This window comes from Lysobacter sp. 22409 (assembly GCF_052045105.1).
Lineage (GTDB): Bacteria > Pseudomonadota > Gammaproteobacteria > Xanthomonadales > Xanthomonadaceae > Lysobacter > Lysobacter antibioticus_B.
In genome coordinates, this window is record NZ_JBQEOE010000032.1 from 1 (window position 1) to 57,671 (window position 57,671).

Genomic DNA, 57,671 nt, shown 5'->3' on the forward strand with positions numbered 1-57,671 from the left:
TTTCATACAAGCAAGATCAAACGATAAAAGCTTCCGCCACTAAAGCGGCGGGTTACTTTCTTTTGTCTAAAGCAACAAAATAAAGGTAACCAAAGAAAAATGCTTTCCTTTGAATCACAGGCCCGCACGCTCGGTGCATACGCGGGGATTTTTCATACGGGACATCCCTGTCCCGATGAAAAACGGCGCGCATCCTTGCGCGCCGCCCTCCGGGTCTTCGATTGCCTCCGCGAGTGCGAGACGGCGCACAGCAACGGCAACGGCCGCCGCTGCTCTTGGGTAGGAGCGGCGCAAGCCGCGACCGCGCCACAGCAGACTCGCGACGAAATCAGATGGCACCGGTTTTCACCGGAACGACGGAATACACGGGCAAAAGATAAGATCCGACAATCCCAAGAGGCCGCGATAGCGCCCCCTTCGCTCCCCTCACCCACCCCGCTCCCACGGCGGCACCTCGCCGAACCACTCGGCGAGAAAATCCACGAACACGCGCACCCGCGTCGGTACGAAACGGCGTTGCGGCATCACCGCGCTGATCGCGGTGTCGGGCAAGGTGTAATCGGGCAACACCCGCACCAATCGCCCGCTGCGCAGATCCTCATGCACGTGCCAGACCGAGAAGTGGGCGATGCCGAGGCCGGCGATCGCGGCGTCGCGCAGGACTTCGCCGAAGTTGCTCTCGAGGTGGCCGTTGACGCGCATGCTGGAGGCATGGCCGTCGCGGTCGAGCAGGCTCCAGTACTCCATGCGCCCCTGCGCGCCGACCAAGAGCAGGCATTCGTGGTCGGCCAGGTCCTGCGGTATGCGCGGGGCGACGCGACGCCGCAGGTAGTCGGGCGAACAGGCCAACACGCGGCGATTGTCGGCGAGCTTGCGCGCGACCAGGCTGGAATCGTCGAGCGGGCCGATCCGGATGGCGAGGTCCATGCCGGAACCGATCAGGTCCAGGCGCTCGTCGTTGAGGTTGACGCTGAGCCGCACCGCCGGATAGCGGCGCTGGAACTCCGGCAGCAAGGGCGAGATGTACATGCGCCCGAACGAGGCCGAGGTGGTCACGCGCAGGATGCCGCTCGGCTCGCTGCCGGCCTGGCGCAGGTCGGCGGTCAGGGCTTCGAGCTCTTCAATCACCGCGCGGCCGCGTTCGGCCAGGGCCGTGCCTTCGGCGGTGGCATGCAGTTGCCGGGTGGTCCGGTGCAACAGGCGCACGCCCAGGTCGCGTTCGAGCCGCTTCAGGCGTTGGCTGGCGACCGCGACCGACAGGTCGAGGCTGCGGGCGGCGGCGCTGATCGAGCCGAGGTCGAGCACGCGCAGGAACAGGCTGAGGTCGGCGATGCGGTCCATGACATTCTCAACGAATCGTTGATAGTGATTCGTCATCTTGGGCGTTTTTCCACAAGATGCAACGGCCTAGGCTGCCGCATCGTTTCCGCGGACACGCCGTCATGCATGCCTCCTCCCCCGCTACGCCTGCCGCCCGCCGCGGCCTGCCGGTCGCGCTGTACGCGCTGACCGTCGGCGCCTTCGGTATCGGCACCACCGAGTTCGTGATCATGGGCCTGCTGCTGCAGGTCGCCGCCGACCTGCAGGTCGGCCTGGCCGCGGCCGGGCTGTTGATCTCGGGCTACGCCCTGGGCGTGTTCGTCGGCGCACCGGTGCTGACCATCGCCACCGGGCGCATGCCGCGCAAGGCGGTGCTGGTAGCGCTGATGGTGATCTTCACCATCGGCAACATCGTCTGTGCGATCGCGCCGAACTACACCGTGCTGATGATCGCGCGGGTGATCACCTCGCTCGCCCACGGCACTTTCTTCGGCGTCGGCGCGGTGGTCGCGACCGGCCTGGTGCCGGCCGACAAGAAGGCCTCGGCGATCTCGATCATGTTCACGGGCCTGACCGTCGCCACCCTGCTCGGCGTGCCGGCCGGCGCCTGGCTCGGCCTGCACCACGGTTGGCGTTCGACGTTCTGGGCCGTGGCCGTGATCGGCCTGATCGCCACCGTCGTCATCGCCACCCTGGTGCCGAAAGAAAAGAAGGCGCCCGAACCCGTCGTGCTGCGCAAGGAAGTGAAAGCGGTGGTGCATCCGCAGGTGCTGCTCGGCTTGGCGATGACGGTGCTCGGCTTCGCCGGCGTGTTCACGGTCTACACCTTCATCCAGCCGATCCTGACCCGCATCAGCGGGTTCGGCGAGGCGGCGGTGTCGCCGATCCTGTTGGTGTTCGGCGTCGGCATGATCCTCGGCAACATCCTCGGCGGGCGCCTGGCCGACAAACGCCTCGCCCCGGCCTTGATCTCGACCCTGATCGCGCTGGCCGTCGTACTCGGGCTGATGACCTTCGCCCTGCACAACCAGATCGCCGCGATCGCCTTCGTCGGCCTGCTCGGCGTCGCCGCGTTTGCGACGGTGTCGCCGCTGCAGCTGTGGGTGCTGCAGAAGACCGATCCGGCTGGGCAGAACCTGGCATCCAGCCTCAACATCGGCGCCTTCAACCTCGGCAACGCGCTCGGCGCCTGGCTCGGCGGCGCGGTGATCGAATACGGCCCCGGCCTCGGTGCGGTGACCTGGGTCGCGGCCTTGGTGACGCTGTCGGGCCTGGTGTTGGCGGTGTGGGCGGCGCGCTTGGATGTGCCCGGGCGGACGGCGATGGCCGTGGGCAAGGAAAGCGACGACGCGGTTGCCGCGTGCGCGGCGGGTTGAGTGTTGCCCGTCGTGCGCGTGCCGTTACACGTGCGTGCTTTCGCTGTTGCCCGTTATCCCCGCCTAGGCGGGGATGACGGGATGCGCTTGCGAGCCACTGGCTCGCGCATCAGTGAACGCCAGGGCGCTGTGCGCCCTGGCCGGGCCGCAGAGACTTCAGAGCCATGTCGCGGTAAAGCCCTGGATTCCCGCCTACGCGGGAATGACGGTAATCCCGACTCATCACTCCACCGCGAAAAACCCCGGCGACTGCGTCAGCCGCTCGCCGAGGAACTGCAGGAACACGCGGGTGCGCAGCGGCTGATAGCGGCGCGACGGATACAACAGGAAGGCCTCGTGCGGCGAGGCCTTCCATTGCGGCAACACCCAGGCCAACTCGCCGCTGTCGATCAGATCCTGCACCAGCCAGGCCGGCGCCAATCCCAGGCCGCTGCCGATCAGGAAACTTTCGCGAATGCCGAGCGAGTTGTTGATGCGGTAGCGGCCGTTGGCGCTGAGCTTGACCGTCTCGCCATCGGGGCCGTGCAGTTCGTAGTGCTCGCTGGCCCAGGCGAAGCGCAGGTAGTTGTGCGCGAGCACGTCCTGCGGCCGTTCGATCCTGGGATGGCTGCGCAGATAGCCGACCGACGCGACCAGGCCGCGCGGCGACACCGCGACGCGACGCGCGACCACATTCGGCGGCAAGGTCGCGCCGAGCCGCAAGGCGATGTCCATGCCCTCTTCGACCAGATCGACGAAACGGTCGTTGAGGATCAGCTCGATCTCGATCTGCGGGTACAGCGCGAGGAACTCCTGCACCAGGCGGTTCATGCGCAGCACGCCGACGCTGACCGGCGCGCTGACCCGCAACAGGCCGGCCGGGGTTTCGGTGGAGCCGCGCGCGTCGGCGACGGCCTCGCCGTATTCCTCCAACACCCGCCGCGCGCGTTCGTAGAACCGCCGGCCTTGTTCGGTCGGGGCGAGGTGGGTGGTGCTCCGTTGCAGCAGGCGCACGCCGAGGTCCTGTTCGAGTGCGGCGACGATCTTGCTGACCGTCGGCTGGGTCGTGTGCTGTTCGCGCGCGACCGCCGACAGGCTGCCGAGTTCGACCGCGCGCACGAAGGTCTGCATGGAGCGGAGGGTGTCCACGGGGACCTCGCTGTCGTTTCGGCAAGTCATTCCAATATGGAATGGGCTATATGCGATTTTGCCTTCTACCGGCCAGATTCGGAAGAACCTAACTTGAGCCCCGTCGAATCCGCGACGCCTGCCGAACCCAAGCCATGAAGACTTCCCTGCTCAAGCCCCTGACCGCCGCACTGCTGGCCGTCGCTTTCATCGCCCCCGCCCAGGCCGCCGACGCCGCCCACTGGGTCGGCACCTGGAGCGCCAGCCCGCAGCCGACCTTGGCCCCCGATTTCGTCCTGCCCAACGGCGCCCCCGCCGAGCTGCGCGACCAGACCCTGCGCCAGGTCGCGCGGGTCAGCGTCGGCGGCTCGCGGGTCCGCATCGAGCTGTCGAACGCCTACGGCGACCGCCCGGTGACCATCGGCGCGGCGCATATCGCCCGCAGCGCCGGCGCTGCCGGCATCGAGACCGGCAGCGACCGCGCCCTGAGCTTCGGCGGCCAGCCGTCGGTGACGATCCAGCCCGGCGCGCCGGTGCTCAGCGATCCGGTCGAACTGGAGGTCGCCGCGCTCGGCGAGGTCGCGGTGAGCCTGTACCTGCCGCAGGCCACGCCGCTCCAGAGCTTCCATTGGGAAGGCCGCCAGGACGCTTACCTCGTCGCCGGCAATCGCGTCGCCGACGCCGTCTTGGCGAAGGGACAGGTGCTGCAGACGCGTCCCTGGCTCAGCGGCGTGGTCGTCGACGCGCCACGCCCGACCCGCAGCGTGATCGCGCTCGGCGATTCGATCACCGACGGCGCCGGTTCCACGCCGAACCGCAACCAGCGTTGGCCCGACGCACTTGCTGCACGTTTGGCGCAACGCGACATCGCCGTGCTCAACGCCGGCATCTCCGGCGGCCAGGTGCTCAACGACGGCATGGGCGTCAGCGCCCTCGCCCGCTTCGAGCGCGACGTGCTCGGGCGCAAGGCCGATGCCGCGATCGTCTTGCTGGGCATCAACGACATCGCCTGGCCCGGCAGCAGCTTCGAACCCAAGCGCGAGGCCATGAGTGCCGAGCGCCTGATCGCCGGCTACCGGCAACTGATCGCCCGCGCCCGCACCCAGTCGGTGCGGATCGTCGGCGCGACGCTGACGCCATTCGAAGGCGCGCTCGAAGGTTCGCCGGTCCACGGCTATTACGACCTCGACAAAGACCGCGTGCGCCAGACGGTGAACGAATGGATCCGCAGCAGCGGCGAGTTCGATGCGGTGGTCGATTTCGATGCGGTCGTCCGCGACCCGCAGCACCCCGCGCGTTTCCTGCCGGCCTACGACTCCGGCGACCACCTGCACCCCGGCGACGCCGGCTACCGCGCGATGGCCGCAGCCATCGACGAAGCCCTGTTGTTCGGCCGCTGATTCCCCTTTCCCACGAGGACACCACCATGGATTACCGCACACTCGGCCGCTCCGGCTTCAAGGTTTCCGCACTCGGCTTCGGCGCCGGCACCTTCGGCGGCAAAGGCCCGCTGTTCAGCGCCTGGGGCAATACCGACACCGACCAGGCACGCCGCCTGGTCGACCTGAGCCTCGAGGCCGGGGTCAACTTTTTCGACACCGCCGACGTCTATTCTGACGGCGCCTCCGAATCGATTCTCGGCGCCGCGATCAAGGGCCGTCGCGACGAGGTCGTGTTGTCGACCAAGCTGACCCTGCGCGCCGGCGATGGCCCCAACGATGTCGGCGCCTCGCGTCACCATTTGCTGCGCGCCACCGACAAGGCGCTCAAGCGCCTCGATACCGACTACATCGACCTGCTGCAGCTTCATCACTTCGATGCGATGACGCCGGTCGAAGAGGTGATGTCGACGCTCGACGACCTGGTCCGCGCCGGCAAGGTGCGCTACATCGGCGCGTCGAACTTTTCCGGCTGGCAGCTGATGAAATCGCAGGCCGTCGCCGACCGTTACGGTTACTCGCGCTTCGTCGCCAACCAGACCTATTACTCGCTGATCGGCCGCGACTACGAATGGGAGCTGATGCCGCTCGGCCAGGACCAGGGCGTCGGCGCAGTGGTGTGGAGCCCGCTCGGCTGGGGCCGCCTGACCGGCAAGATCCGCCGTGGCCAGCCGCTGCCCGAAGGCAGCCGCCTGCACGATACCGAAGGCTTCGCCCCGCCGGTCGACCCGGAGCGTTTGTACCGCGTGGTCGATGCGCTCGACGAGATCGCCGCCGAGACCGGCAAGAGCGTGCCGCAGATCGCCTTGAACTGGCTGCTGCAACGGCCGACCGTGTCGACCGTGCTGATCGGCGCGCGCAACGAGGAGCAATTGCGGCAGAACCTCGGCGCGATCGGCTGGAACCTCGATGCGGCGCAGATCGCGAAACTCGACGCAGCCAGCGCCGTCACACCGCCCTACCCTTACTACCCGTACTGGAACGGACAATTCGCCGAACGCAATCCGGCACCGGTCTGATCCCCACTCGCCCTCACCCCCTCATCGCCACATCTCGTCCCGTCCCGGAGTCCTCATGAAAGCCGTCGCCCTGACCCGTTACCTGCCCATCGACGATCCGCAGTCGCTGCTCGACGTCGACCTGCCCGCGCCGAACGCGAGCGGCCACGACCTGCTGGTGCGGGTCGAGGCCATCTCGGTCAACCCGGTCGACACCAAGGTGCGCTCGCCCAAGCCGCAGGTCGAAGCGCAGCCGCGCGTGCTCGGCTACGACGCCGCCGGCGTGGTCGAAGCCGTCGGCGAAGCGGTCACCCGCTTCAAGGTCGGCGACCGCGTCTACTACGCCGGCGACATCACCCGTCCCGGCACGAACAGCGAGTTGCATCTGGTCGACGAACGCATCGTCGGCGCGGCGCCGAAGTCGCTGAGCGCAGCCGAAGCCGCGGCGCTGCCGCTGACCGCGATCACCGCCTGGGAACTGTTGTTCCAGCGCATGCCCTACGACAGCGAACACGGCGGCCGCGGCAAGACCTTACTGGTCATCGCCGGTGCCGGCGGAGTCGGCTCGATCGCTATCCAGATCGCCAAGCGCGCCGGCTTCCGCGTCGTCGCCACCGCCTCGCGTGCGGAAACGGTCGAATGGTGCCGGCGCATGGGCGCCGATGAAGTGGTCGATCATCGCCAGCCGCTGGCGCCGCAGTTGCAGGCGCTCGGCATCGAACAGGTCGATGCCGCGCTCAATCTGGCCGATACCGATCGTTACTGGGAGGTGCTCGGCGAACTGCTCGCGCCGCAAGGCCACGTGGGCCTGATCGTCGAACCGAGCGGCGCCTTGAAGATCGGCGACCCCTACAAGGCCAAGTGCATCGGCATCCACTGGGAAATGATGTTCGCGCGCCCGCGCTTCCGCACCGCCGACATGATCGAACAAGGCCGCTTGCTCGACCGCGTCGCCGAACTGATCGACGCCGGCGAACTCAAGGGCACGCACACGCAGACCCTCGGCAAGATCGATGCGCAGACTTTGCGAGAGGCGCATCGCCGCCTGGAGTCGGGGACTACGATCGGGAAGGTGGTGTTGGCGGGTTGGTGAGGGGTACGCCCCTTAGTCACCGAGGCAAAACGCTGAAGTCTCTTGGGGCCGGCATGCCGGCCCCTTCCCATTCCTCTTTATCGACTCGGCTTCATGCCGCTTTCGGCGCCGAGCGCGCTTCTTCGTAGCTGTCGAACACCATCGAGGCCGAGGCCCGGCCCTGCGTCAACGAACGAAGGGTGGTCGTATAGCCCGACAACTGCGCCAACGGCGCACGCGCGGTGACGTCGGTCCGGTTGCCCTTGTCCTCGATCGACAGCACGCGTCCGGAACGCCGCTGCAGGTCGCCGACCACATCGCCGACGTTGCCGGCAGGCGTGTCGACGACCAGCGCCATGACCGGTTCGAGCAAGGTCGTGCCGGCCAAGGCCAACGCCGCCTTCAGCGCGTCCGACGCGGCACGCTGGAACGCCAGTTCCGACGAATCCACCGCATGCGTCTCGCCGTCCACCAGGCTGACGCTGAGGCCGACCACCGGGTAGCCGCGCGGGCCTTCCGCCAGCGCCGCACGCAGGCCCTTCTCGGTCGCGGCGACGAAGTTTCTCGGCACCACGCCGCCGCTGGTGCGGTCGACGAACTCAAACTGACCGTCGCTGCGCGGCGTCACATCGATCACCACGCGCGCGAACTGGCCGGAACCACCGTTCTGCTTCGACAGCTTGCCTTCCACGCCCGACACCGGCTTGCTCGGTGTTTCCTGGTAAGCCACGCGCGGCGAACCGGTGCGCACCTCGACGTTCCACTCCTGGCGCAGGCGCTCGACCATGACGTCGAGATGCAGCTCGCCCATGCCCCACACCAGCGTTTCGCCAGTCTCGGCATCCGTGCCGACGCGGAACGACGGGTCCTCCTGGGCCAAGCTCGCCAGGCCCTGTCCGAGACGGATCAGGTCGCTGGCCTTGCCGGCCGTCAGACGCCACGACAACACCGCCGGCTGGGCCTGGATCGAGTCCAGCACCAGCTTGTGTCCGACGCCGCTGAGGCTTTCGCCGCTGACCGCGTCCTTCCATCCCGCCACCGCGACGATCTCGCCGGCATAGGCCACCTCGACGTCCTGGCCGCGGTTGGCCTGCACCACCTGCAAGCGACCGACGCGTTGCGCGCGCCCGCGTCCCGAAGCCCACACCGTGTCGCCGACCCGCAAGGTGCCGGAGTACAGCCGGATGAACGACAGCGCGCCGTGCTCCTGGTGCACGATCTTGAACAACAGACCGCTCAGCGGGCCGGTCGCGTCGGCCGCGAGGGACACCTCGCCGGCTTCGCTTTCGGCCTGCACCGCAGGACGGTCCAGAGGCGACGGCAGGTAATCGACGATCGCGTCCAACAGCGTTTCCACGCCCTTGTTCTTGAACGCCGAGCCGGCCAGCACCGGCGTGCCCGCGCCTTTCAAGGTGGCGCGTCGCAGCGCCGCCTTGAGCAGCGCGGCATCGATGGCGCGCGCGTCGAGGAAGGCCTCGGCGAGCTCGTCGTCGTGGTCGGCGACCTGTTCGATCAGGCGGTTACGCAGCGGCGCGTACTCGGCGGCCTCTGCGTCGCTCCAGGCGCGCCGCAGGCTCGCGCCGGCGTCGTCCCACAGCACCACGCTGCGATCGACCAGATCGACCCAACCGCGCAACTCGCTTTCCGCGCCGAGCGGCCGACCGATCGGCCACGGCGTCGCATCGAGCTTGTCGCGCATCTGCGCGAGCACGAGATCGAACGAGGCGCCGACGCGGTCCATCTTGTTGACGAACGCGATCGAGGGCACGCCGTGGCGACGCGCCTGGCGCCACACGGTTTCCGATTGCGGCTGCACGCCGTCGACCGCACTGAACACGGCGACGGCACCGTCGAGCACGCGCAGGGAACGTTCCACTTCGATCGCGAAATCGATATGTCCCGGGGTGTCGATGATCGTCAGCCGGTGTTCGGCCTGGTCCTGCGGCGTCCAGAAGGTCTGCACCGCGGCCGCGCCGATGGTGATGCCGCGACGCTGTTCGATCTCGGTGTAGTCGGTGGTCGCCGCGCCGTCGTGGACTTCGCCGACGCGATGGATGGCGCCGGTTTTCCACAACAAGCGTTCGGTCAGCGTGGTCTTGCCGGCGTCGACGTGCGCGATGATGCCGAGGTTGCGCCAGCGGGAGGGGGTGGAAACGTTACGAAGCGTGGTGTTCATGAGAATGCTTGCCTTGTTGCCAACATGGGAGGCCGCGCGTCCCTGTTGGCTACGGGGCGCGCGGCTAGGTTTGGGTTTCGGCCGTGGAATTCATGGCACGTTCTCCTTGGTTTTCCGGGCATTGCAGTGAAGGGAATCCGACGCGGGAACCTGTTCGGTCCGGGCCGGCGAAAAACAGCGGGCAATAAAAAAGCACCCTTGCGGGTGCTCTGTTCTGGTGTGGCTTCGATCGGTCGATTACATCGACCCGGAACCGAAGATCACAGGAGGCAGGCGCACCCGGCCCGCGCTCTCGCGCTGGGCTTGCAGCGATATCAGTAGCGGGAACGACTTCATGGATGCGGTGCGACTGCGGTTTTGGGTGTGCATAGAGTAAGGCCGGCGCGTCAGGAGTCAATCGGATTGGGGCCAGGACTGGTGGGATTTATCGTTCCACCCGATGCACAAAGCACGGGCCGCATCGTCTGCCTTCGAAGGTACGTAGCGGGCGCGGACCATTGCCCCCTTTGAGAAGGGGGCGAGCGCTCGACGCGGGCTTCGCTGCGGAGTGAGATTCGGAGCGCGGGGGATTTGCTTTGGCTTTGGCTGTAGGAAAAGCAAAAGCAAATCCCCCCTACCCCCCTTTTCCAAAGGGGGGAATAGCAGGAGCGGAGCCCGCGTTTACGCCAACCATTGCCCCCTTTGCAAAAGGGGGCGAGCGCCCGTCGTGGGCCTCGCTGCGGAGTGAGATTCGGGGCGCGGGGGATTTGCTTTGGCTTTGAGAGGGCCAAAGAAAATCCCCCCTTTTTCGAAAGGGGGGAACAGCAGAAGTTGAGGGGCGGGTAGCGAAACCGAGGCGGCACCGCCGCCTCGCGATTACGCCGCCTTGTCTTCGACCTTGCGCTTCAGCACGGCCACCGCTTCCGCCCAAGGGTTGCCGCCGCGACGCTTGCTGGTCGCCAAGACCAGGTCCGAGGGCTCGAACACGTTGAGGTTGTGGGTGATCGGCGTGGTCAGGATGTACTGCGCATCGGTGGCGCGCAGGAAGCGGCCGACCTTCTCGATGTTGAACACGTCCAGATGGGCGAAGGGTTCGTCGATGAAGACGAAGCCGCCCGGCTGGTCTTCGTCGCGCAACAAGGCCACCAGCAGCAACAGGGACTTCATGACCTGCTGTCCGCCCGAGGCTTCGCCGTCGTCGAGGCCGATCCAGCCCTTGCGATCGAAATCGAAGCGCACCGACAGGCCGGCCTGGGCCAGGGCGACATCGTCGTTGGCCAGTTCGGGCATGTCGGCGTCGACGCCGATGCCGGCGAGTTCGCCGAGCGCGGCAAGGTTCTTCTTGTAGCGGCGCACGGTGGCGCGCAACACGTTGATGTAGGCGCCACGCGCTTCCTGGGTGAGGCGCTTGGCGCGTTCCAGATGCGATTCGCGACGGCCGATGGAGTTCTCCAGTTCGCCATGATCGGCCGCGATCTTGTCGCGCAACGGGATGCAGGACTCGTCGTCGACGAAACCGCCGCGGGAAAGACGGTCGTCCATGCGCTCGATCTCGCGGCGCACCGCCGAGGCGCTTTCGTACTCTTCGCGTGCGGCGGCGAGCGCGACGGCGCTGCGCCAGGCCTCCGGCATCATCGCGCGCTTGCGGCGGTAGTCGAGGATGCGTTGGATCAGACTCTGGCGTTCGCCGTTGATCTGCTGTGCGCGTTCGCGCAGCTCGCGGGCGAGCGCGTCGATCTGACCCTGGCGCTTGGCCGCGGCGATGCCTTCGGCCTTGTCCTGCTCGGCGGCCTCGTCGATCTTGGCGCGTGCCTGGGCCAGCGCCGCGGCGGCTTCGGCGGCAGCCTCGGCGAGACCGGGCAGCCGCGCCTGGGCATCGGCGAATTCGGCCGCGCGGGTAACCAGTTCCTGCGCCGCATCGAGCCCCATCAGGCGCGATTGCTCGGCGTCGACGCGCTGGCTCAGTTCCTGCAGCTCGGCCTCGCGCGCCTGGCTGCGCTGGGCGATCGCGGCGAGTTCGGCGCGCAACTCGGCCAGGTGCGATTGACGCGCACCGGTGCCGAAGTGGTGCTGAGTGCCGCCGATATGGCGGCCGCCTCGGCTTTCGCGCAGATAGCCCTTCTGGGTGATCCAGTCCTGCCCGGCCGGCAAGCGCGAGCCGTGTTCGATGTCGGTGACGCGGCGAATGCGGTCGAGCTGGCGCGGCAACCACGCCGGCGGGTCGGCCGAGAAGCGCACGACTTCGAGCAAGGTGCCGGCGCCGGCCTTCGGCACCGGCGCGCGTTCGGCGACGATGAAGTGGCGATACTGCTGGCTTTCGCCGAACTTCCAGGCGACGCGCGCGTCCTTGGGGTTCTCCAGCACCAGCAGATGCCGGTACGGCGCCAGCACGGCCTCGATCGCGACCGACCATTGCGGATCGGTGATCTCGACCAGTTCGGTCAGCACATGGTGCTTGATGCCGGCCTGGTCGAGGCCGGCGCGGAAATCGCGCTCGAACGGCTCGATGATGCGGCCGCCGCCGCTGAGGGCGGCGATCTGCGCGGAAATCTCGCCGCTGCGCTTGCGGTCGCGCTCGGCTTCGAGCTTGAGCTCGGCCTGGCGGCGACGGCCGTTCTCGACGCTGGCGCTGAGCGCCTCGACGTCGATGGCGCCGCGCTGCGCCTGCAGCTTGGCCAGTTCGTCGCGGCGCTTGACCAGCATCTCGGCGTCGCGCGCGGCGTCGCGGGCCTGGGTGAAGGCCTGTTCGCTGGCCGTCACCTGGCGGCGCGCTTCGCGCATCGCTTCCTGCAGCACGTCGCGGCCGGTCGCGGCGATGGCGTCCTGCGCGCGCATCTCTTCCAGCACCCGCTCGCGTTCGCGCAAAGCGCGGCGCAAACCGGTCAAACGCGGCTTGGCGCCGTCGATCACCGCGCGCTGATCGGCCAGTTCGACCTTCGGCGCGATTTCGCTTTCCAGGCGCTGGCGCTGATTGCGCAAGGCATTGCCTTCCTCGAACGAACGCACGTCGGCCTTGGCCGATTCCAGGCGCAGATGCAGGCCGGCCAGGTCCTGGCCGAGCTGCTGCAGTTCCTTCTCGACGTCGAACTGCTCGGTGCGGGCGCGCTGGTAATCGTCGAGCACGGCCTTGTCTTCGAACACGTCGAAGATCAGCTGCAGCAATTCGCGCGGCGAGTACTGGCAGAGCTTGTCGGTCGCGCCCTGCTCCAGGGTCAACACGCGGCAGATCGCGCGGGTCAGGCCGGCACCGGCCAGGCGCACACGGTAGTCGCGCACCCCCAACCATTCGCCGCCCTGCTCCAGGGTTTCCACCGGCGTGTCGCCGGCGACGATCTGGTAGTCGCGGCTCCAGTCGCCGCCGCGCTTGCGGATGCGGCAGGCCAGGGTGACCACGTCGTCCTTGATCGGAAAGAACGGGCGGCCGCCGCGCCGGTCGGGGCGGTTGCTGACCACCGCGCGCAACCAGGCATACGGCTTGCCGTTATGGCGCAGATAAGTCTTGTAGTCGCGCGCGGTGTCGCGATCCTCGATCGCGAGCAGGGTGCGCAACGCATCGAGCAAGGTGGTCTTGCCCGAGCCGTTGGGCCCGACCACGGTGACGATGGACGCATCCAGCGGCAGTTGGAAGCGCTGCCAGTAGTCCCAGTGCACGACTTCGAGCGAGCGGAATTCAAACATCGGCCGCGGCCTCCTCGTCGTGTTTCAGTTCGGTGGACGCAATCGCTTCGTCGTCGCTGTCGGCGTCGGCCGCGTCGTCGCTTGCGACGGTCTGTGCGTCCGCATCGCCTTCCGCTTCGATATCGGCTTCGACACCGTCGCCATCGGCCGCATCGGCTTCATCCGTGGCGAGCTCCGGCAACGGCTCCGCCGCGTCGGCGTCGAGCGCCATCGCGGATTCGTATTCGGCGTTCGCCTCGGCATAGGTGTCGAGGTCGGAATAGATGCCGGCCTCGATGTCGGCCAGCAGCGCCGCGTCGGCTTCGGCTTCGGCCGCGCTCTCGCCTTCGGGTTCGGCGTTTTCGGCGCTGTAGTGGCGCGCTTCGGCGACGACGAAGGACAACGCGCCGTTCATGACCCGGCCGGCGATGCGTTCGTAATCCAGGGCCAGATCCAACAACGGCCCCTCATGGATGCGTTCCTTGCGGCGGACGATGAAGCCCTGCCGCGCCAGCGAACCCAGGTTGAACTGGATACGGGTCTTGCCGCCGAGCTTTTCGCCGAAGTCGGCGAGCAAGGTGCGCTCGTTGATCGGCTCCACCACTTCGGCGCCGACCGGAATCGGCTTGAGCTCGGCGAACATCTGCTCCTGGTCCTGATCGCGATCGGCCTGTTGGCGCGCGATCTGGCGCTGGCGCTTGGGCAGCACCAACAGCGCCCACAGCACCACCAACAGCGCGACGGCGTCGCGGTCGAGTTGCAGGTTGGTCGAGGACCAGGCCTTGGCGCTGCCGAACACCGCCGATTCCTGCGGGCGGGCGATGCCGACGGCGATGTTGGCGGCGTAAGGATGTTCGAGCAGGCGCATGCCGGCCGCGGCGAGGCGGCGGTCGAGGTCGTTGCGCTGTTCGGCGTCGGTCAGCAGTTCGCGGACCGCTGCGTCGTCGCGCGGCAGCCAACGCTCGGCGATGAGGCGCGCGATCAAAGAGGCGATGGGATCGTTCATCGGGTGTCTGCGGTGTCCTTGGTCGCTTTGGCGCGCTTGCCCGAAGGCGCGGCGCCGCGCCCGGAGGCGGTCTTCTTGGGTTTGGCCGCGGCCTTGCGTTCGTCGGTGGACGCGTCGCCGCCGTCGGGGGTTTCGTGCTTCGCCGCGCGTTTGCGCGGTGCGCGCGCGGCCAGTCGCATTTCCTCGCTGATCGCTTCGAGGCGGCCGCGGCTCATATAGGCCACGCCGGCGCGATCGACGATCTCGAATTCGGGCTCGACCCTCCACGACAACGGCAAGCGCGCCATCGAGGCGCTGACGCCGTTGCGGTTCTCGGCGCCGGGATCGCCGATCAGGCCGAGCAAAGACAAGCGATAGGCGCTGATCGAGAAACTGTCCTGCGGCACCACGTCGATCAATTCGGAAGCGTCGCCGGTCAGCGACATCAGCTCGTCCAGCCAACGCTCGGCGAACTGGAAGTCGGTAGCCGCGGCCGGCGAGGCGTCGGTATCCGGTGCGGCCTGCGCCGGCGGCAGCGACTGGTCTTCGCGCGCTTCGCGCTCGCGTTCGACCAGTTCGTACTCGGCCACGTCGAGCGCGATCGGCGCCAGCATGAAAGCCGGGATCGCCGAACGCGCGAGCACGTCGTCGGCATGCGCGGCGAGCGCCTCGATGTCGAGCCCGCGCAAATAGCGGTTGACGTCCGAGGACGACAGTCCGCTCGCGCCGAGGTGCACGCGATGACGGTCGAGCTGGCTCAGCGCGCGCTGGAACACCGAGGCCTGGCGCAGCATCGCGCTCTGGGCGCGGCCGATCTGCTGGGCGACGCGGTGGGTGTGGCTGTCGAGTTCGACGTCCGAGGAAATCTCTTCGACGATCTCGGTGCCCTTCTCGATCCAGCGCCAGGCCGACTGCAAGGTGCCGGCGGCGCGCTGGATGCGGTGTTCGGAACCGCTGAGCACCGCCTGGTCGAAGTCCTCGCGCAACTCGTTGAGGCGCGACAGCAGATGTTGCAGATCGTCCGAACGCACCCGGCCGACCGCCTGGCCGGCGGCGATCTGCGCGGTGACGTAGGCCAGTTCGTCGCCTTCGCGGTTGAACTGCAGCAGCAGGCCGATCGACGCCAGCGCCTGGCGCCCGACCGGGCTGATGCGGTAACGCTGGGTTTCGCCGTCCCACAGCAACAGGTCGTTCTCGCGCAGGCGGCCGATCACGGTGTCGAACTTGACCGGGTCGAGGTAGCCGAAGTGCTCGCGCAGTTCCTGCGGTGTCCAGTCCGGGGCCTGGCCGCGCTCGCCGATGGCGCGCAGCACCAGCAGCCGCACCATCACCGATTCTTCGCCGCCGTGGAACAGGGTCGAGAACGCGCGCAGCAGATCGCGCGCGCCCAGCAGCGGCTGCAGCTCGGGCAGGTCGGCGGCGACGATGTCGGCGCGCAGGTAATCCTGGAGGCTGTGGTCTGGGGCGGCGTCCATGAACTCGGGACTACGGAGGGTCGGGCATGTTCGGCGATGGGTCCGGTCCGTGACAACCGTTGCAATCCGCCGCGTTCGGTGCCTGTCCTCGCGCCGCTTTGACGGGGACCTTGAATTAGCACGGCTTTCCCGGCATCGTGCACAATCCATACGCCAGCGTATCCAGCCAGCATGTCCACGGCCGCCAGCAACTCCGCCCCGCATCCGCTCTATCCGCAGCTGTTCGCACCGCTGGACCTGGGCTTCTGCACCCTGCCCAACCGCGTGCTGATGGGCTCGATGCACACCGGTCTGGAAGACAAGGCCGCCGACTTCCCCAAGCTGGCGGCCTATTTCGGCGAGCGCGCGGCCGGCGGGGTCGGCCTGATTGTCACCGGCGGCTTCGCCCCGAACATCGTCGGCTGGCTCAAGCCCTTCGGCGGCAAGCTCAGCTGGCCTTGGGAAACCGCCAAGCACCGCCAGGTGACGAAGGCCGTGCACCAGCACGGCGGGCGCATCTGCATGCAGATCCTGCACGCCGGGCGCTACGGCTATCACCCGCTGCAGGTGGCGCCGAGCAAGCTCAAGGCGCCGATCAACCCGTTCACCCCGCGCGCGCTGTCGGCCGGCGGGGTCGAGCGCCAGATCAAGGCCTTCGTGCGCACCGCCCGGCTCGCCCGCGAAGCCGGCTACGACGGCGTCGAGGTGATGGGTTCGGAAGGCTATCTGCTCAACCAGTTCACCGTGCCGCGCACCAACAAGCGCAAGGACGCCTGGGGCGGCGACACCGCCCAGCGCATCCGCTTCTGCGTCGAGATCGTGCGCCGCATCCGCGAGGCCTGCGGGCCGGACTTCATCATCATCTACCGCCTGTCGATGATCGACCTGGTCGACGAAGGTTCGAGCTGGGCCGACGTGGTCGTGCAGGCCAAGGCCATCGAAGCCGCCGGCGCGACCCTGATCAACACCGGCATCGGCTGGCACGAAGCGCGGGTGCCGACCATCGCCACCTCGGTGCCGCGCGGCGCCTTCACCGGCATCACCGCGCGCCTCAAGCCCGAGGTCGGCGTGCCGCTGATCACCACCAACCGCATCAACATGCCCGACGTGGCCGAGCGCATCCTCGCCGCGGGCGAGGCCGACATGGTGTCGATGGCGCGGCCGCTGCTGGCCGATTCGCACTGGGTGGCGAAGGCGCGCGCGCAACGCAGCGCCGACATCAACACCTGCATCGGCTGCAACCAGGCCTGCCTGGACCACGTGTTCCAGAACAAGCACGCGAGCTGCCTGGTCAACCCGCGCGCCTGCGCCGAAACCGAGCTGAACTACCTGCCGACCCGCGCGCCCAAGCGCATCGCCGTGGTCGGCGCCGGCCCGGCCGGGCTGGCCTGCGCCACGGTCGCGGCCGAACGCGGCCATCGCGTGACCTTGTTCGATGCCGCAGACGAGATCGGCGGCCAGTTCAACCTGGCCAAGAAGATCCCCGGCAAGGAAGAGTTCCACGAAACCCTGCGTTACTTCGGCGGCAAGATCGAGCAGACCGGGGTCGAGCTGCGCCTGGGCACGCGCGCCGACGCGGCCGCGCTGGCCGGTTTCGACGAGGTCGTGCTGGCGACCGGCATCGCCCCGCGCCAGGTGAATTTCCCCGGCGCCGACCACGCCAAGGTCTGTTCCTATCTCGACGTGCTCAAGGGGCACGTGGTGCCGGGCAAGCGCGTGGCGATCATCGGCGCCGGCGGCATCGGCTTCGACGTCGCCGAGTACCTGGTCCACGAAGGTCATTCGGTCAGCCTGGACCCGGCGCGCTGGCGCGCCGAATGGGGCGTCGACCTGGGCTACGGCGACAACCGCGGCGGCCTGGTCGAAGCGCGGCCGGAACCGCCGGCGCGCGAGGTCTGGCTGCTGCAGCGCAGCCCGGGCAAACCCGGCGCGAAGCTCGGCAAGACCACCGGCTGGATCCACCGCGCCACGCTCAAGGCCAAGCAGGTGCGCATGATCGGCGGGGTCGAATACGTCGGCGTCGACGACGATGGCTTCCGCATTCGCGTCGACGGCAGCGAGCAGTTGCTGCCGGTCGACCAGGTCGTGATCTGCGCCGGCCAGGAACCGTTCAAGCCGCTCGCCGCGGCGCTCGCCGACAGCGGCAAGCCGGTGCACGTGATCGGCGGCGCCGACGTCGCCGCCGAACTCGACGCCAAGCGCGCAATCGACCAAGGCAGCCGCCTCGCAGCTGCCTTGTAGTGATACGCAGCAGCCGCCTCGCAGCTGCCTTGTAGTGATACGCAGCAGCCGCCTCGCAGCTGCCTTGTAGTGATCTGCAGCAGGCGGCTTGCGGCTGCGTCACAGCCAGACATCGAAGCGCCGTCGCCTCTCCCCTGCGGCGATACATATATATGTCTGCGGCGTCGCGATCAGCGGCCGCAGCCGGCCCCATACAGACCAGGAACGCTCGCCTGGATCGCAGTGCCGGCACCCCACGGGTCGTGGTCGGGGCTTGCGCCGCTCCTACCCCTGGGGTTCGAAGCGACCGGACAGGGCCGAATCCAGCCGATTGCCGAGTCCACCCAGGCCCGGAGACGCCAAATCGACGCTGCGGATCGCCTCCACCAGCCCGGCTCATGAATGACTGAGACGACCCGGGCACGGTTCGTGCCGGGCTGAAGCCCAATGAAACCAAGGGTCTAGGCCCTATTCAGAATAAAAACTCCAACTAATTTAGAAACTTAGAAATTGTCATTCAGGGTTTGTTTGGCAAGCCGTCGCTACCTTGCGCCAACTTTTCCGCCACCCCTGCAGAGGTGGCATCCCACACCGCCCGCGTCGGACAAGACACGGTTCCCGGTGACGGGGCAAAGCGCGCCGTAGAGCCGCCGCCCTCCCCAGTACGCCATGCGGCCTCACCGCTGTCGCCATCTCCCGATTTATGGAGATGGAAGACGGAGTGCGGCCAGCGCAACGGAGCAAGGAGTCAACGATGAAACTGGCCTGGATCCTGTGGTTGGCCTCGGTATTGCCGCCACAAACCGCCGATTCGCTGTGTTTGAGCACCACCGTGTACCTGGAAGCCCGCGATCAGTCCCTGCGCGGCCAGCAAGCCGTCGCCGAGGTCGCCCTGCGCCGTCGCGACAGCGGCCTGTGGGGCACGACGGTCTGCCAGGTGGTCACGGCCAACAAGCAGTTCGCCCCGAGCCTGGTCTCGCCGGGCACCCGTCTGAACAACAGCGAGGCCTGGACCGAGTCGGTCAACGTCGCCTTGGCCGCCGAACGCAACTGGGCCCTGCCGGCCGGTCAGCGCAAGGAAATCGTGCCGGGCGCGAGCCACTTCGCCGCCCTCGCGATCGCCAGCCCGTCCTGGCGCAACGCCTACCAGGTCGCGACCATCGGCGATCACACCTTTTACAAGGTGCAGAAGCTCAAGCCGCGCCGCGTCGTCGCCGAGGCCGAGTTGCCGAAAGGCGTCAGCAAAGGCTGATGCCTACATAAAGGCTGAAGCATCAGCAAAAGCTGATGCCTTCATAAAGGCTGAAGCGTCAGCAAAGGCTGATGCCGCGTTCATGGCATCCGCATAGCGCCGGTGCCGTAACGCTCCGTTGCAGTCTCCTCCTTGAGGATACGAAGCAGGTCGGTGATAGTCGCCGACCTGTTTTTTTTCTTTCCATGGAGGCGTTAAGCATGAAGCTCTACAGCAAGCCCGGTGCGTGTTCGACGGCCGACCATATCGCCCTGCAATGGACCGGCGGTGCGTTCGAAGTCGAAGTGATGGACAAGGACTCGATCAAGGCGCCCGCCTTCCTCGCCATCAATCCGGCCGGTGCCGTGCCCGCGGTGGTCGACGGCGATTTCGTGTTGACCCAGAACGCTGCGATCATGGGCTACATCGCCGACACCTTTCCGCAGGCGCAGTTGACCGGCGACGGCAGCGCGCAGCAGCACGCCGAAGCCGCGCGTTGGCTGGCCTTCGTCAACTCCGACGTGCACCCGGCGTTCCTGCCGATCTTCGCGCCGGGCAAGTTCCATCCCGATCCGGCCCAGGCCGATACGATGCGCCAGCACGCACGCGAGCGTCTGCGCGGCCTGTATGCGAGCGCCGACCAGCGCCTGGCCGATCGCGAATGGATCGCCGGCTTCCGCAGCTACGCCGATCCCTATCTCTACATCACCCTGCGCTGGGCCGACTCGGTCAAGGTCGACCTGTCCGGCTACGAGCACTTGGCCGCGTTCAAGCGCCGCATGGAAGCCGACGCCGGCGTGCAGGCCGCCTTGAAGGCCGAAGGACTGCTCTAAGGGCTCGATGCATGCATTGCAGAGCGGCGCATCGATGGATGCGTCGCTCTCGTGCGAACGCAACGGCAGCGGCCGTAGCGACTTTTGTAGGAGCGGCGCAAGCCGCGACGAACGAAGCGGTGCCGACGCACGCCGATGGGTATTGCGAGATCCCAGTCGCGGCTTACACCGCTCCTACAAAAGCCGCATCGCCGCTGGGGCGGGAGCGGCGTCCTGCTGGATTTCCTTCGGTCACGAGCCGCGATCGGCGAAGCGGCGGCATGCACGCGCCTGCGCAGCCGCATGATCTACCTCAGCGCACAGGCGGGTTGTCGGCAAAGTAAGCTGCGACGTCGGTGACGGATCACGGTCGCGACTCGCGTCGCTCCTACCCTTTGCATCCGACCCAGGCTGGTCAAGCCCCGGCCGCGAAGCGGTCTTCGATCTCGGCGGCGATGTTGTCCTTGCGCACCTTGGCCAAGGCGGCGCTGAGGTCGGGCAGCAATTCGGCGAGCTCTTCGCTGTTGCCGCAGCGCTCGATCTTGAGCTGCAGGAAATAACCGCGCAGCCCCAGGTGCTCGCGTACGGTCTCGGTCATCAGGTTGTACAAGGTCTGGTAACGCTGCGCGGCATCGGCGGCCGACACCGGCGGCGGCACGACGGCGGCGAAGGCGATGCCGGGCGTCGGCGCATGCGCGGTCATCGTCGCGGCCACGGCCGCCGACGAAGCGATCAAGCCCATCGTTTCCAATTGCTCCAACGCATCGGTCGGGCCGTGCAGGCTGCCGATCAGATCGCGCAGGTGGCGCACGCTGCGATCGCCGTCGACGATCAGCAGGATCGAACGCAAGACCGGCGGCAATTTGCGCGAGCGGTTCTGGATTTCGTCTCGACCGTCGTTGGTCTTAACCGGCATATCGCTGTCGCGCATGGTGTTCCCCGTGTTGAATCCCGTCGCACGACGGATGTCCGAGGCCGGAGGCGCGGCGTCTGCTCCCCAAGCCGTGCGCTTGGGCGCGCGGCCGCGCCGTTGTCCTCCCGGCTGGTCCGGGACTATGCCATGTCGCACCATGACGTTTCTGTGTCGTATTCGACGTTAGTCGTATGCGGCAATCGCTACGCTGGGCGCCGCGAGCGCAAACGCAAAAGGCCAGGCACGAAGCCTGGCCTTTTGCGTGGCCGTCCTGCGTTTATGCCGCCGGCGCGAAGCCGGCGGCGCGCGCTCAGCGCTGCTCGATCGGCACGTAGGCGCGGTCTTCCGGGCCGGTGTAGTTCGCGCTGGGACGGATGATCTTGCCGTCCTCGCGCTGCTCGATCACATGCGCGCTCCAACCGGTGGTGCGCGCGATCACGAACAACGGGGTGAACATCGGCGTCGGGATGCCCATCATGTGATAGGCCGAGGCCGAGTACCAATCCAGGTTCGGGAACATCTTCTTCAGGTCCCACATCAGGTTCTCGATGCGCTCGCTGACGTCGAACAGGGTCTGGTTGCCGCCGTCCTTGCACAGGCTGCGCGAGAGCTCCTTGATGATCGGATTGCGCGGATCGCCGACCGTATAGACCGGATGGCCGAAGCCGATCACGATTTCCTTGCGCTCGACGCGGGCGCGGATGTCGGCCTCGGCCGCATCGGCGTCGCCGTAGCGCGAGATGATGTCCATCGCGACTTCGTTGGCGCCGCCATGCTTCGGCCCGCGCAGCGCGCCGATCGCACCGGTGATGCACGAATGCAGGTCCGAACCGGTGCCGGCGATGACGCGCGCGGTGAAGGTCGAGGCGTTGAACTCGTGCTCGGCGTACAGGATCAGCGACTTGTCCAGCGCATCGGCATGCAGCGCGCTCGGCGGCTCGCCGTGCAGCAGGTGCAGGAAGTGCGCGGCGACGCTGTCGTCGTCGGTCTCGCAGTCGATGCGGCGGCCGTTGCGGGTGAAGTGCCACCAGTACAGCAGCATCGAGCCGAAGCTGGCGATCAGGCGGTCGGCGATATCGCGCGCCTCGGAGGCGACGTGGCCTTCGCGCTCGGGCAGTACGGTGCCGAGCACCGAACAACCGGTGCGCAGCACGTCCATCGGGTGCGCATTGGCCGGCACCAGTTCCAGCGCGTCGGTGACGATCGCCGGCAGCCCGCGCAGGCGCTTGAGCTTGAGCTTGTAGGCCTTGAGCTGCGAGGCCGTCGGCAGCGCGCCGTGCACCAGCAGGTGCGAGACTTCCTCGAAGGTCGACTTGGTCGCCAGGTCGTGGATGTCGTAGCCGCGATAGTGCAGGTCGTTGCCGCTGCGGCCGACGGTGCACAGCTCGGTATTGCCCGCGGCGGTGCCGCTGAGGGCGACGGATTTCTTGGGCTTGGGCAGGGTCTGTTGCGTATCGCTCATGGTCCTTCCTCTAGATAGATTGTCTACTCGTCCCTATCCCCTCTCCCGTTTACCGGAGAGGGCAAGGGTGAGGGCGCGCGACGTCCGGCTACATCGTGGCTGGAAGTTTCGCTGGCCCTCATCCGGCCTGTCGGCCCCCCTTCTCCCGCTTGCGGGAGAAGGAAAATCAAGCACTCCTCCCGCTTGCGGGAGAAGGAAAATCAAGTACTCCCCCCGCTTACGGGAGAAGGAAAATCAGGCACTCCTCCCGCTTACGGGAGAAGGAAAATCAGGCACTCCCCCCGCTTGCGGGAGAAGGAAAATCAGGCGCTTGTTCTCTGTGGAAAGCCTCAACCGTTCTTCTTTGCGAACAGCGCGTCGAGCTTGCCTTCGAAGGCGTGGTAGCCGATGCGGTCGTACAGCTCTTCGCGGGTCTGCATCGTGTCGACCACGTTCTTCTGGTGGCCGTCGCGGCGGATCGCCTGGTAGACATTCTCGGCGGCCTTGTTCATGGCCCGGAACGCCGACAGCGGATACAGCTGGATGGCGACGCCGGCCGAGGCCAGTTCGTCGCGGGTGAACAGCGGCGTCTGGCCGAACTCGGTGATGTTGGCCAGCACCGGCACCTTCACCGCATCGACGAAGCGGCGGTAAGTCGGCAGATCGTAGGCGGCCTCGGCGAAGATGCCGTCGGCGCCGGCCTCGACGCAGGCGATCGCGCGTTCGATCGCGGCATCGACGCCGTCGACCGCGATCGCGTCGGTGCGCGCGATCAGGAAGAACTCGGGATCGGTCTTGGCGTCGGCCGCGGCCTTGACCCGGTCGACCATTTCGTCGGCCGACACGATTTCCTTGCCCGGGCGATGGCCGCAGCGCTTGGCGCCGACCTGGTCCTCGATATGGCAGCCGGCCGCGCCGGCCTTGATCAGCGACTTGACCGTGCGCTCGATGTTGAACGCGCTCGGGCCGAAGCCGGTGTCGATGTCGACCAGCAAGGGCAAGTCACAGACATCGGTGATGCGGCGCACGTCGATCAGCACGTCTTCGAGCGTGTTGATGCCCAAGTCCGGCAGGCCCAGCGAACCCGCGGCGACGCCGCCGCCGGACAGGTAGATCGCGCGATAACCGGCGCGCTTGGCCAGCAGCGCATGATTGGCGTTGATCGCACCGATGACCTGCAACGGCGATTCTTCGGCGAGCGCGGCGCGGAACTTCGCGCCAGCGGACAGTAGCGTCATCTTGGAACTCCGGATGGCCCGGGCGGGGCGATCCGGCATTTTAACCCGCCTCGCCGACCCGCCGATGACGGCCCCGTACAGTCGCCCGGGCCGCGGCCCGCGACAGCGGTCCCAGACCGGCGCTCAGGGGCTTCAGCCGAGCTTCGGCTCCGGCCGGTCGTGGTGGCCGTGGCCTTCGCTCTTGCGCACCACCACTTCGACCGAGTCGAGCCCTTCGACCTGGTAGCGCCCTTCCTGAGTGCGCAGGCAGGCCACCAGATTGCGCAAAGTCGCCTCGTTCAGGCGCAGATGCAGGGCCTCGTCGGCGACTTGCGCGCTGTTGCGCGGCGCCGGTTCGAACACGATCCGCGCGGTGGGACCGATCAGGCTGAAGGGCTTTCCGAACGGCAGGCGCAGCGGCAACAAGGCGAGCAACTCGCCGACCTGGCGCGAGTCCAGGGAGATTTCGGTGATCGGCCGGCGCAGCAGGCGCTTTTGCTGGCGCCACTCCAGTTGCTCGGTATAGACCATCGCCGAACTGGAGCCTTCGTGGAGGGAGCCTTCATGCAGGCGCTCGGCGATCTGCACGTCGTCGAGCAGGGATTCGCGATCGAGCTCGGTCACCCACAGCGGCAGGTAATCGAGAAAGACCTCCAGCACCCGCAGGGTCGACCAACGCTTGAGCGCGAACTCTTCTTCGTTGGTGATGCCGACGGCCTGCAGGAACTCGACCCGGCCGTTCTCCGTCTCGATCGCCGGCAACTCGGGATCGGGCGCGAACGCCACCGCCTGGATGCGGGTGGTGGTGTCGGCGGCGATCGGGCCGTTGGCGTTGAGGTAGTGCCCGGCGTGGAACGCGTTGCCGCTCTCGAAGACGTAGCGGGCGAGGTTCTGCAGGAAATCCGGCACCCAGGCCGGCGGGGTTTCGGCGTCGCCCGGGTTGGCCAGGCGGAAGGTCAGCTCGAAACCGAAACCGCTGACCTGCGGATCGTCGGAGGCCTTGCGATACAGCTCGCTGAAACCGTAGGTGATGAAGTGCCAGTGCGGCACCGGGGTGATGCGTTTGTAGGCGCGGATGCCCGCCAAGGGTTCGCTGCCGTCGTCGACCGAGGGACCGTAGTGCTTGGGCTCCTGACGCAGATACAACCGGGTCAAGGCCCGGTCGATCGCATCCCAACCTGGCGCGCTGTCCTGTAGTGCATCCATTACGCGTTCTGCCTCGCTTTTGGCGATGAGAGCGGACGTACCCGCACACTGGGGCCGATGCTAACGCGACTGCGGAAAAAGTTCTGTCAACAAGCCTATCGCCATCCTCCCCGGCTCTCAACAGTCTGCCCTCGACAGCCGGCCCTCAACCGCCGGCGTCGGCCCCGCGCGCCAGGGCGCGGCGGACCTCGTCGAGCGCGGCCGGGTCGTCGAGGGTCGACAGGTCGCCGGGGTCGCGGCTTTCGGCCAAGGCCTGGATCGAGCGCCGCAGCAACTTGCCCGAACGCGTCTTGGGCAAGGCATTGACCACGTACACCCGCGCCGGCCGCGCGACCGCACCGAGCTGCTCCACCACGCAGCGCTGCATGCCGGCCGCCGCCCCGGCCGGGTCCTGGTCGGCGGACTGCTTGAGGGTCGCGAACACCACCGGCACCTGCCCCTTGAGCTCGTCGTGCACGCCGATCACCGCGGCCTCGGCGACGCTGGCATGGCTGGCGACGGACTCCTCGATCTCGCGCGTGCCGAGGCGATGGCCGGCGACGTTGATCACGTCGTCTGTGCGGCCGAGGATGAAGGTGTAGCCGTCCTCGTCGTGGATCGCCCAGTCCAGCGAGCTGTACAACAGCTCCTTGAAGTGGCTGAAGTAACTCGACAGGAAGCGCGCGTCGTCGTTCCAGACCGTGGTCATGCAACCCGGCGGCAGCGGCGGCACGATCACCAGCACGCCCTTCTCGCGCGGGCCTACGTCGGCGCCGGTGGCCTCGTCGATCACCCGCAGGTGATAGCCCGGCGTCGGCAGCCCGGGCGAACCGAACTTGACCGGTTGCAGGTCCAGGCCGGGCATCAAGGACAGCACCGGCCACCCGGTTTCGGTCTGCCAGTAGTTGTCGATGATGGTCTTGCCGATGCCGTCGGTGATCCAATGCGCGGTCGGCTCGTCGAGCGGTTCGCCGGCGAGGAACAGCCATTGCAGTTTCGACAGGTCGTGTTTCTTCAGCCACGACGCGTCCTGCTTCTTCAGCACGCGGATGCCGGTCGGCGAAGAGAACATGGTGCGCACGCCGTACTGCTCGCAGATGCGCCACCAGATGCCCGGGTCCGGATTCGTCGGCAGGCCTTCGTACAGCACCGAAGTCGCGCCGGCGATCAGCGGACCGTAGACGTTGTAGGAATGGCCGACCGCCCAACCGACGTCGGAGGTGGAGAACATCACCTGCCCGGCGCGGATGTCGTAGATCGACCACATCGACAAGGCCAACGCGACCGCGTAGCCGCCGACGTCGCGCTGCACGCCCTTGGGCTTGCCGGTGGTGCCGGAGGTGTAGAGCAGATAGCTGGGCTCGTTGGATTCGAGCCATTCGACCTCGACCTGGGCGCCGTCGTGGAGGGCGCGCAGGGCGGCATAGTCGACATCGCGCCCGGCAACCAGCGTCAGCGCCGGATCGAGGCCGCGGCTGACGACCAGCACCCGCGGCGGCGGCGACTGCGCTTCGGCGCAGGCGGCGTCGACCAGCGGTTTGTAAGGAATAACCTTACCGCCGCGCATGCCGGCGTCGGCACAGATCAACAGCTTGGGCGTGGCATCGTCGATGCGCAGGGCCAGGTTGTGCGCGGCGAAGCCGCCGAACACCACCGAATGCACCGCGCCGATGCGCGCGCAAGCGAGCATGGCGAACACCGCCTCGGCCATGTTCGGCATGTAGATCACCACGCGGTCGCCGCGCCCCACATCGAGCGACTTCAGGATCGCCGCGAAGGTATTCACTTCGCGATGCAATTCGGCGTAGCTGACCTCGCGCGTCAATCCGGTTTCACTGGAGATCGCGATCAGCGCGGCCTGCTCGCCGCGCGCCTGCAGGTGGCGGTCGACCGCGTTGTAGCAAAGATTGGTTTCGCCGCCGGCGAACCAGCGCCGGAACGGCGGCCGCGAATAGTCGAGGACCTGTTGCGGCGGCTTGTGCCAATGGATCGCCTGCGCCTGCTCGGCCCAGAACGCCTCGGGCTGCTCGATCGAGCGGCGATGGAACGCTTGATAGGACTCGACCTCGTCACGCATGCGGCTGCCTCGTGCGACCTTGGGGGCTACCGCTCGCAGGCTAGACCAAGCGACGGGCGGGCGGCGTTACGACCATGGTCTAGAGGGGTGTGGGTGGGGTGTGAATGGGGACCTGGCGGCCTAGTCGGAGGCTTGCTCCAGGAGTCGCTGCCCTGCCCTTGCTGCGGTCAGCCATTGCTGTGGCTTTGGCTGTGGCTGTGGCTGTGGCTTTGGCTGTGGCTTTGGCTTTGGCTTTGGCTTTGGCTTTGGCTTTGGCTGTGCGCAGCCTAAGACTTGCGAAGGCAATGGAAGACCCGGAGGGCGGCCTGCATGGATGCAGGCCGTTTTTCATCGGGACATGGATGTCCCGTATGAAAAATCCCTGCGTCGGCATCGCTCGTGCGGGCCTGTGATTCAAAGAGAAAGCGTTTTTCTTTGGTTACTTTCTTTTGTCGCTTTTGACAAAAGAAAGTTACCCGCCGCTTTAGTGGCGGAAGCTTTAGGCGTTTGATCTGGATTTTGATCTTGATCTCGCGGGAGCGAAACGCCGCAAGACCGTCGCAGCGCGGTCGCGGCTCGCGCCGCTCCTACCCTGACAGGCTGCGGCTGGCATCGGCGCGATATTGAGAGGTTACGGTCGCGGCTCACGCCGCTCCTACAGGAGAAGGATTCGCGATGCTCCCTTCTTCGAGCAAGTGCAAAGCTTTCGCCCGCAAGCGGGCGAGTTACTTTCTTTTGTCATAAGCAACAAAAGTCCGACTGGATTCCCTTCGGTCAAAGGTAACCAAAGAAGTTGCTTTTCTTTGAATCACAAGCCCGCACGAGCGGTGCATCCGCAGGGATTTTTCATACGGGACATCCCTGTCCCGATAAAAAACGGCGCGCATCCCTGCGCGCCGCCCTCCGGGTCTTCGACGGCCTTCGCTAGTCCTAGGCTACGCACAGCCAAAGCTACACAACTAGAGCTAGAGCCCAAGCCGAGCAAAAGCAAAAACAAAGCCAAGCCGATCAGAATCGGGCGTCGATGGTCAGAAACACCTGCCGCGGTGCGTTGGCATGGAAGGCGAAAGTCTTGCCCTGCGGATCGGACGCGCTGAACGCGGTCAGATTGCTCGCGGTGCGTTTGTCGGTGAGGTTGCTGCCATTGAGCGCGACCGACCACTGCCGGAACGGGCCCATCGCGCCGAAGGTGTAGCGGGCCGAGGCGTCGAAGGTGGTCGAGCCGCCGAAGCCGTTGTCGTTGGTGTAGGTGTAGTAGCGCTTGCCGGTGTACTTGCCGCTCAGGCTCAGCAGCCAGGGGCCGCTGCGGTAGCTGAGTTCGCTCGACAGCATTTTGTCGGGCACGTCGACCACGCGTTTGTCGCGGGTCTGGATCTCGCGGCCGCTGTCGATGTAGTTATCCTGGTAGGTCGACTTGTTCCACGACAAGGCGTTGTACCACTGGAACTGTTCGCTCGGCTTCCAGATGAAGACCAGCTCGCTGCCGACGCTGTCGACCGAGCCGACGTTGAAGAACTTGGTGATGCACTCCGGCCGGGTGCCGGCTTCGATGCTCGAGCAGGGGTTCAGCGACAGCAGGCGGTTGTCGAAACGCACCGCGTACAGGCTCAACGAGGCCTGGTAGGTCTCGCCGACGCGGCGGTAGCCGGCTTCGATGGTGCGCGACTCCTCGGGGTCGAGGCTGTCCTTCTGCGCATCGAACGCGGCCTGGTTGATCGCCAGCGGGCCGCCGGCGCCGCCGCCGACGAAGGCCGCGACGTTGCGCGTATAGGCCGCAAACAGCTCCTGGCCTTCGCCGAGCTTGTAGCCGATGCCGAACTGCGGCAGGAAGCTCTTGTCGGTCTTGAGGCGGCCGGTGGCGTTCGGCACTTCCATGGTCGACGGCGCCACCTGGCGGGCGCGCATGTCGACCTGGGTGCTCTTGGCGCCGATGTCGAGGGTCATGCGCCCGTCGAGCAGGCTGATGGTGTCCTGCAGATAGGCTTGGCGCGTATTGATGCGGTATTTCTGGAAGAACAGGCGGCGATCCGGGTCGCGCAAGTAGCGGTCGTCGTTGACCGGGCCTTCGATGAAATAGAAGTTGCGCTGCACGTCGTGGTGGTTGCTCTCGTACCAGAAGCCGCCTTCGATGCGGTGGTTGCCGATCTCCCAGTTCAACGAGGCCATCGCGCCGTAGCGGTTGATGCCGTAGTTGGTGCTGCGGATCGAGATCGGGATCGCCTTGGAGGTGTTCGGGTAGGAGTAATTGCCCGGCGACCACCAGTGCCCCTGGCCGCGGTTGTCGTGGTAGTAGGCCTGCGACTTCAGCTGCACGCCTTCGCCGAGGTTGAACTCGCCGGCGATCGCGGCAAGGTGGTCGGTGCGCAAGGCACGGCTGGCGTAGTAGGCGTCGTCGATGCTGTTGGCCGGGCCGCTGAAGGCGCAGCGCTTGTCGCCGGCCAGATGCTGGCGCGCCGGCCACGGGCGCGGCGCGCAATAGGCCGCGGCGAGGGCGCGTTGCCAATCGGGCTTGTACAGGTTCCAGTCCCAACCGGCGCCACGCGCGAGCAGGCCCTTGGACAGATAGGCGAAGTTGGCCTGGCTGGTCTCGGCGCTGGCGAGGTAAGCGCTGATGCGGTGGCCGTCGCCGAAGTTGTAGACGGCCTTGAGGTTGACCTGGTTCTGGTCTTGGTTGTCGCCCGGCGCCGACCACATGTCGGCGCTGAGGATCGAGCCGGACAGATACATCGAGAAGCCGCCGTGATCGCCGGTGTCCAGGCGCGCATAGGTGCGGCGGGTCTTGTCGCTGCCGAAGGTCTGGGCCAGGCGCAGGCCGAATTCGGCCTCCGGGTCGGACGAGAAATACTGCAGGGTGCCGCCGAGGTTGCTGGTCGAGGCGGTGCCGAGCGAACCCACGCCGGCGGCGAGTTCGGCGCCGGCGAGGTTTTCGCCGATCAGGGCGCGGCTGATGCCCAGGCCGTTGTAGTTACCGTAGCTGTTGTCGCCGAGCGGGATGCCGTCGAGCGTGTAGCCCAACAGGCGCTGGTTGAAGCCGCGCAGGCTGATGGTCTGGGATTCCTCGTTGGCGCCGTAGACGTCGTTGGACTGCACCGAGATGCCGGGCAGCTTGTTGAGGATCTTCTGTGCGCTGGTGCCCGGGGCCGGCAGCTCCAGGTCGGCGCGCTTGATGCGCTGGACCTGGCGGGTCTCGCCCATGCCGATCACCGACACCGCATCGAGCGTGGTCGCGTCGCTGCCGGCGGCGGCATCGGCCGCAGAGTCGAGGGCACCGGTCTCGAGCTCGGCGGCCTGTGCCGGAAGCATCGCCAGCGCCGACCAGATCGCCAGCGCCAGGGTCGGCGTTGCGTGGGCTCGTTTCATTCGCACATCTCCAAAGGGGCATCGATCACAGCCGGCAAGGATGGCGGTCGCAGATGACGCGCAGATGGCGAGGCTGCGCCCGCGACGCCGCTGCGAGGCGCGAGTGCGGCCGCGCCGCGACGCCGATTGCCGATGGCGCGGTCCGCGGATTCATCGACCGCCGTCACGGCGCCGAAGCCCCTCGCCGCCGTCGATCCGCACACGCCGAATGCGGCGGAGCGCCTGCATTTCCGGCCTTCGGCGCGGCCTCGGCCGGCCCTAACCCTAAGGTGCTATTGGTCGCGGCCGGCCGCGCGCCCACCATCGGCAGCGGGCGCAGGGACGTGCCGCCGTCGTGCCATGGCCGTTCCGCGATGCCTCCGCATCGAACGATCCGGCGCCGTCCCTACCCAACCAGGAGCCGCCGTGAGCGCCACCACCGCCGACACCTTCCTTGCCAGCGCACCGGCCATGAGCCCCAGCCAGCGCCTGAAGTCGATCTTCTCCGGGTCGATCGGCAACCTGGTCGAGTACTACGACTGGTACGTCTACAGCGCGTTCTCGCTGTACTTCGCCCACGTGTTCTTCCCCAAGGGCGACCCTATCTCGCAAGCGCTCAATGCCGCGGCGATCTTCGCCGTGGGCTTCCTGATGCGCCCGCTCGGCGGTTGGGTGTTCGGCCGTTACGCCGACCGCCGCGGCCGCAAGGCGGCGCTGATGCTGTCGGTGCTGATGATGTGCACCGGCTCGCTGATCATCACCTTCACCCCGGGCTACGAGACCCTCGGCATCTTCGCGCCGATCCTGTTGGTGTTCGCGCGCCTGCTGCAGGGCCTCAGCGTCGGCGGCGAATACGGCAGCTCGGCGACCTACCTCAGCGAGATGTCCTCGCGCGAGAACCGCGGCTTCTGGTCGAGCTTCCTCTACGTCACCCTGATCATGGGCCAGTTGCTCGCCCTGATGGTGCTGATCGTGTTGCAGCAATTCGTGCTCGACGACGAGCAGCTGAAGTCCTGGGGCTGGCGCATACCGTTCGCGATCGGCGCCCTGGCCGCGGTGATCGCCCTGTACCTGCGCCGCAACATGCAGGAGACCGAATCCTTCACCAAGCTCAAGGCCAGCGACACGCCGCAGCGCAAGGAAGGTTCGCTGCGCACCCTGATGCAGCACCCGCGCGCGGTATTGACGGTGATCGGCCTGACCATGGGCGGCACCCTGGCGTTCTACACCTACACCAACTACATGCTGAAGTTCCTCACCATCAGCACCGGCTTCGACAAGGAGACCGCGTCGTTGATCAACGCCGCGACCCTGTTCGTCTACATGCTGATGCAGCCGCTGGTCGGCGCACTGTCGGACCGCATCGGCCGACGCCCGCTGCTGATCGCCTTCGGCGTGCTCGGCACGGTGTTGACGGTGCCGGTGATGCACCTGATCCAGGACGCGCAGACGCCGATGCAGGCGTTCTGGCTGATCATGATCCTGCTCAGCGCGGTCAGCGGCTACACCGCGATCAACGCGGTGGTGAAGGCCGAACTGTTCCCGGTCGAGATCCGCGCGCTCGGCGTCGGCCTGCCCTACGCGCTCACCGTCGCCCTGTTCGGCGGCACCGCCGAACCGGTGGCACTGTGGTTCAAGAAGATCGGCATGGAGACCGGCTTCTTCTGGTACGTCAGCGCCTGCATCGCCTGCTCGCTGCTGGTCTACACCCTGATGCCCGACACCCGCAAGCATTCGCACATCGACCGCGACTGAGCGCCAACGCTCCACTCACTGCTCGTTCCTCTCCACTCGTTCCTCGCCTGAGTACCCGCCATGAAAAAGTCCGGCTCGCGTTTCTACCTCTGGGTGCTCGGCGCCATTCTCCTGGGCGGCGTGGTCGGCCACTTCTTCCCGGACTTCGCGGTCAAGCTCAAACCACTCGGCGATGGCTTCATCTCGCTGATCAAGATGCTGATCGCGCCGATCATCTTCCTGACCGTGGTGCTCGGCATCGCCGGCGTCTCCGACGTCAAGAAGGTCGGCCGCGTCGGCGTGAAGGCCATCCTCTATTTCGAGGTCGTCTCGACGATCGCTTTGGTGATCGGCCTGATCGTGGTCAACACGCTCAAGCCCGGCGCCGGCTTCAACGCCGATCCGGCCACCCTGGATGCGAGCGCGGTCGAGAAATACGCCGCCGCGGCCAAGGACCAGAGCACGGTCGAGTTCCTCCTGCACATCATTCCCAAGACCTTCACCGATGCCTTTACCGGCAACGGCGACCTGTTGCAGGTGCTGCTGCTCGCGGTGCTGTTCGGCTTCGCCCTGCTGCACATCGGCAAGACCGGCGAGAAAATCGTCGATCTGTTCGAGTCGGTGTCGAAGGTGTTCTTCGGCATGATGAGCATGATCATGAAGCTGGCCCCGATCGGCGCCGGCGCGGCGATGGCCTTCACCATCGGCAAGTACGGCGTCGACTCGCTGGGCCCGCTGGCGCGCCTGATGGGCAGCTTCTACCTGACCTGCGCGGTGTTCATCCTGGTCGTGCTCGGCACCATCGCCTACTTCACCGGCTTCAGCATCCTGCGCTTCATCCGCTACATCCGCGACGAACTGCTGCTGGTGCTCGGCACCTCGTCGTCGGAGTCGGCACTGGTACCGCTGATGCGCAAGCTCGAACGCCTGGGTTGTTCCAAGCCGGTGGTCGGCCTGGTGGTGCCGAGCGGATATTCCTTCAACCTCGACGGCACCAACATCTACCTGACGATGGCGACGATCTTCATCGCCCAGGCGCTGAACGTCGACCTGACCCTGACCCAGGAACTGACCCTGCTCGCGGTGGCGATGCTGACCTCGAAGGGCGCCTCCGGCGTCACCGGCGCCGGCTTCATCACCCTCGCCGCGACCCTGACCGTGGTGCCGGCGGTGCCGGTCGCGGGTCTGGCGCTGATCCTCGGCATCGACCGCTTCATGAGCGAGGCGCGCGCTTTGACCAACTTCATCGGCAACGGCGTCGCCACCATCGTGGTGGCGCGCTGGGAGAACGAGCTCGATCGCGACAAACTCAACCATGAGCTGCTCAACCCGCCGAGCGCGGTCGAACTCGACGCCGCCCTGCCCTCGGACACGCACGCGCCGCTGGCCGACAAGATCGCCTGAGCCCTCCGTAACGCCCGCTTAGCGACACCCCCTCCCTTAGCCATCGCCGCAGCCGGACGCATCGCGTCCGGCACGGCACGCTGCTGCCAGGACGGCTGCTGCACGACCCTGGAGCCCGCCCGATGCCGCGTCCCGATCGTCTCGCCCTCGCCTTGTCCGCCGTGTTGTTGTCGTCCGCCTCGTGCATCGCCCAGGCCGCCGGCTTCGACGATTGGCCTACCAAGTACAGCTTCGGCAACGGCACCGAGTTGTCGACCACCGGCAATTTCGCCTACGACGTGGTCGACTTTTCCGGCGACCGCGGCTACGGCACCGCGGCGACCGCGCTCGGCGACGACGGCCACTACCGTCGCCGCGAATTCGGCATCGGCCTGAAGAAAAAAGATGTCTACGATTTCACCGCGGTCATGGATTTCGAGTCCAAGCTCTGGCTCGACGTCGCCCTGCGCCTGGAAACCAAGGCGCTGTTCGGCGCCGACTACGGCAAGCTACGGGTCGGCTATTTCAAGACCCCGGTCAGCATGGAAAGCGTCGCGGCCTCGCGCACGGGCAGCATGATGGAACTGTCGGCGGCCTCGCAGGCGATGTTCCAGGGCCGCCGCACCGGCGTGGAGTGGTCGCTGGAACGGCCGCGCTATGCCGTGAGCACGGCCTACTTCTTCGGTCACGACCTGCAGGGCGACAACCCCGGCACCACCGCCGCGGCGCGCGCGGTGTGGACGCCGGTCAAGGACAAGAACCGCGTCGTGCATCTGGGCCTGACCGGCTCGGTCGAGAACCCGCACGGCTTCCGCGACGGACGCGGCGCCTACTTCGGCCCGTCGGCGCGGTTCCGTGCGCGACCGGAGAATGGACTGACGCCGGTGCGCCTGGTCGACTCGGGCAGCCTGCGCAACACCGACCGCATCGTGCGCAACGGCCTGGAAGCGCTGTGGATCGACGGCCCCTGGTCGGTGCAGGCCGAGTACCTGCGCGCCAGCGCCGAACGCGAAAACGGCGCGCGCGATTTCACCGCCCACGGTTATTACGTGACCGGCAGTTGGGTGCTGACCGGCGAATCCCGCCCCTACAGCAACAACAACGTCGCCAACATCAAACCGGCGCACGGCTATGGCGCGGTGGAACTGCTCGCGCGTTACGGCGAACTCGACCTCGACGACGGCGGCATCGCCGGCGGCCGCCAGCGCGACCTGACCCTCGGCGTGAACTGGTACCTGACCACGCACTTCAAGTTCCAGGCCAATTACGTGCGCATGTCGGCCGACAAGGGTGTGTTGTCGGCCGACCCCGATGTGCTGGAGCTGCGGGCGCAGGTGCATTTTTGAGTCTCGTCTGACGATCGTCGCGCAGTAGTTGCTTTGACGCGGTCGCGGCTCGCGCCGCTCCTACCCCTTAAGAGCGCGCCGCTTTGGGTAGGAGCGACGTCCTACTGGATTTGCTCCGGTCACCAGTCGCGACCGCGAACCCTCGACACCCGGCGCCACTGCGGCCCTCGGCCCAAACCGGTTAGTCTTGCACCGAGGCCTCAACGAGCCCCGCCCCCGTGATTCCCCGCCCCCGCCAGCTCAAGACCGCGCTCTGGATCGCCGCGATCCTGGCCGTGCTGTTGCTGGCGATGCTGATCGCGGGGCGCGTGGCCTATACCCGGGCGCTGCAACGCCAGGCCGCCGAGGCGCGGGTCCTGCTCGATCAACGCGCCCAGGTCATCGAACAGCACATCGACCGCTACCGGATCATGCCGGCGGTGCTGTCGCTCGATCCGCAACTGCGCGCCACCCTCGCCAACCCGGACGACAAGCTGCAACGCCAGCGCGCCAACGAACGTCTGGTCCAGCTCAATTTCGCCAACCGCACCAGCACCCTGACCCTGATCGACGGCAACGGCATCGGCATCGCCGCGAGCAACTGGGCGGGATCGAACAGCAACGTCGGCCACTCCTATGCCTTCCGCCCTTATTTCCAGCAGGCGATGACCGAAGGCACCGGCGAGTTCTATGCGATCGGCGTGACCACCCACGTGCCCGGCCATTTCATCGCCCGCGCCATCCACGACGAACGCGGCGGCGCGGTCGGCGCGGTCGCGGTCAAGGTCGAACTCGAAGACATCCGTTCGGACTGGAGCGAGCGCGGCGACCTGGTCTTGCTCAGCGACGCTAACGCCGTGGTGTTCCTGAGTGCGACGCCGCAGTGGCGCTACCGCATGCTGGAGCCGCCGACACCGGCGCAACGCCGCGAACTGCAACTGACCCGCCAATACCAAGGACAGCCCTTGCGCCTGGCCTCGATCCGGCTCGAACGCGACATCGGCGGCGGCGCGCGCGTGGTGCGCCTGCGCGACCCGGCGATGCGCGAGCCGATGCTGTGGCAATCGCTGCACCTGCCGCGCGAAAACTGGACCCTGCACCTGCTGCGCGACACCACGCCGAGCCTGCGCACCGCCTGGATCGCGCGCGCGGTCGCCGCCGGCGGCTGGTTGCTGCTGGTCTCGCTGGCCCTGCTGATCCTGCAGCGTCACCGCATCGCGACGCTACGCCTGCGCAGCCGGCAGGAACTGGAAAAGATGGTCGAGCACCACGCCGAAGCCTTGCGCACGGCGCAGGACGGCGTGGTCCAGGCCGCGCGCCAGGCCAGCCTCGGCGAAGGCCACAGCCTGGAGCATCTGCCGCAGGGCGTCAGCGTGGTCGATTCGCAACTGCGCCTGGTCGCCTGGAACCAGCGTTACGCCGAGTTGTTCCGCTACCCGCCCGAGCTGCTGCAGGTCGGGCGGCCGATCGAGGACCTGATCCGCTACAACGCCCGCCGCGGCCTGCTCGGCAGCGATCCCGAAGAGGCGATCCGCCGCCGCCTCGATCACCTGCAACGCGGCCAGCCGTACCTGCACGAACGCGAGCGCCCCGACGGCACCGTCATCGAGATCCGCGGCAACCCGATGCCGGACGGCGGCTTCGTCACCAGCTACGCCGACATCACCGCCTACAAACAGGCCGCGCGCGATCTGCGTACGCTCGCCGATAGCCTCGAACGCGGCATCGAACAACGCACCAGCGACCTGCAGACCGCCAAGGGCGAGGCCGAACGCGCCAACCGCTCCAAGACCCGCTTCGTCGCCGCGGCCGTGCACGACTTGTTGCAGCCCTTGAACGCGGCGCGCATGTATTTGTCGTCGCTGCGCCGGCGCGTCGACGCCGAAGGCCGCGACCTCACCGACCACATCGAGGCCGCGCTGGCGGCGCAGGACGACATCCTGTCGAGCCTGCTCGACATCTCGCGCCTGGAATCGGGCGCGCTCGAAGTGCGCCGCGCCGCCCTGCCCTTGGCGCGCGTGTTCGCCACCATCGACAGCCAGTTCCGCATCCTGGCCGAGTCGCGCGGCTTGCGCCTGCACTGCATCGCATCCAGCGCCGTGGTCGACAGCGATGAAATTCTGCTGCGCCGGATCGTACAGAACTTCCTCTCCAACGCCCTGCAGTTCACCCCGCGCGAGGGCCGCATCGTGCTCGGCGCGCGACGCTTGCGCGACGGCGTGCGCATCGAAGTCTGGGACACCGGCCCCGGCATTCCCGCCAACAAACTCGAACTGATTTTCGAGGAGTTCCAGCGCCTCGACCTCGGCGTCGAAGCGCCCGCGCGCGGCGCCGGGCTCGGTCTGGCGATCGTACGTCGCGTCGCCCAACTGCTCGACCACCGCATCGCGGTGCGTTCGTGGCCCGGCCGCGGCAGCGTGTTCTCGGTGGAAGTGCCGTATGCGGCCACCCAAGCCGAACCGGCTGCGGCCGCCGCTTCGGACCAAGCCCACGACAGCGATGCCGTATCCGATTTCGACCCGTTGTTGCGCGGCCGCCGCGTGTGGGTGGTCGACGACGATCTGCATTCTCGACACGCCGCGCAACGGCTGCTCAGCGATTGGGGCTGCTGCGTCGACACCGCCGCCGACGCGGCCGGCGCCCTGCACATGGCCGCGTCGCGGGCCATGCCCGAGCTGTTGCTGCTCGATTATCGCCTGGGCGAAAGCACCGGCTTCGAGCTGGCCCTCCAACTCGAAGCCGAGTGGGAGCGCATGCCGCCGGTGGTGCTGATGTCGGCCGACGCCGACCCCACTCTGCGCCCGCGCGCCGCCGAACGCGGCTGGAGCTTCCTGCCCAAACCGCTCAAACCGGCCGCACTGCGCGCACTGTCGATGCGCTTGTTGGCACGCGGTGCGGTTGAAGGATAGGGATCGAGTGTTCGGAGCGAGCCTTAGGCAGAGACAAGGCACTGCGCGGCTTTGCTTGAGCGTTCGCCGTAAAGCCAAAGCAAATCCCCCCTGCCCCCTTTTTCAAAGGGGGGAACTGCACGGCCACCTTGTCGCGTTGTCGGCCGTGCAAGATCCCAGCTCGTAACGAGGTTGCCGACCGGAATAATCGCCCCCTTTGACAAAGGGGGCTGCGGCCTGCGCGGCTACGAAGCCTGAGTTCGACTCAATGGCGCGGGGGATTTGCTTGAGCGCTCACTGCAAAGCCGCCTGCTTCCCTTACCCTTTTGCAAAGGGGAGAACCGCACACGGGTGCCGGCGTCCTCTTCCGTTACTGCGCCGTCGAGCCGTGCAAGTCCGCGCCTTCGTCTTCCAGCGACAGGCCCTTCACCAGCACCGCCGCCTGGGTGCGCGAGTGGCAGCCGAGTTTGCGCAGGATCGCGGTGACGTGGATCTTCACCGTGTTTTCGGCCAGCGACAGTTCGTAGGCGATCTGTTTGTTGAGCAGGCCATCGGCGAGACGCATCAAGACGCGCAGTTGCTGCGGCGTCAGCAGGGCAAGACGGTCGGCGAGTTGCGCATCGTGTTCGTCGCGTTCGGCCTTCTGCGCCGGAAACCAGACATCGCCGGCCAGCACCGCCTTGACCGCTTCGCCGAGCACCGTGGTCGGCGCCGACTTGGGTACGAAGGCGGCGGCGCCGAACTGCTGGGCACGACGGATCGTACGCGGGTGTTCGTTGGAGGAAATGATCACCACCGGCAACTCGGGCCGCTCGCCGCGTGCGTATACCAGCGAGGAGAAACCCATCGCGCCGGGCATCATCAGGTCGAGCATGGCGAGGTCGAACTCCTCGCCGCTGGCGATGGCCGCTTCGAGCGCGCTCTGGCTCGACACCTCGACGATACTGGCGCCCGGCGCGATCTCGCCGAGCGCATAACGCAGCGCCGCCCGGAACATCGGGTGGTCGTCGGCAATCAACAGGCGCAGGGTCTCGCTCATCGGACTGGGGTCCCCTCGGACTTCGGAGCGGGATCGATGCTACACGCTCGCGGCCGGTTCGGCGGCAGAGGGCTCGCCCCCTTTCGACCAAGGGGAAAACGCCTGGGGCGCTGCGCAATGGGCCGACGACGCGAGCCGCCATCGCGATGCGTCGGCGAAACACGGGGCGATCGCCGCGGAGAGGGATCGGGGCATCCGGCAATCCAGCCCCCAAACGAAAACGGGGCGGCCAAGGCCGCCCCGTTCATGCATCGCGATCGCGCGGCGATCAGCCCAGCAGGTGGGCCACGCCGGCGCGCTCTTCTTCGAGCTCGGCCAGGGTCTTGTCCATGCGCTCGCGGCTGAAGGCGTCGATTTCGAGGCCTTCCACGCGGGTGTATTCGCCGTTCGCGGTGATCACCGGCACGCCGTACATCACGCCTTCCGGGATGCCGTAGCTGCCGTCGGACGGCACGCCCATGGTCACCCACTTGCCGTTGCTGCCGAGCACCCAGTCGCGGATGTGGTCGATCGCGGCGTTGGCCGCCGAGGCCGCCGAGGACAGGCCGCGCGCTTCGATGATCGCCGCGCCGCGCTTGCCGACGGTCGGGATGAAGCTGTCGGCGTTCCAGGCGGCGTCGTTGATCTTGTCCTTCAGCGACACGCCGCCGGCCTTGGCGAAGCGGTAGTCCGGGTACATGGTCGGGCTGTGGTTGCCCCACACGATCAGGCTGTCGATGTCGCCCACGGCGACGCCGGCCTTGGCGGCGAGCTGGCTCAGCGCGCGGTTGTGGTCCAGGCGCAACATGGCGGTGAAGTTCTTCGCCGGCAGGTCCGGAGCCGACTTCATCGCGATGTAGGCGTTGGTGTTGGCCGGGTTGCCGACCACCAGCACCTTGACGTCGCGCGAAGCGACCTTGTTCAGCGCCGCGCCCTGGGCGGTGAAGATCTTGGCGTTTTCCAGCAGCAGGTCCTTGCGCTCCATGCCCGGGCCGCGCGGACGCGCGCCGACCAGCAGGGCCACGTCGGCGTCCTTGAACGCGACTTCGGCGTCGTCGGTGCCGATCACGCCGGCCAACAGCGGAAACGCGCAGTCCTCGAGCTCCATGATCACGCCCTTCAGCGCGGCCTGAGCTTTTTCGAGCGGCAGTTCGAGCAACTGCAGGATGACGGGCTGGTCCTTGCCGAGCATTTCGCCGGAGGCGATGCGGAACAGCAGCGAGTAGCCGATCTGGCCGGCAGCACCGGTGACGGCAACGCGGACGGGGGTCTTCATCGGGGTGTTTCCTTCGCTAGTTGATCGATGGTGCGGGCGCGGGGGCCCGCCAAGGTGATCGTGAATGAGGATGCGAAAGCGCCTGGCGCTTTCAAATTCGATAGCTGCGCCAAGCGCTCCAGGCGCTTCAGAGTCGATAGCCCAGCGGTTTCAGCCGGTCCTTGATCTCGTCCATGTCGTAGCCGTAGACGATCTCCTGGCCGACGATGGTCACCGGCACGCCACGCGCGCCGACCGCGCTCATGGCGCGCTGGCCGGCGGGCGTGTCGATGTCGATGATGCTGTAGCGCACGTCGGCGAGTTCGAAATCCTTGCGCAGCTTTTCGCAGTAGCCGCACCACTCCGCGGCCAGCATCACGATGCGCTTGTCGCCGGTCTGGTGACGCGGGTCGTCGGGTTTCAGTTCGGCCTGGCGCGTGGCGAACCAGGCGGTATCGCCCTTGTAGGCCAGCGCATACGCGCCACCGGCCAGACCCAGGATCAGCAGGACGGTGAGTACGCGCATGCGAGGCTTTCCTTGGCTACGTCAGTGATGGGACTTCGCCGGGCTCAGACGAGCTCGGCGAAGAACTCCTGGAACCGCTGCAGGCCCGGAGCGAGCTGCGGCGTCGGGCAGGTGTAGCTGATGCGCAGCGCGCGCGGCTCGCCGAACGCCGAACCCGGCACGCAGGCGACGCCCTTGGTTTCCAGCAGCGCGCTGCAGAAATCCATGTCGTTGCCGATCTTCAGGCCGCTCGGCGCATGGGTCTTGCCGAAGGCGACGCTGATGTCCGGGAACACGTAGAACGCCCCCTGCGGACGCGGGCAAACCACGCCCGGAATGGCGTTCATCACTGCCATGACCTGATCGCGCTTGGCCTGGAACTCGGCGCATTTCTGCGTCGGCACGTCCTGCGGGCCCGACAGCGCGGCGACCGCGGCGGCGGTGACGACTTCCGGCACGTTGGTGATGTGGTTGGAGTTCATCGTGGTCACGGCCTGGGCGACCGATTCCGGTCCGGCCATGAAGCCCACGCGCCAACCCGGCATGCCGTAGGTCTTGGACAGCGAGTCGATGAAGATCACGCGGTCGCGCAGTTCCGGACGGGCATGGACGAAGTTGTGGTAGCCCAGGCCGTCGAACACCATGCGGTTGTAGATGTCGTCGGTGATGATCCAGGTGTCGGGATACTTCGCCACGACGTCGGCCAGCGCGTCGATTTCTTCCTTCCCGTAGACCATGCCGGTCGGGTTGGACGGGTTGTTGAACAAGAACACCTTCGGCTTCTTCGCCAGTGCGGCGTCGAGCTGGGCGGGGGTGAGCTTGTAGTCCTGCGAAGCCGGGCACGGCAGCAGGTCGATCTGGGCGTTGACGATCTCGGCGATGTCGAGATAGCTGGTCCAGTACGGGGTCGGGAACGCGATCGTGTCGCCTTCGTCGAGCAGCGCTTCGGCGATGTTGTAGATCACGTGCTTGGCGCCGATGCCGGTGGCGACGTTGACGCGGCCGTAGCCGGTCAGGCCGATCTTGCTCATGTGCTCGATGAAGGCATCCAGCAAGGCGTCGGCGCCGCGGTTGCTGCCGTACTGGCCGCTGTCTTTGGCCAGCGCATCGCGCACGGCGGCGTAGACATGGTCGCCGGGCAGAAAGTTGGGAACGCCGATCGAAAAGCTGATGATGTCGCGGCCTTCGGCTTTGAGCCGCTTGGCCTTTTCGGCAACCTGCATGATCGCGCTGGGCTTGGCGCGACCGATGCGCCGGGCGAGCTGGGGCATCGTCTTGAACCTCGTGGGGTGGTGTACGACGGAGCTGGTGCGGGAGAGGAGCGTGCGCGAGACGGCAGTGGCGGCGCGTCGGCGCGCCCGGCAGCTGAAGAACAATGCTCCGGAAACGCCTGCCGGAACCACTGGTTCGAGCCGCAAAATGGTAGCACAGCGTCGCCGCCGCGCCGGCTTCGATCAGGCCTGTTTACGCGCCCGGATCGGCGTCTTCGCCGCCGTTCGCGGTGCCCGATCGGCCGCGCCGCTTTGCCGGGGCGGCCGCTTCGGCGCGGCCCTGGCGCGGCCGCCGCGGCGGATGCCGGCGGCGGCGCTGCAGAAACGAAAAGACGGCCTTGCGGCCGTCTTTCGTGTCCTGCCTTGGCAGCGATGGCTGCGACGGTGGCCGCCGCAGCCCGCCAGGCCTCAGGCGCGGGCGTTCTCGTCGAGGACCTTGTTCCAGTCGGCCACGCGCTCGGCCTTGGCGGCCAGGGCGCCGGCGACGTCGCCTTCGATCTTGACCGACTTGATCTTGTCGCCCTGCTTGACCGCATCGACCACGTCCAGGCCTTCGAGGACCTTGCCGAACACGGTGTGCTTGCCGTCGAGCCAGTCGCAGACGATGTGGGTGATGAAGAACTGGCTGCCGTTGGTGCCCGGGCCGGCGTTCGCCATCGACAGCACGCCGCGCTGGTGGCCCAGGCCGTTACGGGTCTCGTCTTCGAAACGGTAGCCGGGGCCGCCGGTGCCGGTGCCCTGCGGGCAGCCGCCCTGGATCATGAAGTTCGGGATCACGCGGTGGAAGTTCAGGCCGTCGTAGAAGCCGCGCTGGGCCAGATTGACGAAGTTGGCGACGGTCAGCGGCGCCTTGTCGGCGGCGAGTTCGACGCGGATCGGGCCGCGGTCGGTGTCGAAAGTGGCGATCAGGCTCATACAGCGGACTCCAGATGGTGCGAGGGGATGGGACAACGGATGTTCGGCAGCCGACATGGCGGCGCCCGGGGCCATCCACAAGGGTACCCGATGGGCGATTCGGGCCGTCCCGCCATGAACCGCGCGCGGCCGCGCCGCGGCAGCCGGCGGCGCCTGGCTCAGCCTGGGGCGGTCCGTAGGGGGCGCGGGGAAAAAGGCGTCCGAGGCCTGCGCCCCGGGGTCTGCCCGGCCTGGACCGCCCTGCCCCGTTCATAAAACTGGCCCGCAGGCGAATAAATCCTCGCCCCGCAGGCACTTGCCATGTTTGCCCGCTATAATGATCGGCTTACTTCCTCAGCTATAGCGCCTTCCGGCGTCCAATCGCATGTCCATCGAACGCCTGCGCAATATCGCCATCGTCGCCCACGTCGACCATGGCAAGACCACCCTCGTCGACTGCCTGCTCAAGCAGTCGGGCACCCTGTCCGAACGCACGGTGCTGGCCGAGCGCGCGATGGACAGCAACGACCAGGAAAAGGAACGTGGCATCACGATCCTGGCCAAGAACACCGCCATCACCTGGCAGGGCAACCGCATCAACATCGTCGACACCCCAGGCCACGCCGACTTCGGCGGTGAGGTCGAGCGCGTGCTGTCGATGGTCGACTCGGTGCTGATCCTGGTCGACGCGATGGACGGCCCGATGCCGCAGACGCGCTTCGTCACCCAGAAGGCCTTCGCGATGGGCTTCAAGCCGATCGTGGTGGTCAACAAGATCGACCGTCCGGGCGCCCGTCCGGACTGGGTCATCGACCAGGTGTTCGACCTGTTCGACAAGCTCGGCGCCACCAACGAGCAACTCGACTTCCCGATCGTCTACGCCTCGGCGCTGCACGGCTACGCCAGCCTCGACGACTCCGCGCGCTCGGGCGACATGACCCCGCTGTACGAAGCGATCATGAAGCACGTGGCGCCGCCGCAGGTCGACCTCGACGGCCCGTTCCAGATGCGCATCAGCCAGCTGGACTACAGCAACTTCGTCGGTCTGATCGGCATCGGCCGCATCCAGCGCGGCAAGGTCCGCCGCAACATGCCGGTCAGCGTGATCGACCGTCACGGCAAGAAGCGCCAGGGCAAGGTCCTGCAGGTGCTCGGCTTCATGGGCCTTGAGCGTCTGGAGACCGAGGAAGCCGAGGCCGGCGATATCGTCGCCATCTCCGGCGTCGCCGAGCTGTCGATCTCCGACACCGTGTGCGCGCTCGACACCCCGGAAGCCCTGCCCGCCCTGACGGTGGACGAGCCGACCATCAGCATGACCTTCCAGGTGAACAATTCGCCGTTCGCCGGCAATAAAGAGCTCAGCGGCGGCAAGTTCCTGACCAGCCGCCAGCTGCGCGAGCGCCTGGAGCGCGAGACGCTGCACAACGTGGCGCTGAAGGTCGAGGAAGGTTCCGACCCGGACAAGTTCCTGGTCTCGGGCCGCGGCGAGCTGCACCTGTCGGTGCTGATCGAAAACATGCGCCGCGAAGGTTTCGAGCTGGCCGTGTCGCGCCCGGAAGTCATCATCAAGGAAATCGACGGCAAGCTGATGGAGCCGATCGAGCAGTTGGTGGTCGACATCGAAGAGCAGCACCAGGGCGGCGTCATGGAAAAGCTGGGCACCCGCAAGGCGCAGATGAAGAACATGGAGCCCGACGGCAAGGGTCGCGTACGCCTGGATTACATGATCCCGGCGCGTGGCCTGATCGGCTTCCAGAACGAGTTCCGCACCCTGACCCAGGGTTCGGGCCTGCTGTTCCACGTGTTCGACCATTACGGCCCGAAGGAACAGGGCGCGATCGCCAAGCGCATCAACGGCGTGATGATCGCGAATGCGCCGGGCGCCACCCCGGCCTACTCGCTGGGCCCGCTGCAGGAGCGCGGCCGCCTGTTCGCCGCCGAGGGCGACAACGTGTACGAGGGCCAGCTGATCGGTATCCACTCCAAGGACAACGATCTGACCGTCAACGCCATCAAGACCAAGCCGCTGACCAACATGCGCGCCTCGGGCAAGGACGATGCGATCCAGCTGAGCCCGGCGATCAAGTACACGCTGGAGCAGGCCCTGGACTTCATCGAGGACGACGAGCTGGTCGAAGTCACCCCGAAGGAAATCCGCCTGCGCAAGAAGTTCCTCACCGAAAGCGATCGCAAGCGCGCCTCGCGCGCGGCCTGATCGCTACGAGCGCCGCCTTGTCCGCAAGGCGGCATCGCCCCAACGCTCTCCCGCCCGCGGGAGAGGCTCGGGCCAAGGAACGCGCGCCGATGGCGCGCGTTTCGGTTTCTGCGGCCTATACCGGCACAGTCGACCGCCACGCTCGACGGCGCAGGCCGGGAACCCTGACGCACAACCGGGATCGAACGCCGCATGTCCATGCACGATCTGATCATGTCCGCTTCTATCCGGTCCGCCTCTATCCGGCCCGCCTCTATCCGGCTCGATTCCACCCGGTTCGACCCAAGCCCCTTCGATTCCTGCCGGTTCACTTCGAACCGACACGCACGGCCTGGCCTGCGATCCGCATCCGGCGCACTGCGATGACCTCGACCGCCCCCGATTACGACAGCGACCCCAAGGCCCATCCGGGCCTGCACCTGATCGCCGCGGTCGAAGCGATCAAGGGCCTGCTCGCCTTGTCGGCCGCGAGCGGGCTGGAACTGCTCGGCCCGGCGCCTTTGCAGCGCTGGATCGAAGAACTCATCAAACGCTTCCATCTCGATCCCGAACACGGCTCGCTGGCCTGGCTCGCGCAGGCGATCAGCCCGCACTCGGTGCACCTGGCCGCCGGCGTCGTGCTCGCCTACGGCCTGTTGCATCTGCTCGAAGCGTGGGGCCTGTGGAAGGCGAAGGCCTGGGCCTCGTGGCTCGGCTGCATCGGCGCGGCCCTGTATCTGCCGTTCGATCTCTATGCCCTCTATCGCCATCCCGGCTGGCTGGCCATTGCAGTTCTCATAATCAACGTGATCGTGGTTTGGGTTCTCGGCCGCGACCTGTTCAAGCGCCGTCACTGAGGCCGGCCGTCGCAGTTCGGCGGCGACATCCGGGCGAGCCGGAACCTGCCGCACGCACCACGATCGGGCTCGAAATCACAGGCGCCGCCCACCCGGCGGGTGTATCGTTTTGAGGTCGCGGCCCCGGCCCGACCGCATGCCGCGGCCTCCGCATCCCGGCGTGCGCGATGCAAGGCCGTGCGGACGCGCGCAAGCCATCGCCCGCGGTTCCACCGTCCCGGCAAGGCCCCACTCCCCAACGCGAGGAACGTACATGAAGACCTGGTCCAAGCCTCAGATCCGCGAAATCTCGGTCGGCTGCGAAATCAATTCGTACTCCTCCGGCGACCTGTTCTGAATCATGCCCGCTTCCGCCGTCGCAACGCGCGCGAGTCGTAACGCTGGCCCGATGGCGACACGATGATGCATATCGTCGTGCTCGGTGCGGCGGCCGGAGGCGGTTACCCGCAGTGGAATTGCAACACCCCCGGCAGCCGGCGCGCCTGGCGCCAGGAGCCCGGCCATAAGCGCCGCAGCCAGGCCAGCATCGCGGTCAGCGCCGATGGCGAACGCTGGCTGCTGATCAACGCCTCGCCCGATTTCCGCCAGCAGGTGCTGGCCATTCCACGGCTGTGGCCGCAACGCGGCCTGCGCCATTCGCCGATCGAGGCGGTGCTGCTGACCAGCGGCGAGATCGACCACATCGCCGGCCTGCTGTCGATGCGCGAACGCCAGCGCTTCGACCTGTGGGCCAGTGCGCGCGTGCTGCAGTTGCTGCGCGACAACGCGATCTTCGATGCGCTCGATCCCGAGTACGTAACGCGCAAGCCGCTCACCCTCGATGCGCCGCTCGATATCGCCGGCCTCGACGCTCCGCTCGGCCTGCGCGTGACCGCGTTCAGCGTGCCCGGCAAAGTGCCCTTGTTCATGGAATCGCGCAGCGGCGGCGACCTCGCCGGCTCGGCCGAGGAAACCGTCGGCCTGGAAATTTCCGACGGCGCGCAACGCTGCTTCTATGTCCCCGGCTGCGCGGCGATGACGCCGGCCTTGCGCGAACGCCTGCGCGGCGCGGCCCTGGTGTTCTTCGACGGCACCCTATGGCGCGACGACGAGCTGATCCGCGCCGAAGTCGGCCGCAAGACCGGCGCGCGCATGGGCCACATGAACATCCTCGGCGAAGGCGAAGGCGACGCCGGCGGCACCCTCGCCGCGTTCGCCGACCTCGACGTGCAGCGCAAGCTGTTCATCCATCTCAACACCACCAACCCGGTGCTCGACGAGGCCTCGCCCGAACGCGCGCACGTCGCCGCGCACGGCTGGGAAGTCGCCGAGGACGGCATGGAGATCACGCTGTGATGGAGATCGGGCTGTGAACGCGCACGCCATCGAAACCGACCCGTCCGGGCCGCGCATCGCCGACGACGCGCTGCTGACGCCTGCGCAGCTCGAAGCGAGCCTGCGCGCGATCGGCGCCGAGCGTTATCACGACAAGCATCCCTTCCATGCGCTGCTGCACAGCGGCCGTCTGAACCGCGGCCAGGTCCAGGCCTGGGCGCTCAATCGCTTCGAGTACCAGCGCTGCATCCCGCTCAAGGACGCCGCCCTGCTCGCCCGCATCGAAGACCCCGACCTGCGCCGCGTCTGGCGCCAGCGCATCGTCGATCACGATGGCGAACGCCCCGGCGACGGCGGCATCGCGCGTTGGCTGCACCTGACCGACGCGCTCGGCCTCGACCGCGAACTGGTCGAATCCGGACGCGGCCTGTTGCCGGCGACGCGTTTCGCGGTCCAGGCCTATATCCACTTCGTGCGCGAACGCAGCCTGCTCGAAGCCATCGCCTCGTCGCTGACCGAGCTGTTCGCGCCGAACATCATCGGCCAGCGCGTCGCCGGCATGCTCGCCCACTACGATTTCGTATCGAAACAGGCCCTCGCCTATTTCGATTCGCGCCTGCACCAGGCGCCGCAGGACGCCCACTTCGCCCTCGACTACGTCAAACATCATGCGCGCACCCGCGAGCAGCAGGACGCGGTCTGCGCGGCGCTGCGCTTCAAGTGCGAAGTGCTGTGGTCGATGCTCGACGCCCTTTACCTGGCCTATGTCGGCAATGCGCCCGGCGAGGACCGCATCGACATGATCCCGCCGGGCGCTTTCCGCCCCGCCCCGGAGCCCGGCGCATGAGTGCGACCATCGATGCCCGCGCGGTACCGCGTTTCCCCGCCGGCGTGCGCCTGCAACACGACCGCGCGCGCGAACAATGGGTGCTGCTGGCGCCCGAACGCGTGGTCGAACTCGACGAGATCGCCCACGCCGTGCTGGCGCGCGTCGACGGTGCCGCCGACGTCGACGCGATCGTCGCCGCGCTCGCGGCCGAGTACGACGCCGATGCCGAGCAAGTCCGCGGCGACGTGCTCGAACTGTTCGCCAGCCTGCTCGACAAGCGCATGCTCGCGGTCGCAGCGCCGGCCTCATGACCGCAGCGACGCCATCGCCGACAGTCGCCGCCGCGCTGGCGCCGCCATTGCGCGCCGAACGCGCACCGGCACCGCCGCTGGCGGTGCTGCTCGAACTCACCCATCGCTGCCCGCTGTCCTGCCCCTATTGCTCCAATCCGCTGCAACTGGTCGGCCTGCGCGACGAACTGGCGACCGCCGACTGGTTGCGCGTGCTCGGCGAAGCCGCCGAACTCGGCGTGCTGCAAGTGCACTTCTCCGGCGGCGAGCCGACCCTGCGCAAGGACTTGCCCGAGTTGCTGCGACACGCGCGTTCGCTGGGCCTGTACTGCAACCTGATCACCTCCGGGGTCGGCGTCGAGCGCGAACGTCTGCTCGCCCTGCAACAGGCCGGCCTCGATCATCTGCAACTGAGCATCCAGGACAGCGAGGAGCGCGGCGCCGACCGCATCGCCGGGTATGCCGGCAGCCATCGGCGCAAGCTCGCCCTGGCGCACTGGTGCGGCGAACTCGGCCTGCCGCTGACTCTCAACGCCGTGGTCCATCGCCACAACGCCGAACGCGTCGCGGCGATGATCGAACTCGCGCTCGATCTCGGTGCCGGCCGGCTCGAAGTCGCCCACACCCAGTACTACGGTTGGGGCCTGAAGAACCGCGCCGCGCTGATGCCGACCCGCGCGCAGCTCGACGCCGTCACCGCCGTGGTCGAGGACGCGCGCCAGCGCCTGCGCGGCACCCTGACCATCGACTACGTCACCCCCGACTATTACGCGCGCCGTCCCAAGGCCTGCATGGGCGGCTGGGCGCAGCGCTTCGTCAACATCACTCCGGAAGGCAAGGTCCTGCCCTGCCACGCCGCCGAAACCATCGCCGGGCTGCATTTCGATTCGGTGCGCGAACGCGGCCTGGGCGAGATCTGGCGCGAGTCGGACGCCTTCCAGCGGTATCGCGGCACCGACTGGATGCCGGACCCCTGCCGCAGCTGCGACCGTCGCGAGATCGACTGGGGCGGTTGCCGTTGCCAGGCGCTGGCTTTGAGCGGACGCGCCGACACCCTGGACCCGGTCTGCGATCGCTCGCCCGACCACGCCGGCGTGCGCGAACTGGCCGAGCGCGAATCGCAGGCGCCGGCGCCGGAATTCGTTTATCGCAAGATCCGGCCCGCGGGCAGCCGCGCGCCCTGAGCCGCATCGACGCGCCGACACTCGCGCACTGTCCATAGGACGACCGCCATCCGACCGAACGGCAGCCTGCGCCGCACCAGCGGACGAGTGTGCCTCGCCCGCGTACGTTCGCGCGGGCATACTCGCCCGAGTCTCTGCAGGAATCCGCCATGTCCGCCACGCCCGCGCTGCGCCTGAGCGCCGTCGCGCTCGTCCTGGCCGTCGTCGGTTGCGCGAGCAACGGCGCGCAGCACCCGACCCGCCCGGCCGTGCCGGCCGACCTGCCGCGCGGTTTACTGCCTGCCGACCCACTGCGCCTCACCGAGGCCGACAGCGCGACCTTGGCGACACGCATGGCCGCCGGCGACTTCAGCAGCGTCAAACTCACCCAGGCCTACCTCGACCGCATCGCCGCCCTCGACGACGACGGGCCGAGACTCAATGCGGTGATCGAACTCAATCCGAATGCCGTGGCCGAGGCGCGGGCGCTCGACGAAGAACGCAAGGCCGGCAAGCTGCGCGGCCCGCTGCACGGCATCGCGGTGCTGATCAAGGACAACATCGACGCCACGCCGATGGTCAATTCGGCCGGTTCGCTGGCCCTGGCCGCGCACCGCCCGCCGCAGGACGCGCCGCTGGTCGCCGCGCTGCGCCAGGCCGGCGCGGTGATCCTCGGCAAGACCAATCTCAGCGAGTGGGCCAATTTTCGCTCGACCCGCTCGATCTCCGGCTGGAGCGGCCGCGGCGGTCTGACCCGCAATCCCTACGCGCTCGACCGCACCGCTTGCGGCTCCAGCAGCGGCACCGGCGCCGCCATCGCCGCCAGCCTGGCCACCCTCGGCGTCGGCACCGAGACCGACGGCAGCATCCTCTGCCCGGCGGCCATGAACGGCCTGGTCGGCTTCAAGCCCAGCGTCGGCCTGGTCAGCCGCGCCGGCATCATTCCGATCTCGCACAGCCAGGACAGCGCAGGCCCGATGGCGCGCAACGTCACCGATGCCGCACGGCTGCTGAGCGTGCTCGCCGCGGCCGACGCCGGCGGCGATGCCGCCGCACAAGCCGCCGCCGGCAAGCGCATCGACGACTACGTCGCGACGCTCGACGCCGAGTCCTTGCGCGGCGCCCGCCTGGGTTTCATCCGCGACTCCGGGGTCAAGACGCCTCCATCGATCGACGCGGTGCTCGAACGCACGTTCAAGGGCATGCGCGATGCCGGCGCGACCATCGTCGAGGTGCGGATTCCGACCGCGGGGCAGTGGAACAAGGCCGAGTTCGAGGTGCTGCTGTACGAATTCAAGGACGGCGTCGAACGCTACCTGCGCGAACACGATGCACCGGTCAAAACGCTGAGCGAGCTGATCGCCTTCAACCGCGCGAACGCCGCGACCGAGATGCCTTACTTCGACCAGGAGCTGTTAGAACAGGCCAACAAGAAAGGCAGCCTCAAGGAGCCGGCCTATCGCAAGGCCGCGGCGCGCGCGCGCCAACTCGCCGGCGCGCAAGGCATCGATGCGGTGATGAAGCGGCACAAGCTCGACGCCCTGATCGCAGTGGCGACGACCCCGGCCTTCATGGTCGATGCGGTCAACGGCGACCCCTTCGGCGGCGCGAGCTGGGGCGCGGCCGCGGTGGCCGGCTACCCGAGTTTGACCGTGCCGCTCGGCGAAGCCTCCGGCCTGCCGGTAGGCATGGTCTTCATGGGCCGGCGCTGGAGCGATGCGAAGCTGCTGTCGCTGGGCTATGCCTTCGAGCAACTGACTCAGGCGCGCACCGCGCCGAGGTACCGGGCGACGCTGAACCCCTGAGCCGCAAGCGGCTGCGTTGCCGAGCGTGTTCGCTTTGCCTGCACGGTGTGGCTTCGGTTCGCGAGCGATCAATCGCGCAGGAAAGCCGTGCTCGTCGACCACAGCGCCGTGCGCCGCGGTTGCAGGTGCAGCCAATGATTGCCGCCCGAAATCTTGACCTCGCGCCGCTCCGCCGCCCCGCTGAGTTCGGCGTACAGTCGCGCGACATCGGCATCAGTGGTGACGTGGTCCCACTCGCCGCGCACGATCAAAGTCGGCTGACGCACGCGTGCATTGTCGACCAGCGCCTGTCCGGCCCAGAGTCGCTCGATGTCGGCGACCGGCCCGTTGGCAACCCTCACCGACGGCGGGCTGCGCGTGGCCGAGCCTTCGTCGCTGTCCAGATAGGCTTGGCACCATCTTTCCAGTTCCTGCGAGCTGACCGGCGTGGCCGCATCCGCCGGCAAACCAGAGCGCTGCCGAGGCCGTTGATCGGCCGCGCTGATCAAGGTCCAGGCCGGCTTGGCCTCATCGCCTGGCGAGCCGTCGCGAGTCGAAACCGGCCCGAACAACACCAGCTTGTTCACCGCATCGGGATGCTCGATCGCCGCCTGCCGGGCTGGCAGCGTGCCCCAGGAATGCGCGAGCAGATGGATCGGTGCCCGCGGCCGTTCGCGCCCGATCGCGGCGATCGCCGCGGCGATTTGCGCCGCGCCCATGCGGTAGTCGCCCCAGGGCGGCGCCGAACCGGGATCGGCCTGGAACACCGCCGGCCGTTCGGAATGGCCATAACCGGCGAAATCCAGACCCCAGGCATCGAAGCCCTGCGCCTGCAGATGGTCGAGCCACGACAGCCCGCCCATGCGCCAGCCGACCGACAAATCGCAGGGGAACGTCGCGCCGTGTACGTACAGCACCACCGGGCCCGCGGCCGGCTGCCGCACGAGCGACAAGCGCAGCGTTTCCCCATCCAGCACGCATGCTACCGAGCGTCGTTCGCGCGCAGGCCGATTACCGGCCGCCATCGCCGGCAGCGGCAACATCGACAGCGCCATCGCCGATAGCGGCCAGGTCATCAGATCGCGTCGGTTCATTGCAGTCGTCGCAGAGGGAGGTGCGGCGATTGTGCGCATTGCATCGTCGGAACGATTCGGTCGGCAGCGAAGCGTGGGCGTCGCGATTGCGAGAGGTTGCATCATGCAGCCGAGGTTCCGTCGCATCGGCGAATTCGCGGTCGCGGCTTGCGCCGCTCCTACCCAAGAGCAACGACGGCTGTTGCTGTTGCTGTTGCTGTTGCCATGAAAGCTTGGCGCAGTTCCGAACTTGCGATGCAATCGTAGACCCGGAGGGCGGCGCACAGGACGTGCGCCGTTTTTCGATAAGACAGGGACGTCTTATCGAAAAATCCCGGCGCAAGCTGCGTGCTCGCAGGGGAGCTTTGTCAAGGAGAGCCCTTTTCTTTGGTTACCTTTCTTTTGGGCTTAGCAAAAGAAAGTAACCCGGCCRCGTCAGCGGACGGAAGCTTTGCTCTTGCTTGTGGCTTCTCGATCAGCCAAATCAAGATCAAACGCTAAGAGCTTCCGCCACTAAAGCGGCGGGTTACTTTCTTTTGTCATAAGCAACAAAAGAAAGGTAACCAAAGAAAAATGCTTCTCTTTGAATCACAAGCCCGCGCGTTCGATGCCGACGCAGGGCTTTTTCATACGGGACATCCTTGTCCCGATGAAAAACGGCCCGCATCCCTGCGGGCCGCCCTCCGGGTCTTCTATGGCCTTCGCGAAGCTTAGACGGCGCACAGCAACAGCAACAGCAAGGGCAAGGGCAAGGGCAACGGCAGCGGCAACGGCAACGGCAACGGCAACGGCAACGGCAATCGTCCGATGTTCGTGCTCGGGAGCAGCCCCGTCTGGATTTCCTTCGGTCGCAAGCCGCCACCGTCCACTGCGCGCGACCGGCATCTCTCCAACCACCGACACGTCACCCTACAAAAAAGCCCGCCTTGCGGCGGGCTTTCGTCTTGCGGTGCGTTTGCCGAAACCTGAAGCGAAAAAACCTCAGGCCGGCGCGGCGATCTGCGCTTGCTTACGCACGATCAGCATCGCCACTTCCAGCGCCTGTTCGTAGTTCAGGCGCGGGTCGACCGTGGAACGGTAAGCGCGATCGAGATCGCTCTCGGTCAGTTCGCGCGCGCCGCCCAGGCATTCGGTCACGTCTTCGCCGGTCAGCTCCAGGTGCACGCCGCCCATACGCGTTCCGGCCGCCGCGTGCAGTTCGAACGAGGTCTCGATCTCGGCGCGGATGTTGCGGAAGCGACGGGTCTTGTAGCCGTTGCTGGTGCTCTCGGTGTTGCCGTGCATCGGGTCGCAGACCCACAGCACGCGGCGGCCGTCGCGACGCATCGCGTCGAGCAGCGGCGGCAGCTTCTCGGCGATGTGGCTCGCGCCCATGCGATGGATGAAGGTCAGGCGGCCGGGCTCGTCCTCGGGGTTGAGCAGATCGATGGTGCGCAGCAGTTGGTCCGGCGTCACCGACGGGCCGACCTTGAGCGCGATCGGGTTGCGGATGCCGCGGAAGTACTCGGCGTGGGCGCCGTCGACCGCCGCAGTGCGCATGCCGATCCACGGGTAATGCGTGCTGAGGTTGAAGAAGCCCCAGTGACGCGGCACCTGCCGGGTCAGCGACTCTTCGTACGGCAGCAGCAAGGCTTCGTGCGAGGTGTAGAAGTCGACGCGGTTGAGGTTGTGCACCTCGGAACCCGACAGCGTCTCCATGAAGCGCACCGCATCGCCGATGGCGTTGACCATGCGCCGGTACTCGTCGGCCAGCGGCGAGTGGCCGACCCAGCTCAGGTTCCAGTACTCGGGGTGGTGCAGGTCGGCGAAACCGCCGTCGATCAGGGCGCGGACGAAATTCATCGTCATCGCCGAACGCGCATGCGCCTTGATCATGCGGCGCGGGTCGGGCTTGCGCGCGGCCTCGTTGAAGGCCGGCGCATTGACCATGTCGCCGCGGTAGCTCGGCAGGGTCACGCCGTCGATGGTCTCGGTGTCGGCCGAACGCGGCTTGGCGTACTGGCCGGCGAAACGGCCGACGCGCACGACCGGCTTGCGCATGCCGTGGACGAGCACCAGGCTCATCTGCAGCAGCACCTTCAGGCGGTTGGAGATCACGTCCGAGGAGCACTGGTCGAAGCTCTCGGCGCAGTCGCCGCCCTGCAGCAGGAAGCGCTTGCCTTCCTGCGCCTCGGCGAGCTGCTGCTTCAGCGAGAGGATCTCCCACGAAGTCACCAACGGCGGCAGGTGACGCAGTTCCTGCAACGCGGATTCCAACTCGGCCGCGTCCGGATAATTCGGCAACTGCAGTGCGGTGCGCTCGCGCCAGGACGTCGGCGTCCAGTCGGCGGGAAGGTTGACGGCACGGAGGTTGCGATCGGAGGCGCTCATTTCCTTGGTTTCCAGTTGGGGACAGCGGTGGGGATCGAGTGACGCGGGAACTCTATTGAATCAACGACGGCGGAACGCGGCATAGGCCGCCCAGACCGCCAGGACGACGAAGCAGATCAGGCTCCAGGCCGGCATGGCCAGGCCGAGGAAGCTCCAGTCGACCGCGGCGCATTCGCCGGAACCGGTCATGACCTTGCGGATTACTCCGGCTATCGGCATCGCATCGAGCATGTAATCCAGGCCCGGGCCGCAAGCCGGAACTTCGCTGGGCGGCAGGTGCTGCAGACGCACGTGGTTGCCGGCGACGGCGATGCCGCCGAGCGAGGCCAGCAGGGCCAGCACGCCGTAAGTGCCGCGTCCGCCGGCCTTCTTCGGGCCGTGCAGGGCGCCGGCCAGGAACACCAGTCCGAGGGCGAAGAAGGCGACGCGCTGGAAGATGCACAGCGGGCAGGGTTCGAGGTGCTGGTACAGCTGCAGGTAGAACGCGTAAGCAAGCAGGCCCGTGCAGGCCAGGAAGCCGAGCAGGTACTGGGTCCGGAAAGAGGCTTTGAAGGGGTTCATGTTCACACCATACGGGTCTGGGTCGGGTCGTGCCAATGTCGGATAGGCATGTCGCTACGCAACGTGGCGTTTCGTCGCAGCAACATCGACTGCGCCGGGCCGGAAAAGTTGCGTCGCGAAACCGATTGCCCCCGAAACCCGTCTCCCATAATCATTACCGCCGCAACCGTTGCCGAAGTAACCGTCGCCGAAAAGCAAAAACCCCGGCCGGGGCCGGGGCTTCGCTAGCTGGGCGAGCGACCGTCGCCGGTCGCCTGCCTATTGGCTTGCATGTCGTATCGCAGCGCCGGTCGCCCGGCGCCGGCGATCACTCGGCCGCGGCTTGCGGACGATCGACCAGCTCGACGTAGGCCATCGGCGCATTGTCGCCAGCGCGGAAACCGCACTTGAGGATGCGCAGGTAACCGCCCGGACGCGAGGCGTAACGCGGGCCGAGTTCGACGAACAGGGTGCCGACGGCTTCCTTATCGCGCAGGCGCGAGAAGGCCAGGCGGCGGTTGGCCACGCCGTCCTTCTTGGCGAGGGTGATGAGCGGCTCGGCAACGCGACGCAGCTCCTTCGCCTTCGGCAGGGTGGTGCGGATGAGACCGTGCTTGATCAGCGAAGCGGCCATGTTGGTGAACATGGCATCGCGGTGAGCACTGGTGCGGCTGAACTTACGGCCGGATTTCTGGTGGCGCATGGTTGTGATTCCTGATGAATGTCGTAACTGTTGGAGATCGCTGTCGCCATCCAGGCGTTGGAGCATTGGACTGCGGTTGGTCCGAACCGGCCTTCCCTGACCGGCGAGCCGCGGACTTCTGGGTCCGTCGGCTTGTGTTGCGGTGTTGCTTTTACTCGGTCGCCGTTAGCAAGAAATCCACGCTTCGGCTTAGCTTCGGCGTGGACTCTCTTCGTTCCCCGGCCCGGCGCAGCGCGCCGGGCCTTCGCCCAAGCCGCGCGGCAGTGCCGCGCGGGCTAGGCTTGGGCTCAGCCCATCATCCCGTGCGAGGCGATGCCGGCCGGCGGCCAGTTTTCGAGCTTCATGCCGAGGGACAGGCCGCGCTGAGCCAGCACTTCCTTGATCTCGGTGAGCGACTTCTTGCCGAGGTTCGGGGTCTTGAGCAGCTCGACTTCGGTCTTCTGGATCAGATCGCCGACGTAGTAGATGCTCTCGGCCTTGAGGCAGTTGGCCGAACGAACGGTCAGCTCGAGGTCGTCGATCGGACGCAGCAGGATCGGATCGATGCCGCTGGTGGCCGGCTTCTGCGCACCGCGGTCGCGGTGGGTGAAGTCGCCGAACACCGACAGCTGATCGGTGAGGATGTCGGCGGCGGTGCGCACGGCTTCCTCGGCGTCGATCGTGCCGTTGGTTTCGATGTCGAGCACGAGCTTGTCGAGGTCGGTGCGCTGTTCGACGCGCGCGGCTTCCACCGCGTAGGCGACGCGACGGACCGGCGAGAAGCTGGCGTCGAGCATCAGGCGACCGATCGCGCGGGTTTCTTCGTCCGGACGACGGCGCGAAGCCGCCGGCTGGTAGCCGAAGCCGCGCTCGATCTTCAGACGCATGTTGAGTGCCGTGTCCTTGGTCAGGTGGCAGATCACATGGTCGGTGTTGAGGATTTCGACGTTATGGTCGGTCTTGATGTCGCCGGCGGTGACGATGCCGGGACCCTGCTTGGCCAGCGACAGCGTCGAAGCGTCGCCGGTGTGCATGCGGATCGCGACGTCCTTGAGGTTCAGCAGAACCTCCAGCACGTCTTCTTCCAGACCTTCGACCGTGGTGTACTCATGCAACACGCCGTCGATTTCGACCTCGGTGATGGCGAAACCCGGGATCGACGACAGCAGCACGCGACGCAGCGCGTTGCCCAGCGTGTGGCCGTAACCGCGCTCCAACGGCTCGATCACGACTTTCGCGCGATTGCCGGTGAGGCGTTCGATCTGCGGACCGCGCGGGCGCAGTACCTGGTTGGCGGTAACCGTCATGTTTCGGTGTCTCCAATGACCTTCGTCGGGGGGCGACGGAAGGCTTTAGCTCTTGGAGCCCCCTCTGTTCGAGGGAGCGGCCGATGCGCCTGGCGCATCGACCTGGGTTGCGGGTACTGCCGGCCCCGGGGGACCGGCAGCGCCCTGCACTATTACTTGCTGTACAACTCGACGATCAGCGCTTCGTTGATGTCGGCCGGCAGGTCCGCACGATCCGGAACCGCCTTGAACACGCCGCTGAACTTCTTGTTGTCGACCTCGACCCACGACGGCGACAGGTCCATCTGCGACGACACGGTCAGGGATTCCTGCACGCGAAGCTGCTTCTGGGCACGCTCGGACAACGCGATCGCGTCGCCGGCCTTGACCTGGTACGACGGGAGGTTGACCGACTTGCCGTTGACCGTGACGCCACGGTGCGAAACCAGCTGGCGGGCGGCCGGACGGGTCACGGCGAAGCCCATGCGGTAGACGACGTTGTCGAGACGGGTCTCCAGCAACTGCAGCAAGTTCTCGCCGGTGTTGCCCTTCTTGGTCGAGGCCTTCTTGTAGTAATTGCGGAACTGACGCTCCAGCAGACCGTAGATACGCTTGACCTTCTGCTTCTCGCGAAGCTGGGTGGCGTAGTCGGACAGCTTGCCCTTGCGGGCGGTGGGGCCATGCTGGCCGGGCTTTTGCTCGAGCTTGCACTTCGAGTCGAGCGCGCGAGCGGACGACTTCAGACCAAGGTCGGCGCCTTCGCGACGAGCGAGCTTACAGGTGGGGCCAATATAACGAGCCATTTTTCTTCAGCTCCTCAGACGCGACGCTTTTTCGGCGGACGGCACCCGTTGTGCGGGATAGGCGTCACGTCGATGATGTTGATGATCTTGTATCCGACGTTGTTCAGCGAACGAACGGCGGACTCGCGACCCGGACCCGGGCCCTTGATGCGCACTTCCAACGACTTGACGCCGTAGTCGAGCGCAGCACGGCCAGCCTTTTCGGCTGCCACCTGGGCGGCGAACGGGGTCGACTT

43 protein-coding genes (1 of these 43 running past the window's edge) are annotated in these 57,671 nt (G+C 67.0%); 19 read left to right on the forward strand and 24 right to left on the reverse strand.

The genetic code is table 11. The features are described 5' to 3' along the window. Positions 1 to 426 precede the first annotated feature (426 nt). Positions 427 to 1,341, reverse strand: a complete 915-nt coding sequence (locus tag ACTJJK_RS15975; protein WP_031373137.1) for a LysR family transcriptional regulator — start codon at positions 1,339 to 1,341, stop codon at positions 427 to 429. Between the two features lie 101 nt (positions 1,342 to 1,442). On the opposite strand from ACTJJK_RS15975, the gene ACTJJK_RS15980 reads away from it, so the two are divergent. After that, complete coding sequence (locus ACTJJK_RS15980) at positions 1,443 to 2,696, forward strand: MFS transporter (protein WP_440730685.1); 1,254 nt, start codon at positions 1,443 to 1,445, stop codon at positions 2,694 to 2,696. A gap of 222 nt (positions 2,697 to 2,918) precedes the next feature. Here the strand turns inward: ACTJJK_RS15980 and ACTJJK_RS15985 are convergent, their stop codons facing one another. After that, positions 2,919 to 3,824 (reverse strand): LysR family transcriptional regulator, encoded by a 906-nt coding sequence (locus ACTJJK_RS15985; RefSeq protein WP_031373139.1) that lies wholly within the window; start codon positions 3,822 to 3,824, stop codon positions 2,919 to 2,921. A gap of 134 nt (positions 3,825 to 3,958) precedes the next feature. Between ACTJJK_RS15985 and ACTJJK_RS15990 the strand changes: the two genes are divergently transcribed. From ACTJJK_RS15990 to ACTJJK_RS16000, 3 genes are read left to right on the forward strand one after another with little or no spacing between them, the layout of a single operon-like run. Next, entirely contained in the window at positions 3,959 to 5,203 is a 1,245-nt protein-coding gene (locus tag ACTJJK_RS15990; protein ID WP_440730686.1) for an SGNH/GDSL hydrolase family protein, read from the forward strand. A gap of 26 nt (positions 5,204 to 5,229) precedes the next feature. Beyond that, the gene (locus ACTJJK_RS15995) at positions 5,230 to 6,261 is read left to right on the forward strand and encodes an aldo/keto reductase (protein ID WP_440730687.1); all 1,032 of its coding nucleotides are present in this window, start codon (positions 5,230 to 5,232) and stop codon (positions 6,259 to 6,261) included. 55 nt (positions 6,262 to 6,316) lie between these two features. Beyond that, positions 6,317 to 7,333, forward strand: a complete 1,017-nt coding sequence (locus tag ACTJJK_RS16000; RefSeq protein WP_440730688.1) for a zinc-binding alcohol dehydrogenase family protein — start codon at positions 6,317 to 6,319, stop codon at positions 7,331 to 7,333. Between the two features lie 91 nt (positions 7,334 to 7,424). Here the strand turns inward: ACTJJK_RS16000 and fusA are convergent, their stop codons facing one another. From fusA to ACTJJK_RS16020, 4 genes are all read right to left on the reverse strand, one after another. After that, positions 7,425 to 9,488, reverse strand: a complete 2,064-nt coding sequence (fusA, locus tag ACTJJK_RS16005) for an elongation factor G (protein ID WP_440730689.1) — start codon at positions 9,486 to 9,488, stop codon at positions 7,425 to 7,427. 855 nt (positions 9,489 to 10,343) lie between these two features. Beyond that, positions 10,344 to 13,145: an AAA family ATPase gene (locus ACTJJK_RS16010; protein WP_440730690.1), complete on the reverse strand. Its 2,802-nt coding sequence runs from the start codon at positions 13,143 to 13,145 to the stop codon at positions 10,344 to 10,346. Further along, positions 13,138 to 14,130 (reverse strand): hypothetical protein, encoded by a 993-nt coding sequence (locus ACTJJK_RS16015; RefSeq protein ID WP_440730691.1) that lies wholly within the window; start codon positions 14,128 to 14,130, stop codon positions 13,138 to 13,140. The genes ACTJJK_RS16010 and ACTJJK_RS16015 overlap by 8 nt, the downstream gene beginning before the upstream one ends. Beyond that, positions 14,127 to 15,584, reverse strand: a complete 1,458-nt coding sequence (locus ACTJJK_RS16020) for a hypothetical protein (RefSeq protein WP_440730692.1) — start codon at positions 15,582 to 15,584, stop codon at positions 14,127 to 14,129. Before ACTJJK_RS16020 ends, ACTJJK_RS16015 begins: the two co-directional genes overlap by 4 nt. Before the next feature lie 171 nt (positions 15,585 to 15,755). Here ACTJJK_RS16020 and ACTJJK_RS16025 point away from each other — a divergent pair, with 171 nt between their 5' ends. The 3 genes from ACTJJK_RS16025 to ACTJJK_RS16035 all read left to right on the forward strand — a co-directional run bounded on the left by ACTJJK_RS16025 (position 15,756) and on the right by ACTJJK_RS16035 (position 19,847). Then, on the forward strand, positions 15,756 to 17,804 hold the full coding sequence (locus ACTJJK_RS16025; protein ID WP_440730693.1) for an FAD-dependent oxidoreductase: 2,049 nt from the start codon (positions 15,756 to 15,758) through the stop codon (positions 17,802 to 17,804). A 733-nt stretch (positions 17,805 to 18,537) separates the two neighbouring features. Then, entirely contained in the window at positions 18,538 to 19,035 is a 498-nt protein-coding gene (locus ACTJJK_RS16030; protein WP_051885222.1) for a cell wall hydrolase, read from the forward strand. Positions 19,036 to 19,235: 200 nt separating this feature from the next. Continuing rightward, positions 19,236 to 19,847, forward strand: coding sequence for a glutathione S-transferase N-terminal domain-containing protein (locus ACTJJK_RS16035; RefSeq protein ID WP_408950720.1), 612 nt, complete (start codon positions 19,236 to 19,238; stop codon positions 19,845 to 19,847). 394 nt (positions 19,848 to 20,241) lie between these two features. Here the strand turns inward: ACTJJK_RS16035 and ACTJJK_RS16040 are convergent, their stop codons facing one another. The 6 genes from ACTJJK_RS16040 to ACTJJK_RS16065 all read right to left on the reverse strand — a co-directional run bounded on the left by ACTJJK_RS16040 (position 20,242) and on the right by ACTJJK_RS16065 (position 29,998). Beyond that, positions 20,242 to 20,757, reverse strand: coding sequence for a hypothetical protein (locus ACTJJK_RS16040; protein ID WP_051885223.1), 516 nt, complete (start codon positions 20,755 to 20,757; stop codon positions 20,242 to 20,244). Positions 20,758 to 21,049: 292 nt separating this feature from the next. Continuing rightward, positions 21,050 to 22,201, reverse strand: coding sequence for a bifunctional 2-methylcitrate synthase/citrate synthase (gene prpC, locus ACTJJK_RS16045; RefSeq protein ID WP_031373151.1), 1,152 nt, complete (start codon positions 22,199 to 22,201; stop codon positions 21,050 to 21,052). Between the two features lie 329 nt (positions 22,202 to 22,530). Beyond that, a complete protein-coding gene (gene prpB, locus ACTJJK_RS16050; protein WP_031373152.1) occupies positions 22,531 to 23,418 on the reverse strand; it encodes a methylisocitrate lyase in 888 nt (295 codons plus the stop codon). A gap of 132 nt (positions 23,419 to 23,550) precedes the next feature. Further along, complete coding sequence (locus ACTJJK_RS16055; RefSeq protein ID WP_051885224.1) at positions 23,551 to 24,603, reverse strand: suppressor of fused domain protein; 1,053 nt, start codon at positions 24,601 to 24,603, stop codon at positions 23,551 to 23,553. A 145-nt stretch (positions 24,604 to 24,748) separates the two neighbouring features. Further along, entirely contained in the window at positions 24,749 to 26,659 is a 1,911-nt protein-coding gene (gene prpE, locus ACTJJK_RS16060) for a propionate--CoA ligase (protein ID WP_440730694.1), read from the reverse strand. A 987-nt stretch (positions 26,660 to 27,646) separates the two neighbouring features. Then, positions 27,647 to 29,998 carry a TonB-dependent receptor gene (locus ACTJJK_RS16065; protein ID WP_440730695.1) on the reverse strand — a complete coding sequence of 784 codons (2,352 nt, stop codon included), beginning with the start codon at positions 29,996 to 29,998 and terminating at the stop codon, positions 27,647 to 27,649. A 405-nt stretch (positions 29,999 to 30,403) separates the two neighbouring features. Between ACTJJK_RS16065 and ACTJJK_RS16070 the strand changes: the two genes are divergently transcribed. The 4 genes from ACTJJK_RS16070 (at position 30,404) to ACTJJK_RS16085 (ending at position 37,328) form a co-directional block, all read left to right on the forward strand. Continuing rightward, the gene (locus tag ACTJJK_RS16070) at positions 30,404 to 31,732 is read left to right on the forward strand and encodes an MFS transporter (protein ID WP_223620346.1); all 1,329 of its coding nucleotides are present in this window, start codon (positions 30,404 to 30,406) and stop codon (positions 31,730 to 31,732) included. 60 nt (positions 31,733 to 31,792) lie between these two features. Then, the gene (locus ACTJJK_RS16075; protein ID WP_051885240.1) at positions 31,793 to 33,115 is read left to right on the forward strand and encodes a dicarboxylate/amino acid:cation symporter; all 1,323 of its coding nucleotides are present in this window, start codon (positions 31,793 to 31,795) and stop codon (positions 33,113 to 33,115) included. 122 nt (positions 33,116 to 33,237) lie between these two features. Then, positions 33,238 to 34,440: an OprO/OprP family phosphate-selective porin gene (locus ACTJJK_RS16080; protein ID WP_440730696.1), complete on the forward strand. Its 1,203-nt coding sequence runs from the start codon at positions 33,238 to 33,240 to the stop codon at positions 34,438 to 34,440. A 221-nt stretch (positions 34,441 to 34,661) separates the two neighbouring features. Further along, positions 34,662 to 37,328, forward strand: a complete 2,667-nt coding sequence (locus ACTJJK_RS16085) for a hybrid sensor histidine kinase/response regulator (protein ID WP_440730700.1) — start codon at positions 34,662 to 34,664, stop codon at positions 37,326 to 37,328. A 349-nt stretch (positions 37,329 to 37,677) separates the two neighbouring features. Here the strand turns inward: ACTJJK_RS16085 and ACTJJK_RS16090 are convergent, their stop codons facing one another. From ACTJJK_RS16090 to ACTJJK_RS16110, 5 genes are all read right to left on the reverse strand, one after another. Beyond that, on the reverse strand, positions 37,678 to 38,346 hold the full coding sequence (locus ACTJJK_RS16090) for a LuxR C-terminal-related transcriptional regulator (protein ID WP_223620344.1): 669 nt from the start codon (positions 38,344 to 38,346) through the stop codon (positions 37,678 to 37,680). 268 nt (positions 38,347 to 38,614) lie between these two features. Continuing rightward, a complete protein-coding gene (locus tag ACTJJK_RS16095; protein WP_223620343.1) occupies positions 38,615 to 39,601 on the reverse strand; it encodes a malate dehydrogenase in 987 nt (328 codons plus the stop codon). 127 nt (positions 39,602 to 39,728) lie between these two features. Beyond that, positions 39,729 to 40,106 carry a glutaredoxin family protein gene (locus tag ACTJJK_RS16100; RefSeq protein WP_031373214.1) on the reverse strand — a complete coding sequence of 126 codons (378 nt, stop codon included), beginning with the start codon at positions 40,104 to 40,106 and terminating at the stop codon, positions 39,729 to 39,731. Positions 40,107 to 40,150: 44 nt separating this feature from the next. After that, complete coding sequence (locus ACTJJK_RS16105; RefSeq protein ID WP_031373213.1) at positions 40,151 to 41,356, reverse strand: pyridoxal phosphate-dependent aminotransferase; 1,206 nt, start codon at positions 41,354 to 41,356, stop codon at positions 40,151 to 40,153. A gap of 408 nt (positions 41,357 to 41,764) precedes the next feature. Then, complete coding sequence (locus ACTJJK_RS16110; protein ID WP_031373212.1) at positions 41,765 to 42,271, reverse strand: peptidylprolyl isomerase; 507 nt, start codon at positions 42,269 to 42,271, stop codon at positions 41,765 to 41,767. A gap of 364 nt (positions 42,272 to 42,635) precedes the next feature. Between ACTJJK_RS16110 and typA the strand changes: the two genes are divergently transcribed. From typA to ACTJJK_RS16150, 8 genes are all read left to right on the forward strand, one after another. Continuing rightward, complete coding sequence (gene typA, locus ACTJJK_RS16115; protein WP_031373211.1) at positions 42,636 to 44,465, forward strand: translational GTPase TypA; 1,830 nt, start codon at positions 42,636 to 42,638, stop codon at positions 44,463 to 44,465. 362 nt (positions 44,466 to 44,827) lie between these two features. Then, positions 44,828 to 45,301 (forward strand): DUF2127 domain-containing protein, encoded by a 474-nt coding sequence (locus ACTJJK_RS16120; protein ID WP_031373210.1) that lies wholly within the window; start codon positions 44,828 to 44,830, stop codon positions 45,299 to 45,301. A gap of 253 nt (positions 45,302 to 45,554) precedes the next feature. Further along, entirely contained in the window at positions 45,555 to 45,638 is an 84-nt protein-coding gene (pqqA, locus tag ACTJJK_RS16125; RefSeq protein WP_036111709.1) for a pyrroloquinoline quinone precursor peptide PqqA, read from the forward strand. Between the two features lie 65 nt (positions 45,639 to 45,703). Beyond that, positions 45,704 to 46,636 (forward strand): pyrroloquinoline quinone biosynthesis protein PqqB, encoded by a 933-nt coding sequence (pqqB, locus tag ACTJJK_RS16130; RefSeq protein WP_031373209.1) that lies wholly within the window; start codon positions 45,704 to 45,706, stop codon positions 46,634 to 46,636. Between the two features lie 55 nt (positions 46,637 to 46,691). Then, positions 46,692 to 47,462: a pyrroloquinoline-quinone synthase PqqC gene (pqqC, locus tag ACTJJK_RS16135; RefSeq protein WP_440730701.1), complete on the forward strand. Its 771-nt coding sequence runs from the start codon at positions 46,692 to 46,694 to the stop codon at positions 47,460 to 47,462. Then, the gene (gene pqqD / locus ACTJJK_RS16140) at positions 47,459 to 47,755 is read left to right on the forward strand and encodes a pyrroloquinoline quinone biosynthesis peptide chaperone PqqD (RefSeq protein WP_031373207.1); all 297 of its coding nucleotides are present in this window, start codon (positions 47,459 to 47,461) and stop codon (positions 47,753 to 47,755) included. The genes pqqC and pqqD overlap by 4 nt, the downstream gene beginning before the upstream one ends. Then, positions 47,752 to 48,918, forward strand: coding sequence for a pyrroloquinoline quinone biosynthesis protein PqqE (gene pqqE, locus ACTJJK_RS16145; RefSeq protein WP_223620340.1), 1,167 nt, complete (start codon positions 47,752 to 47,754; stop codon positions 48,916 to 48,918). The genes pqqD and pqqE overlap by 4 nt, the downstream gene beginning before the upstream one ends. A 149-nt stretch (positions 48,919 to 49,067) precedes the next feature. Next, on the forward strand, positions 49,068 to 50,702 hold the full coding sequence (locus ACTJJK_RS16150) for an amidase (RefSeq protein WP_440730697.1): 1,635 nt from the start codon (positions 49,068 to 49,070) through the stop codon (positions 50,700 to 50,702). A 68-nt stretch (positions 50,703 to 50,770) separates the two neighbouring features. Here the strand turns inward: ACTJJK_RS16150 and ACTJJK_RS16155 are convergent, their stop codons facing one another. From ACTJJK_RS16155 to rpsK, 7 genes are all read right to left on the reverse strand, one after another. Next, positions 50,771 to 51,775 (reverse strand): alpha/beta hydrolase, encoded by a 1,005-nt coding sequence (locus ACTJJK_RS16155; protein ID WP_440730698.1) that lies wholly within the window; start codon positions 51,773 to 51,775, stop codon positions 50,771 to 50,773. A 960-nt stretch (positions 51,776 to 52,735) separates the two neighbouring features. Then, the gene (locus tag ACTJJK_RS16160; protein ID WP_031373809.1) at positions 52,736 to 54,124 is read right to left on the reverse strand and encodes a class II 3-deoxy-7-phosphoheptulonate synthase; all 1,389 of its coding nucleotides are present in this window, start codon (positions 54,122 to 54,124) and stop codon (positions 52,736 to 52,738) included. A 60-nt stretch (positions 54,125 to 54,184) separates the two neighbouring features. After that, positions 54,185 to 54,685, reverse strand: a complete 501-nt coding sequence (locus tag ACTJJK_RS16165; RefSeq protein WP_031373810.1) for a disulfide bond formation protein B — start codon at positions 54,683 to 54,685, stop codon at positions 54,185 to 54,187. Positions 54,686 to 54,992: 307 nt separating this feature from the next. Beyond that, positions 54,993 to 55,367 (reverse strand): 50S ribosomal protein L17, encoded by a 375-nt coding sequence (rplQ, locus tag ACTJJK_RS16170; protein WP_031373811.1) that lies wholly within the window; start codon positions 55,365 to 55,367, stop codon positions 54,993 to 54,995. Positions 55,368 to 55,654: 287 nt separating this feature from the next. Beyond that, complete coding sequence (locus ACTJJK_RS16175; protein WP_031373812.1) at positions 55,655 to 56,653, reverse strand: DNA-directed RNA polymerase subunit alpha; 999 nt, start codon at positions 56,651 to 56,653, stop codon at positions 55,655 to 55,657. 152 nt (positions 56,654 to 56,805) lie between these two features. Continuing rightward, positions 56,806 to 57,435, reverse strand: coding sequence for a 30S ribosomal protein S4 (rpsD, locus tag ACTJJK_RS16180; RefSeq protein WP_031373813.1), 630 nt, complete (start codon positions 57,433 to 57,435; stop codon positions 56,806 to 56,808). 14 nt (positions 57,436 to 57,449) lie between these two features. Continuing rightward, positions 57,450 to 57,671: the 3' portion of a 30S ribosomal protein S11 gene (rpsK, locus tag ACTJJK_RS16185; RefSeq protein ID WP_031373814.1), read on the reverse strand. The gene runs 171 nt beyond the window's last position; 222 of the gene's 393 nt are visible here — the last part of the coding sequence; the start codon falls outside the window, past its right edge; it ends in the stop codon at positions 57,450 to 57,452.

What these genes read in the sequence shown, in the direction of transcription:
- ACTJJK_RS15975 (WP_031373137.1), bottom strand. Translation starts at nt 1,341, where the DNA reads ATGGACCGCATCGCCGACCTCAGCCTGTTCCTGCGCGTGCTCGACCTC.
- ACTJJK_RS15980 (WP_440730685.1), top strand. Translation starts at nt 1,443, where the DNA reads ATGCATGCCTCCTCCCCCGCTACGCCTGCCGCCCGCCGCGGCCTGCCG.
- ACTJJK_RS15990 (WP_440730686.1), top strand. Translation starts at nt 3,959, where the DNA reads ATGAAGACTTCCCTGCTCAAGCCCCTGACCGCCGCACTGCTGGCCGTC.
- ACTJJK_RS15995 (WP_440730687.1), top strand. Translation starts at nt 5,230, where the DNA reads ATGGATTACCGCACACTCGGCCGCTCCGGCTTCAAGGTTTCCGCACTC.
- ACTJJK_RS16000 (WP_440730688.1), top strand. Translation starts at nt 6,317, where the DNA reads ATGAAAGCCGTCGCCCTGACCCGTTACCTGCCCATCGACGATCCGCAG.
- fusA (WP_440730689.1), bottom strand. Translation starts at nt 9,488, where the DNA reads ATGAACACCACGCTTCGTAACGTTTCCACCCCCTCCCGCTGGCGCAAC.
- ACTJJK_RS16010 (WP_440730690.1), bottom strand. Translation starts at nt 13,145, where the DNA reads ATGTTTGAATTCCGCTCGCTCGAAGTCGTGCACTGGGACTACTGGCAG.
- ACTJJK_RS16015 (WP_440730691.1), bottom strand. Translation starts at nt 14,130, where the DNA reads ATGAACGATCCCATCGCCTCTTTGATCGCGCGCCTCATCGCCGAGCGT.
- ACTJJK_RS16020 (WP_440730692.1), bottom strand. Translation starts at nt 15,584, where the DNA reads ATGGACGCCGCCCCAGACCACAGCCTCCAGGATTACCTGCGCGCCGAC.
- ACTJJK_RS16025 (WP_440730693.1), top strand. Translation starts at nt 15,756, where the DNA reads ATGTCCACGGCCGCCAGCAACTCCGCCCCGCATCCGCTCTATCCGCAG.
- ACTJJK_RS16030 (WP_051885222.1), top strand. Translation starts at nt 18,538, where the DNA reads ATGAAACTGGCCTGGATCCTGTGGTTGGCCTCGGTATTGCCGCCACAA.
- ACTJJK_RS16035 (WP_408950720.1), top strand. Translation starts at nt 19,236, where the DNA reads ATGAAGCTCTACAGCAAGCCCGGTGCGTGTTCGACGGCCGACCATATC.
- ACTJJK_RS16040 (WP_051885223.1), bottom strand. Translation starts at nt 20,757, where the DNA reads ATGCGCGACAGCGATATGCCGGTTAAGACCAACGACGGTCGAGACGAA.
- prpC (WP_031373151.1), bottom strand. Translation starts at nt 22,201, where the DNA reads ATGAGCGATACGCAACAGACCCTGCCCAAGCCCAAGAAATCCGTCGCC.
- prpB (WP_031373152.1), bottom strand. Translation starts at nt 23,418, where the DNA reads ATGACGCTACTGTCCGCTGGCGCGAAGTTCCGCGCCGCGCTCGCCGAA.
- ACTJJK_RS16055 (WP_051885224.1), bottom strand. Translation starts at nt 24,603, where the DNA reads ATGGATGCACTACAGGACAGCGCGCCAGGTTGGGATGCGATCGACCGG.
- prpE (WP_440730694.1), bottom strand. Translation starts at nt 26,659, where the DNA reads ATGCGTGACGAGGTCGAGTCCTATCAAGCGTTCCATCGCCGCTCGATC.
- ACTJJK_RS16065 (WP_440730695.1), bottom strand. Translation starts at nt 29,998, where the DNA reads ATGAAACGAGCCCACGCAACGCCGACCCTGGCGCTGGCGATCTGGTCG.
- ACTJJK_RS16075 (WP_051885240.1), top strand. Translation starts at nt 31,793, where the DNA reads ATGAAAAAGTCCGGCTCGCGTTTCTACCTCTGGGTGCTCGGCGCCATT.
- ACTJJK_RS16080 (WP_440730696.1), top strand. Translation starts at nt 33,238, where the DNA reads ATGCCGCGTCCCGATCGTCTCGCCCTCGCCTTGTCCGCCGTGTTGTTG.
- ACTJJK_RS16090 (WP_223620344.1), bottom strand. Translation starts at nt 38,346, where the DNA reads ATGAGCGAGACCCTGCGCCTGTTGATTGCCGACGACCACCCGATGTTC.
- ACTJJK_RS16095 (WP_223620343.1), bottom strand. Translation starts at nt 39,601, where the DNA reads ATGAAGACCCCCGTCCGCGTTGCCGTCACCGGTGCTGCCGGCCAGATC.
- ACTJJK_RS16100 (WP_031373214.1), bottom strand. Translation starts at nt 40,106, where the DNA reads ATGCGCGTACTCACCGTCCTGCTGATCCTGGGTCTGGCCGGTGGCGCG.
- ACTJJK_RS16105 (WP_031373213.1), bottom strand. Translation starts at nt 41,356, where the DNA reads ATGCCCCAGCTCGCCCGGCGCATCGGTCGCGCCAAGCCCAGCGCGATC.
- ACTJJK_RS16110 (WP_031373212.1), bottom strand. Translation starts at nt 42,271, where the DNA reads ATGAGCCTGATCGCCACTTTCGACACCGACCGCGGCCCGATCCGCGTC.
- typA (WP_031373211.1), top strand. Translation starts at nt 42,636, where the DNA reads ATGTCCATCGAACGCCTGCGCAATATCGCCATCGTCGCCCACGTCGAC.
- ACTJJK_RS16120 (WP_031373210.1), top strand. Translation starts at nt 44,828, where the DNA reads ATGACCTCGACCGCCCCCGATTACGACAGCGACCCCAAGGCCCATCCG.
- pqqA (WP_036111709.1), top strand. Translation starts at nt 45,555, where the DNA reads ATGAAGACCTGGTCCAAGCCTCAGATCCGCGAAATCTCGGTCGGCTGC.
- pqqB (WP_031373209.1), top strand. Translation starts at nt 45,704, where the DNA reads ATGCATATCGTCGTGCTCGGTGCGGCGGCCGGAGGCGGTTACCCGCAG.
- pqqD (WP_031373207.1), top strand. Translation starts at nt 47,459, where the DNA reads ATGAGTGCGACCATCGATGCCCGCGCGGTACCGCGTTTCCCCGCCGGC.
- pqqE (WP_223620340.1), top strand. Translation starts at nt 47,752, where the DNA reads ATGACCGCAGCGACGCCATCGCCGACAGTCGCCGCCGCGCTGGCGCCG.
- ACTJJK_RS16150 (WP_440730697.1), top strand. Translation starts at nt 49,068, where the DNA reads ATGTCCGCCACGCCCGCGCTGCGCCTGAGCGCCGTCGCGCTCGTCCTG.
- ACTJJK_RS16155 (WP_440730698.1), bottom strand. Translation starts at nt 51,775, where the DNA reads ATGAACCGACGCGATCTGATGACCTGGCCGCTATCGGCGATGGCGCTG.
- ACTJJK_RS16160 (WP_031373809.1), bottom strand. Translation starts at nt 54,124, where the DNA reads ATGAGCGCCTCCGATCGCAACCTCCGTGCCGTCAACCTTCCCGCCGAC.
- ACTJJK_RS16165 (WP_031373810.1), bottom strand. Translation starts at nt 54,685, where the DNA reads ATGAACCCCTTCAAAGCCTCTTTCCGGACCCAGTACCTGCTCGGCTTC.
- rplQ (WP_031373811.1), bottom strand. Translation starts at nt 55,367, where the DNA reads ATGCGCCACCAGAAATCCGGCCGTAAGTTCAGCCGCACCAGTGCTCAC.
- ACTJJK_RS16175 (WP_031373812.1), bottom strand. Translation starts at nt 56,653, where the DNA reads ATGACGGTTACCGCCAACCAGGTACTGCGCCCGCGCGGTCCGCAGATC.
- rpsD (WP_031373813.1), bottom strand. Translation starts at nt 57,435, where the DNA reads ATGGCTCGTTATATTGGCCCCACCTGTAAGCTCGCTCGTCGCGAAGGC.